This is a genomic window from Rheinheimera pleomorphica (assembly GCF_011634895.1).
GTDB lineage: Bacteria > Pseudomonadota > Gammaproteobacteria > Enterobacterales > Alteromonadaceae > Alishewanella > Alishewanella pleomorphica.
Window position 1 is genome coordinate 114,070 of the sequence record NZ_SIRR01000001.1, and the last position, 57,671, is coordinate 171,740.

A 57,671-nucleotide genomic window follows, 5' to 3' on the forward strand; every position below is an offset into this window, starting at 1 on the left:
ACCCGGATAACGTATTGCCTGCTATTAGACCAGAAAGCACGGCGTAAAAGCGAGTTTTATCTTAGCCCGGCGCGCTCACTTTCCCTGTCAGACGAAAATAACGTACAATTGTGCGCACTAATTTACAGCAACGATAAGCGTATAGTTATGGCTCAGTATATTTATTCAATGCATCGTGTCTCTAAGGTGGTTCCACCTAAGCGCACTATTTTAAAAGATATTTCATTATCGTTTTTCCCCGGTGCCAAAATTGGTGTGCTGGGTTTAAACTGTGCCGGTAAATCGACCCTGCTACGGATTATGGCCGGAGTAGACACCGAATATGAAGGTGAAGCCCGGCCGCTAGCCGGCACGAAAATTGGTTACCTGCCACAAGAACCCGAGCTGGACACCAGTAAAACAGTACGTGAAATTGTGGAAGAAGCCGTGAGCGACGTTAAGCAGGCATTTAGCCGCTTAGATGAAGTATACGCCGCTTACGCAGAGGAAAATGCTGACTTTGACGCCTTAGCACGCGAGCAGGGCGAGCTTGAGGCGCTTATTCAGGCCAAAGACGGCCACAATCTGGATAACACCTTAGAGCGTGCTGCCGATGCACTGCGTTTGCCCCCCTGGGATGCTAAAATTGAGCATTTATCCGGGGGTGAACGCCGCCGTGTGGCGATCTGTCGCTTATTACTTGAGCGGCCGGACATGCTGCTGCTGGATGAGCCAACTAACCACTTAGATGCGGAATCCGTCGCCTGGCTGGAGCGCTTCCTGCACGACTACCCCGGTACTGTCGTCGCTATTACCCACGACCGTTATTTCCTGGATAACGTTGCTGGCTGGATTTTAGAACTGGACCGTGGTTACGGTATTCCGTGGGAAGGCAACTACTCAAGCTGGCTGGAGCAAAAAGATGCCCGTCTGCAGCAGGAAGAGAAAGCCGAAAATGCCCGTCAACGCTCAATTAAACAAGAGTTGGAGTGGGTACGCACTAACCCCAAAGGTCGTCATGCCAAGAGCAAGGCCCGTATGGCCCGCTTTGAAGAGCTGCAAAGCCAGGAATTTCAAAAGCGTAACGAAACCAACGAGCTCTTTATTCCGCCAGGCCCCCGGCTGGGAGACAAAGTGCTGGAGGTTAACCATCTGCGTAAATCCTTTGGTGACCGCTTATTAATTGACGATTTAAGCTTTAGTATTCCCAAAGGGGCGATTGTCGGCATTATCGGCCCGAACGGTGCCGGTAAATCGACGCTGTTTAAAATGATTACCGGCAGCGAGCAAGCAGACTCGGGCGAGATCAGCGTCGGCGACACCGTGCAAATTGCCAGTGTCGATCAGTTCCGCGACAGCATGAACCCGAAAAACACTGTCTGGCAGGAAATTTCTAACGGCCAGGATATGCTGCAAATCGGTAACTTCCAGATCCCGAGCCGGGCTTATGTTGGCCGCTTTAACTTTAAAGGTAACGACCAGCAAAAATTTATCGGCGAGTTATCCGGTGGTGAACGTAACCGCGTGCATTTAGCCGCGCTGCTTAAAGCCGGCGGCAATATGTTGCTGCTGGATGAACCAACCAACGATTTAGACGTAGAAACCCTGCGCGCGCTGGAAAACGCCCTGCTGGACTTCCCCGGCTGCGCCATGGTCATTTCGCATGACCGCTGGTTCCTGGACCGTATCGCCACCCATATCCTGGATTACCGCGACGAAGGTAAGGTTAACTTCTTTGAAGGCAACTACTCGGATTACGAGGCCTGGTTAAAAGCGACCTATGGCGCTGACGCGCTTGAACCGCACCGGATCAAATACAAAAAGATCTGATGTAACAACGCCCGCTACTGCGGGCGTTTTAGTCTGTTATCCGGTAGCCGGATGACATCACCTGCTGATACAAGCGTGTTTCAGCCACTTTAGCATGTGCCTGCTGTAGCTGCTTTACCAAGCGTGGCGAAGTCTGAATACTGGCCGCCAGCCAGGTTTGCTGCGCCAGTTGCGGAATGGCATAGACAAACCTGACCGTACTCTCCGGCAGTGCCAGAGTCGCCGTCATACCAGCCAGCGCCACCGGATCATCTATTACCAGGTCCACTTTAGTGTTTAGCAACAATTGCCAGGACTCAATAATATCGGCGGCCAGCACCAGTTGCAGCCCGGGCATAAAGCCCTGACTCATCAGATAGTTTGCCGATAAATCATCACGCTGCACCGCAATACTGTACTGCTTAGCACTTTCCAGGCTGTCAATTTTAATGTCCTGACGATGACGTAAGGCAACAAAACCAAACTGGTATGCAGCAACAGGGCCTATCCAATGAAATTGCGCCTCCCGCTCGGCAGTGCGGGCTATGTTATAAATCAATATATTTGGCTGACTACGGGCGATATGTAACGAACGCGCCCAGGGATACATTTCAATGGTGGCTTCAAGCTGTGCTTCTGCCAGTACCGCCCGCACCAGAGCCGTACTTAAGCCTGCAACCTCACCGCCTTGTAACGTTTGATGTGGCGGCGACAACTCTGTAACCACCCGCATCGGCGGTTGTGCCAACACACTAAAACTCAGCACCCAGTAAAAGCAACAACAGCGTTTTCGCATAACCGCCCGAGACAACATTCTACCTGGCTGAAGCATAGCGTATTTAACCGCTGTCGCAATATCACAACACCATAATTAAATTTGCTAAAAGTTAGTCAAAATAGCCAACCGCATGTCAACACCAGCCAAACACAAATCATCGCCAGCGCACAAAATGAAAATATTTCATTTATTATCAATTATTTATAAAACCAGTTAAAGCTGGCACGCTGCTTGTAATACCTAGGCTGTAGTTAACCCTAAACTGAACCGTAAAGGACATAAAAGATGAAAACACTTAACGCACTAACGCTGGCTGGTTTGATGACTGTTGCTATTAGCGCTCCTGTACAGGCCAATACCCTGACCGATACCTTGACTGACGTAGTAAGCACTCAGTTGGCCGAGCTTAGCAGCAATATTAAACAACAAGCCAAAGCCGCACTGGAGAAAACCGCAACAGAATTGTTCTTTGAAAGCGGTAGCCAGCAAGCAGAGCAACACCTGACAGCCGCTAAAAACCCAGCCGAAACAGACAAACAATAGGGGCGGCTTATGTTGTCAGCCATACCGCAGGCGCTTACGTTAGCTTTACTGCGTAAGCGACCTGGCTTTATTGCTCTGACCAAACGGCAAGCTCGTTGCCATTCGGGTCGGTAAAATGAAATCGGCGTCCGCCAGGAAAAGCAAATACCGGTTTAACAACCTTACCGCCGGCAGCGATAATACGCTGTTCACAGCCGGCTAAATCTTTACTGTACAGCACCACCAGTGCCCCGCCCGCTGCCACCTGGCTTTGCTTAGCGGCCCGGTAAAAACCACCATCCAAACCTGAATTGGCAAAAGCCACATAATCTGGCCCATAATCGGCGAACACCCAGCCAAATACACTGGTATAAAACTGCTTTACTGCTGCCAGATCTGCTGCTGGAAATTCAACATAATTGATCTTTTCATAAGCGCTCATCGCTGTCTCTCCCGGAATTTTTTCAGTGGCTTACTGTAGTGCAAGCCTGAAACGGCGACAAGCTACTAAAACAGAAAAGCCACGCGGGTTGGGGACGCGTGGCTTTTCTGCTGTAACACTGTCGCTTATTTACTGTTCACCAGGCTGCTACTGTGCATTACCCGGCCAAACAGTGCCAGTAAGCGGTTAAGCTTACGCAGCAACAACGCCCGGGCAACAGCATTGCTGCGTGTAGCGCTAACCCTGTGTTTATCTGCTGCGGTATCTAACGTTGTCATGCTACACCTCATCTGTGGCTGCGGTTTAAGTTAGCGCTATTATGCCGGTTATTTCGCCAGCAAACGAACGAGATAAATTAGCACCTCGCCATTAGAAAAAATAATGCATAAAAACAGCAGTGTTCATAAAGCATTCAAATTTTCACTACACAGTGAAAACATAACACCCGATAAATCACTATTTTTATGCTATAAAAATAGTGATTTATGCAAAAAACCAACAGTAAAACTGCGTTTGCGGCACATTTACTGCGTAATTAACCACCAACACACTGCCCCAGTAACAGTTAGATATTCTAATTAAAAAAATATGAAAACCCGCATAATGTACTAGCAAAAGTTTTTCTGCATTGCAGTAGGCAGCGTCAGACATCTGTGCTAAATTAGTTGCGAAATATTCTCATTTACATATTGGAGTTCAGAATGAAACAATGTCTTACTGCCGCCTTACTGGCCACCGCCTGTTTACTGACGTCAATTGCACAGGCAGACGATAGACCAGATCACTATAAAGGCAAAGCGGCAGATACACTGCAGCAAGCCGTGGCTAATTTCAGTGAGTACAATCAAAAATTAAATACCTTACTGCAAGGTGAATTAACCCCACTGGCCATGGCTGAAATCCACCAATTGACCTACACCCTTGAAGTCGCGCTGGAGAAAATCCATAGCGAAACCGGCAAGCTTAAAGATACGCTGGAAGAGGTTCATATTGCGTCTGAGCACATGGACATGGCCGCAGCGAAACGCAGCGGTGATGCTTATATTAAAGCCGCGCAAACCCTGGTGAAGTAAGCAGCGTGCCTTCTCTGCCGTTCGCCCTGCAATATGCTGTTGGTCAGCAGTCGCTGGCCGCGCTGAGCAACCGCGATGCGCCTGAAACACCCGTGCTGTGCCTGCATGGCTGGCTGGATAACGCCGCCAGCTTTATACCGCTGGCGCAGCAGCTAACAGAAGCACCACTGCTGGCACTGGAGTTTCCCGGCCATGGCCATTCTGGCCACCGCAGTAGCGATGCACATTATTATTTTTTTGATTGGGTACAAGATATCGTCACCTTGTGCCGGCAACAACAATGGCAACAGCTAACGATTATCGGCCATTCGATGGGCGCTATGGTAGCCACCGCGCTGGCAGCCAGCTTCCCTGAGCTGGTCGCCAAATTGGTGCTGATAGATAGCTTAGGCTTTGTTACCGACAGTGCCGAAAATACAGCTAAGCAGCTACGCGACGGTATTAGCTCACGGTTAAAAGCCTCGTCCCGGCCACCTTATTATGCCAGCCTGGCAGAAGCGGCCACCGCCAGACAAAAACAAAGTGACTTTAGCCTTACCGAAGCCATGCTATTGGCTGAGCGCGGCACTATTACCACAGCGCAAGGCCTGAGCTGGCGCGCCGACATGCGCCTGCGCCACAGTTCAGTGTATCGCTTAACGCCACAGCAGGCCGAAGCGCTGATTAACGCCGTACAGTGCCCGGTGCTGGGTATTATTGCCAACGATAGCGCTTTTGCCGCTAAGGTTAAACATTTTGCACCGCACTATCACCAGCTGACATTAGTTGACGTCAGCGGCGGCCACCACTGCCATATGACACAGCCAGCTTCAGTAGCACAGCATATACAGTGCTTTTTAGCCGCATAAAAAAACCGCAGCGAACTGCGGTTTCTTCCATCCAACAGCTTATACCAGCCCTATTCAGCCTTTAAGCACTGTTGCCACAGATTTAGCAAAGTAATCAATATTGCTGTGGTTTAAGCCTGCAATGCTTACCCGGCTTGAACCGACCATATAAATGCTGAATTCACTGCGCAGCCGGTCAATTTGCGCTTTGTTAATACCCAAAAAGCTGAACATGCCATGCTGACGGGTTATAAAGCTAAAGTCCTGCGTTACGCCCTCAGAGGCCAGTTTATCGATGATTAGCTGACGATAGCTGTTAATGCGGTTACGCATTTCAGCCAGCTCTTGGTGCCACAGCGCAGTCAGCTCGTTGCTGTTAAGAATATTCGCCACTATGATGGCGCCATGCGCCGGTGGCATAGAATAGATACTACGCACTACGCTAAGCAGGTTTACTCTGGCCACTTCAGCAACCTTACTGTCGGCCGCGACAATAGACACAGCACCAATACGCTCACGGTATAAACCAAAGTTTTTCGAGCAGGAACTGCACAGGATCATCTCTTCAACGTTGTCAGCCAGATGGCGCAGGCCTTTGGCATCTTCATCCAGACCACTGCCAAACCCCTGATACGCCATATCAACTAATGGCGTAAAGCCACGTTCTTTGGCCAGCGCTGTAAAGCGCTGCCACTGGGCAAAGGTTAAATCCATACCACTGGGGTTATGGCAGCAGGCATGCACCAGCACCACATCACCGGCCGGCACCTTAGCCAGGTCGGCAAACATCGCCTCTTCGTTTAAGCCTTTGGTATCGTAATCATAGTAAGTATATTCTTTTACGTTAAGGCCAGCGGCCTGAAACAGTGAAATATGGTTAGCCCAGGTCGGGCTGGTTACCCAGATAGTGGCATTAGGGTTAGCTTTTTTAATAAATTCTGCCGCTACGCGCAAAGCGCCGGTACCGCCTGGCGTATGGGCGGTCGTTACCCGGTTAGCCAGCAGTACCTTGTGGCCAATGCCAAACGCCAGTTTTTCGATATGCGCATTAAACCCCAGATCACCTGCCATACCAATATAGGTCTTGCTGTCTTCCTGCTTTAAGCGCAGTGCTTCGGCTTCTTTTACGCATTTCAGTACCGCCGTGTGGCCCTGCTCGTCTTTATACACCCCAACACCAAGGTCGACCTTGTTTGGGTTCGGGTCTTCTTTGTACGCCGCCATTAAACCTAAAATTGGATCGGTGGCCACCGGTTGTAACTGAGCAAACATAATGATCTACCTGAGTTAAAGTTGCATAAAAAGGGCGGCGTTTACGGCAAATACGCCGGTACGGTTAAACACACCGCGACCAGCAATGCCAAAGCATCCGCAGTAAAGACGTTTTTATTAAAATCTTCCGCATCGACAATGCCGGCTATTTTGCCTGATTGGTCAAACAGAGGCAAACAGGCTTCGGCCTGCACTTTCGGGTCACAGGTATAATACTCACCGCCGCTGCCCAAATAAGCCGACACGTCGTTAATAATTTTAGCTTTGCCAGTTAAACCAACGGTGCTGTTATTGCTGATTTTGGCAAAGTCGCTGTTCAGCGGAAACTCGGCCCGCGATGCAGCGCCATAATAGGCTAATTTGACCAACACCGGCTGACCGGCAGTATTAGGCCTCGCCTGATAAATACCAAACCAATCCAGGCCAGACTGTTCTCGGTAAAATGCAGCGATATTGCCAAGCGCTTGTAATGCCTGCTGATTATGCGCGCTCTGTCCACCGAGAATCGCCGTTAAATCATAGGCTTCGTCGGCCAGCTGGCCAAACAGTGAACAGGCCCCGCCTTCGCCCAGCTCAGGCACTTTATATTGCCACTGCACCACAGCCGGTGCGGCTACCGATAAAAAAGCCCGTAATTCAGCCTGGCGCTGCACCACCTTAGCAGTAAAAGTCGCCTCAGACGTTTCGCCTAAATATGCCACTATAGCGGCACGCTCAATATAGTCAGATACAGCAACAGCATCTTGCGACATTATAGCCATCCAGATTTCTAAAATTTGACAGGCATTTTACCAGAAGCGCTTAAAAAGCCAAGCCAACACTGCCCAGGTTGAGGAAATTGTTGCCGCCACGCCAGCGGATGTTTAAGCTGACAGCATTGTAAAGCAAGTGAACCCATTTATGGCAGGCAATAAAATCTCTCTGGCCGACTGGCAGGCTCAACTTAACCCTCAAGGCAGTAATACCGCGGTAAAAACAGCCGTAAAAGACGATGCCAATCTGGTATACAGCACCGAGGGCGGTAAAATCGTCGCTAAAGCGCCGGCTAAAGCGGTGGCAGAGGCCTTTGCAGATGGTGCAGTGCGGATAAGACGCGAAACCAAAGGCCGTGGTGGCAAAGCGGTACTGACGATCAGCGGTATCGCAAAGCCGCATGATGAGTTGGTATTACTGGCTGCGAAGTTGAAAAAGAAATGTGCCTGTGGTGGCGCGGTAAAAGATGGCATCATTGAAATTCAGGGCGATAAGCGCATGCTGGTCGAGCAGTTATTGCAAGCTGAGGGTTTTAAAACCAAATGGGCCGGTGGTTGATGCCCCATCCTGAACATCAGACACCTGCGCAATAGAGCCGAACCGGTTTGCTCACGCCAACACGCCGTAAACCCATCCCTGGGGGCTCGTCTCAGCCCGTCCGGGGCTTCAACGGTTAGCTTAGAGCAAACCGGTTCTCTATATCGATATCGTTGAATTAGGCCTTACTTCACCGCTTCGCGGTTATACGGCTGGCCAAATACGCCATTAAAAAAGCTGTCTTTTAACCAGTAAGGCCGCTGCGCCGTATTGGCCACATCCAGCGCAATATTAAAGTTAATATCGGCAAATACCGCACCGGCATCATAACGGATGGCACCGTAGTCTTTAATTAAGCTTGGAATATCATCCGACGGCTTATGGTAATGCTTGGCAAAAAAACTGGACCAGACTTTACCGCCATCCTGCTTCGGATCTGTTGACTTAAACCCGGTCATTAAAAATACCGCCGGTACGCCCTTTTTTACCAGGGTGTAGTGATCTGAGCGGGTAAAAATGGCCTGCTCTGGCATAGGATCAGCGCTTAATGCTATGCCCTCTTTGGCAGCCGCCTGTTCAACTACCTTGCCCAAGGATGAGTGATTGGCGCCAAAAGCTATCATATCGGCGAACGGATACAGCAGTACTGGCATATCCAGGTTTACGTTAGCCACCAGCTTATCGATAGGCCGGGTTGGGTTATGGGCAAAGTAGTCGGCACCGAGTAAGCCTTTTTCTTCACCGGTCACCACCACAAACAAAATAGAGCGTTTGGGTTTTTCCGGCAGCTGGGCAAACAAACGCGCGGTTTCCAGCAGGATAGCCACACCGGCAGCGTTATCCATAGCGCCGTTGTTTATTTTATCGTCACTGCGTAAGTCATTGCTGTAACCAATATGGTCTGAGTGCGCCGTTACCACCACATACTCATCTTTTAATACAGGATCAGACCCTTCCAGTACCGCTATCACATTCGGGCTGGAGATATCGTCATGGCTGCTGTTACGGCTAAGCGTGGCCGACACCCCAAGCTCAAAGCCGGCTGGGCCTGCGTCGTTATCAAGCTGGGAAAAAATGTCTTTCAGCTTAACCGGCGCTTTAGCAAACAACGCCGCCGCTGCGTCATGATGCACATAAGCCCCACCCTTTACGTTAGGATAGCTGTCAGCCGGGGTGCCATCGCTTTGCAGCCACTCCATCGACGGCGCATTTAAATACAACAAGCTGCTGGCATAAGGCCGCACTTTTTCCTGCTTCGGTGTGTGAATGCTGATAATGCCCACTGCACCGCGCTCTGCCGCCAGGCGGGTTTTCAGGCTGTTTAAATGCGCCGCTTCTTCACTGGGCAGGCTGTCTGGCCGGCCAGTTAACAGCACAACAATTTTACCGTTCACATCCAGGCCGGCATAATCGTCCAGGCCAAATTCTTTGGATACTAAACCATAGCCAGCAAATACCAGCGGCGCTGTGACTTCAGTGTGGCTAAATTGCAGGCTGGGACCGGTAAAAAAGGCTTTCGGATAGGCCAGCGCCGTGCTGTTGCCGTCTACATGCAGGGTGAATTTAGCGCTGTCTTGCGCCAAGCGCGCTTTACGCAGCGGCACGCGCTGTAAATAACTGCCGTTATCACCGGCCGGCTTTAACCCCAATGCCTGTAACTGGGTCGCGATGTATAAAGAGGCTATTTCATGCTCGTTACTGCCAGTGTCGCGACCGGCCAGGGCATCTGAGGCGAGAAACTGCATATGCGCTGCAATCGCCGTCGCATTCGCCGCGACAGAGGGCGCAGGTGATGTCGGCGTGGTGCCGGCGCAGCCAACCAGGGCAGTTATCGCTGCGGTTGTCAGTAATCTTTTTAATATCATTGGTTTTCCTTAAAAACAGCAGTGCCAGCAAAAGCTGGCACTGAATAAGCGCGTATTAAAACCAGGGTAGCAAATTACCCCTGGTTTATCCGTTGCTGGTACTTATCATGTAATTGCTTATGACGGTTATTTAAATCAACCGCCCGGCCATCAATCCACAGATGAGTCACCTTATGCCCCAGATAGTCGAAGATATCCCCTTCAGACACCACCAGGCTGGCGGCCTTCCCCACCTCGATACTGCCAATTTTATCGGCAACACCGGCAATTTGCGCGGCATTAATGGTAACAGAACGTAACGCCTGCTCCTGGGTTAAGCCAAAACTGATAGCCTGGCCAGCTGCAAACACCAGATTACGCGTATCCCAGTAGCCATCTAATGACAACGCATATTGTACGCCGGCATCCTGCAAGGTTTTTGGTACTACAAAGGCCTGGCTGTAGTTTTCGTCACCGCGCGTTGGCAAACCGTAAGGCGCCGTGTAAATTACCGCGACCTTAGCTGCTGCCAGCTCTTCTGCCAGGCGCCAGCTGTCACGGCCACCGACGATAGTCAGCTTTAGCTGGTACTCGTTCGCCAGTAACATGGCCTGACGAATTTGCCGCTCATCATCCGCATGCACAAACAGTGGCCGTTTACCATCAAACACCGCCAGCATTTCATGCCAGCGTGAGTCTACGCCTTTATTTAACCCGGCCTGCTCGGCGTCATAGTAAGCTTTGGCATCCTTGAAGTACTGCTGCAACGCTTCCAGTTGCTTAGCATTGGCTTTACGTACTTCGTCGGCCGGTTTCGGATTCCAGCGTGAGCCCAACGTACTGGCATTAGGCCAGCGCACATGCAAGCCGGTGCCATCGGCGACAACCGCATCCTGATAGTTCCAGGCATCCAGCTGCATTAAGCTCGATTGCCCCATCAGCATACTGCCGGACGGATACACCATGCTGTAGGCAAAGCCATTGCTGCGGATGGTGGGGATCACTTCTGAATCAGCGTTATAAGCCACCTTGGCTTTAATGTCCGGGTTAGTTTGCGTTACCTCGGTTGAGTCGTCCGTTGAGCGTACCGCTTCTATTTCTATTAACCCCAGCTGGTTAGCCAGTGCGATTAAGCCCGGATACAAATGCTTACCGTCCAGAGCCAGCACAGTGGCGCCCTCAGGCGCAGCCAAACCCTGGCCCAGTGCAGCAATTTTGCCATCGATAATCAGCACATCGGTGTCGGCTTTTACGCCGTTGGTTACCGTGTGCACGGTAAGACCGGTTAATAACAGCGGGCTGCTTTGTGCTTTACCCGGCACCATATCATGGGCCGCAGCGCTGCCAATATTCAGACCTGCGATAGCGGCAACCGATAAACTTAAACAAATTTTGTTAAATGTCATGCTGCGTCTCCTTAGTGGCTATGGCTGTGACGGTGCAAATGCTGGCCAATTTGCCACCAGTCGCCCTGATCTTCACAATGCCACTCTGGCTCTTCTTGCTTATAAGCGTCTTTATCACCGGCTTTAGCCGCATCACCGGCGTTCAGTACTTTTTGTACCAAGGCGGCTTTTTCGGCTTCCAGTTGCTGCTTAAGCTGCTTATCAATATTGATATCAAAGTACTTGGTACCGCCAATCCAGGTTTGCTGCGCCTGGCTGTACACCGATAACGGATGGGTATTCCACAGTACGAAGTCGGCCTGTTTACCCACTTTGATGGAGCCGGTTACGCCGTCTATTTTAAGCTGCATCGCCGGGTTTATAGTGACCATCTTCAGCGCATCATGCTCGCTCATACCGCAATACATCACCGATTTTGCCGCTTCCTGATTTAACCGGCGCTGTAAACCGGCATCGTCCGAGTTAATGCTGACATTTACACCCTGCTCTGCCATTAAACAGGCATTGGTGGGTATAGCGTCCTGCACTTCCATTTTATATGCCCACCAGTCGGCAAAGGTTGACGCGCTGGCGCCGTGTGCCGCCATCTCTTTGGCCGTTTTATAGCCTTCCAGAATGTGGGTAAAGGTCGTAATGCTAAAACCCAGTTCATCGGCCAGCTCAATTAACATCAGAATTTCAGACGCCACATAAGAGTGGGTATGAATAAAGCGCTGTTTATTGAGAATTTCAACCAAGGCTTGTAAGCGGTAATCAATACGTGGTGGTGCCACCTGCTCGCGCTGGCGTTTTGACAGCTTGTTATAGGCCGCCAGTTTGGCGTTGTACTCTTTGGCGGCGACAAAGGCATCACGGATAGTGGTTTCAACACCGATCCGGGTTTGCGGATAACGCTCGGTGAAGGCATCGCCCCAGTTTGACTGTTTCACGTTTTCGCCCAGAGCAAACTTAATGCTCGGCGGTGCCGCGCGCATTTTCAGGCCCTCGGCGCTCTCGCCCCAGCGGAACTGAATAACCTGTGCCTGGCCACCAATAGGGTTGGCGCTGCCGTGCAGCAGCTGGGCAGTTGTGGTACCACCAGCCAAACCACGATACAGATTAATATCTTCCGGGTTTAACACATCACCAATGCGTACCTCTGAGGTTACCGCATCGGTACCTTCGTTCACGCCGGCTTCGATAGCTACATGTGAGTGCTCATCAATCATGCCGGGAGTCAGGTGCATACCGCTGGCGTCAATCACGTCAAAACCACGTGGAGTGCTTAAGTTTTTACCAATCTTATCGAACTTGCCGTTGCGCACTATAACGTCAGTATTTTCCAGCACACCGTCTTGTTCTGCTGTCCATACCGTAGCGTTTTTAATATGCACATTTTGCTGTTTGGCTAAGGCCGGCAAGCCATAAGCACGGTTAGGGAAAGTGATGCTGGAGATCAGCTTAACGTCAGGCTTAACCGCCTTATCTGGCGTACTGCTGTCCGGCAGCGGCTGACGCTGCGCGGTAACAGCCTGGCTACCTGTAGTCAGCTGCCAGAGCCCGCTTAGCTGGTTGTCCAGCAACTGGCCATTAAATTGCGCAATCTGCTTATCGCCGCTGAGTTCAGTCAGGTTAAGGTTAAACTGCAAGCGCTGTTGCTGCGTATGAATATGCTGCAGTTTTACCGCTTTGGCATCTGCCGGCGCAGCCAGTAGAGTGGCTTCGCCACTGAGTTTATCAGCTTCGCCTTTAAGGGTGATTTTTACCACTTTACCATTTAGATTTAACTGATAATCACCGGCAAATTGCACCGGCGCAATAGCTTTAATGCTGTGCTGCTGGCCTCGCACCCAGGTGGCGATAATTTCACCATCCGCAAACAGGTCGCCAGTGGCCAGTACCAGGTCAGCCTGATATCCCGGCGCTATTTTACCTACTTTATCCGCCACCCCGGCAATAGCAGCTGGCACTGTGGTCAAAGCTGCCAGGGCAGTATCCGCCGATAAACCGTGTTGTACGGCCTTGCGCAAATTCGGCCAGAAATCTTTTTTATCTTTTAATTTAAAGGTGGTCAGGGCAAAAGGCACCCCGGCGTTGGCCAGTGCGGCGGCATTGGCCGGCGCCCGCTCCCAGTGGCGTAAATCGGCCAGATTTACATCCAGCTGATCTGCAACCTGCTCTACCGCTGGCGCTGCCGGGAAATTCAGCGGTAAAATCAGCTTGCGCTGCATCGCTTTAACCTCGTCCAGCCGCACATACTCGTAGCCGGACCCCACCATAGCGGCATTATCCAGCTTAAACTCGGTTAACAGCTGATGTGCCCGCAGCAGCGATCTGTCATCAGCAGTTTCAAAAATGGCCCCTTGCCGCTCAATATTACTCAGGCTTTGCAGCGCGGCATTAAACTCGATCGGCTCGTTAAAATAGCGGACATCGGTTTTACCATAAGCCTGGTTATACCAATTTGCGTCGCTCAGTGTCTGGCGGATCAGCGCTATACTACCCATTAATGACGACGGATAACTTTGCTTGGAGCTGCCCTTGCTAAAGGCCATAAACTGCGGGCCATTCGGGTTTAATATCAGCTCATTGGGGAGCCCGTCAGTTAAAGCGCTGACAAAGGCCTGGCCGCGGAAAATGCCGTCAAAGCGCGCCGATTGCGCGGCGGTAAAACCCAATTTACGCAGTTCAGCTGCCGCTTTACTATCGGGCTGAAATTGGTCCACCCAGTTGTGCTCGGCATGTATAGCGGCATTGCTGGCATTGCCACCTTTGCGCTCATTTTTATACACCGGCGCATCGCGATAACTGCCAGGTTTCGCCGGTTTAGCTGCCTCTATACCGTATTGGGTGTAAGGGTCTATAAAACCGGGATACAGGGTGTAGCGGCTGGCGTCAATTTGCTGATAACCGGCCGGCACAGACACTTTAGTGCCGACAGCGCTGATGCGGCCATCGGCAATAAGCACAGTGGCATTTTGCAGCTTTTTGCCAGGTTCGGTGTATACCGTCGCGCCGGTTAGCGCAATAAAATTAGGGGTTTTGTCGATAATACCTTGCAACGGCGTAGTCTGATCGGCATGGCTGCCAGCAGTAAATACCGTCAGCAGCGCTGAGCTTAACAGCGACAGGCGGGCTTTGGTCATAACATGTTCCTGAATTAAGGGTTAACTGTTAACAACATAGTTCAGGCGACTCAGCTCCTGCTCGGCTAACGGCATGCTGAAATAGTACCCCTGAACCTGATAGCAAGCATTTTTTCTTAAAAAATCTACCTGTTCAGCCGTTTCTACCCCTTCTGCCACCACGCGCAGATTCATTTTCTGTGCCATGGCGATAATCGCCGCGACAATATCCATGTCGTTACGATCATCCGGGATATCTTTGACGAACGAGCGATCTATTTTCAGCTCGTCTACCGGAAAACGCTTTAAATAACTAAGCGAAGAATAGCCTGTACCAAAGTCATCGATAGATAAAGACACGCCGAGACGCTTTAACTGATTTAACTGGTTAATAGCCGCATCGGTGTCCCCCATCAGCATACTTTCGGTAATTTCAAAAATGATGTTGGCCGGATTAGCCCCGGTGCGTTTTAAAATACGCTCGACAATTTCCGGCAGGTTATCGTCATTAAACTGACGCACCGACAGGTTAATCGACAAGGTAACTTCATAACCGCGGCTGTGCTGGCGGCTTAAAAAGCGGCAGGCTTCCCAGATAATCCACTCGCCAATCTGCACTATCAGGCCGGTACTTTCTGCCACATGAATAAAGCGCAGTGGCGGCACCAGCGTATTGTCCGGCCGCAGCCAGCGCAGCAGGGTTTCGTAGCCAATAATGCTGTTATCACGAATATCAATCTTTGGCTGGTAATACAGCAAAAACTGATGCTCACGAATGGCCTCACGCAGCTGATTTTCTATCAGCAGCCGCTCGTTTGCCGCTTCGTTTAAATCTGGGCTGAAAAAGTGAAACGTATTTTTGCCGCGGGCTTTTGCCTCGTACATCGCCAAATCGGCGTGTTTAAGCAAAAGCTCTTCTTCTGCGGCATCCTCCGGTGCAACCGTAATACCGATACTGGCGCTGATTGACACCTCATGCTGGCCCAGTTTCACCGGCGCCGCAAAGGCTTGTTGCAGGTTAGTGGCAATCGATGACGCCTGGCCACGGTCTTTAATGCCGCTTAAGATCACCGCAAACTCATCGCCGCCTAAGCGGGCAATGGTGTCTTCTTCACGCAGCCGGCTAATCAGCCGTTTCGCCACTTCTTTTAGCAGTTCATCGCCGGCATCGTGGCCCAGGGTGTCGTTAATGCGTTTAAACTCGTCCAGGTCAAAATACAGCAGGGCAAAGTTGTAATACCCGCGGTGTGACATAGCGATGGCTTTGCGCAGCTGATCACGAAAATAACTGCGGTTAGCCAGCCCGGTTAGCACATCATAGTAGGCCAGTTGTTCCATTTTTTTCTGGCTTTGCTTAATAAAAGAGATATCCTGCATCGCGCAAACATAGTTGCTGATCTCGCCTTTTTCATCGCGAATTGGCGCTATAGCCAGCGACACCCAAAGTTGGCGCTGCTGGTACTGCAGCAGCATATCGCCACGCCAGTGTTGACGTTCTGCCAGGGTTTGAGCAATTTCTTCGCCGACATGGTGCATCTCTTCGGCAAACAGACTGTGTAGCGGTTGCTGTTGCAGCTGCTCGGTGCTGCAACCTATCATTTCGGTTAAAAACGGGTTGATATACTCAACGTTCAGCGCCTGATCGGTCAGCACTATGCCAGAACTGGAAAACGACACGGCCTTACTCAGTTTACGTGCCGAACGCTCGGCCTGCTCCTTTTCCTCTATCCGTGCGTTTAAGCCATCAACCAGCTCGGATATCTCTGCCGACATACTACCAAATGCTTGATTTAACAAACCAATTTCGTCTGGCTTACTATCCAGGGTTATCTGCTGTAAGTCGCCTCGCGACAAACGGTTAATCGCCGCAGACAGCCGGTTTAGCCGCTTCAACATAAACTGGTACACCACCAGTTGTAACAACAAAGCCACCAATATAGCGACCACGACAAAGGTGACTAATAACCGGCTGCGAAACTGTCCCAACGCTGCCAGCACTTTCGCTTTGTCGCTGTAAACTGCCAGATGCCAGTTTAGCCGCTCTACCGGCGCACTGGCGATCAGCTGCTCTGACGCTTGCTGGGCGGCCGATTGCGAAACCTCAGGCTGGCGCGCTACCTGATTCGCATAATGCTGCAACGCGGCATTTGCTTGCGGCTGGCCGGTATAACGGCTGTTCATTTGCAGCTGACTATTCATATCAGTGGGCGGCAAACTAATAATCAGCCCGTTTTGGTCAAACAAAAACGTCTGAGTTTGCTTATCCGCAGAAGCTGGCAGTTGGCTGATAATATCGTCCAGAATATAGTCAACACCGGTCACACCGATAAATTCATCATTGATATACAGCGGAATAATCAGGCTGGTCATCCACTTTTTCCAGATATTATCAAAGTACACCGGCGTCCAACGCGGCTGACGGGTCGGGTTTTGCTCTGGGGTAGCAATCTGATAAAACAGGTCCTGATGAAAGTTATGCGTGGTTTCCACCTGCAATGCCCAATCGGCTGGCGCAATGCGGATAAACTGTTCTTTAGCGATAAAGTAGAAATTAAAGAAATCATGCAGCATCAGCGGCGCTAACTGTTGCCATAATTCGCCGGTACGATCAAATAACGCCGCAGTGCGGTCGGTATAGCGCTCTGCAGCGACAAAGCCGGCGGAATAGTCATCCTGCGCCCGCACACTGCCATCGGCGGCAGCTGTCAGTCTAAGCGGTGCTTGCAGAGGCGCTTGCGCCAGCTGACGCATTACTATCTGGTTGGCCGCTAGGGCTTTTTGCTCTTTTTGCAGCAAGTCAGCATTTAATTGCTGCGCTATTAACTTAGCCCCCTGCTGTACTACGGCTTGCTGTTGCTGCAGTGCAATATTTTGCTGCAACATCAGCACCACATAACCAATAGCAAAACCGGCTAGTACAATAGCGACAAATACCACCAGCGCAAATTTCCGGCCCAGTGAGTCCATTCCGCTTGGTTTAGTAAAATTAACATCCTTCACTTATGCTGCCTGATCCTGTAAAACTATTGATTATTGGCAAGATATTGCAATCTGTTAAGATATGACAACGTCATTATTGCATGTAAATTCAGCAAAAGAGAATGAAACGATGAAAAAACCCCTGTTGACAGCCCTGTTATTCACCCTGTGTTCAGCTCCAGCTGTTGCAAAAAGTGCATTTAGCGATGCAAAAGACAGCGTGACATATCGCCAGTCAGCTTTCCAGCTGATCCGCCACAATATGGCCGATATCGGTGATATGTTAAAAGGCGAAGTACAATATGATGCCGCGCGGCTAAATAAGCGCGCCACGGCTTTGGCCACCTTAACTACCTTGCCCTGGGAGGCTTTTACAGTACCCGGAGCCGAACAAGCGGGTGGTGATGCTAAAGCTGAGATCTGGCAAAACCTGCAGGATTTTAACAGCCGCGGTGAAAAACTTGCTGCCGACGCCATGGCGCTAAAAACCGCGGCCGATAGCGGCGAGCAAGCCGAAATCCGCAAAGCCTTTGGCACTTTTGCCCGTAACTGCAAAGCCTGTCACGACAACTATAAAAACTAAGGCTGTGGTGGCGCTGTGTTATAACAGCGCCATTAACGCCGCCCCCTGCCAGTAATAAAGCACTGTTAGCAGCAACGCGAAAAGCAGGAAAAACCAGATACTGTTCTTCAGTTTAATCTTAAGCGCAGTACTGTGATGTGCTTTACCGCTTAACATCAGCCACAACACATTATGTACCCGCACACTGTGCCACAACGCGGCAACAATGTGCACCAAAATGGCTGCCAGCAATATGTTGATATTAATTTTATGCACCTCAGAGGCCATCTCAACCCAAGTGGCGGGTAACACCGTTACTAAAGGGCCATCACTGAGGTAGCTATTGTCAAAAGTTGCCAGGCCGCTTATCAGCTGCACCAATACCAGCACGATTAACAGCGCTATCATATAAAAAGAAGCCGGATTATGGCCGGTAACCGCATAAGGCCGGCGTAAATAGTGCCATGCTGCCGCGGGCGATGCCGCAAAGTGGCTGAATTTTGCCGTGTCACTGCCGATAATCCCCCAGACAATACGCGACACGACCAAGGCCAGCAAGGTATAAGCCAATAGCTGGTGCTGAGCCATCAGCCCCTCTTCGCCGGTATACCACAGGCCGGCAATTAACAGCAGCTGGCTCCAGTGAAAAAACCTTACGGCAAAATCCCATACCTTCAGTTGTTGTGACATTTTGTTCAGTCTCCGATATGCTAAGTTTTTGATTTTATACCACAGAGTGTTAAAGATGAATTGGTGGAAATGGCTGCTGAGCTTTGTAATGCTGGTACTGGCCGCAGCGGCGGCGATAGTATTTAGTCTACTGTATTTTAGTGTACCGGCTTATGACGGTGAACATAGCAGCAGTATCAGTACCACCGCCAGGCTGGAGCGTGATGCCCTGGGTTACCTTAGCATCCATGCTGCCAACCGCAATGACGCGGCCTTTGCGCTGGGTTTTGCCCATGCGCAGGAACGTTTTTTTCAAATGGATTTACTGCGCCGCAATGCCGCCGGCGAACTGGCCGAATTGTTTGGCGAGCGCGCTCTGGATGCCGACAAAGCCCTGCGCCGGCATCGTTTTCGCCAACGGGCAGAACTGGCGCTCTCGCGACTGAATGCCTCTGAGCAACAACTGTTGGCCGATTATAGCCGTGGCGTCAATGAAGGTTTAGCGGCCCTGCCCCTGCCGCCCTTTGAATACCTGTTACTGCGGCAAACACCAAGCACCTGGCAGGCGGCAGACTCATTCCTGATCATTTACAGTATGTACTTGGATTTACAAGGTAAGCTTGGTCGTGACGACTATGCCATGACAGTGCTGAAACAACATGTGCCTACTGATTGGTACCGTTTTTTACAGCAAGAGTCGGATATCTGGCAGGCGGCACTGGATAATAGCGTTACGGCACCGGTTGCACTGCCTGATACAGCCTACCCTCAGCTGCTGCGCCAACAGCTCAGTGCCTGCAATCAGTGCCTGGTGAAAGATGCCACCGATATTGGCAGCAATAACTTTGCCGTGTCTGGCCGTTTAACATCGCACGGCAGCGCCATTTTAGCTGACGATATGCACCTTAGCAGCCGGGTGCCCGGCATTTGGTATAAAGCTCAGCTCAATTGGCGCGATAGCGATAAAATGCGCACGGTAACCGGTTTAACCCTGCCCGGCGCACCTGCCGTGGTGGTGGGGTCGAACGGTAAACTGGCCTGGGGTTTTACCAACAGCACGGCAGACTGGCATGACCTGGTTGCCCTGCAGTTATCTGATGATGGCAAACGCTATTTAACACCGCAGGGCTGGCAAAACCTGCAATATCACTACGAAACCATCAAAGTAGCCGGCGGCGCCGACCAGACCATTGAATTGGCAGAAACCGTCTGGGGGCCGGTTGTGCGCTTTGGCGACAGCCCGGCCTATGCCCTGCGCTGGGTAGGTTATGATGCGCAAGCGGTTAACTTTAACCTGCTGGCGCTGGAGCAAACTGACAGTGCACAGCAGGCGCTGACACTGGCCCCCAGCTTTGGTATACCATCGCAGAATCTGATGCTGGCCGACAGCTCAGGTCACATTGGCTGGCGCCTGACCAACCGCATTCCCAGGCGCCAGCTTGATGATTTTGACACCGCCCAGGACTGGAGCGATGGCCGTCAGGGCTGGTTTGGCGTTATAGACCAGGCAGAGCAGCTAAGTCTTACTGACAGCGACCGCTTATGGACCGCCAATGCCCGGATGATTGGCGGAGATTTTTACAATATTATTGGCAATGGTGGTTACGATTTAGGTGCCCGTGGCTGGCAGATCCAGCAAGGCCTCAATGCCCTGCAGCAGGTAGATGAGCAGGCGTTACATGCTATCCAGCTGGATAACCGTGCTGTGATGCTGCAGCGCTGGCGTCGGTTGCTACTGGACGTGCTGGACAACGACACTGTAGAGCAGCATCAGTTGCAGGCATACCGCCAGTATCTGGTGAACAGTGCTCAGCATGCCAGCGTCGATGATATTGGCTACAGCCTGGTGCGTGCCTTTCGCTTGCAATTGCTAAAGCTACAGTTTGCCCCGCTCTCTGCCCTTTTGGAGCAACAAGGCGCCCGCAGTCAGGATTTAAAATATTCGCTGGAAACCCCGCTTTGGGCTATGTTGCAACAGCGCCGTCGCGACACCCTACCTGAAACCTATGCCAGTTGGGATGCGTTGCTGCTTGAAGCGGTGTTGCAAAGCAAAACGCAACTGGAGCAGCAATACGGCAGCCTAAGCCAAAGCAATTGGGGCCGCGTTAACACTGCGCGCATTGTGCACCCGCTGGCCAGCGCTGTACCGGTGCTGGGTGACTGGCTTAATATGGCCGCAACACCCCTTAATGGCGACAGCCATATGCCGCGGGTACAAAAACCCGGCTTTGGCCAGTCGCAACGTATGGTAGTAGCCCCCGGGCAGGAGCATTTAGGTATTTTAACCATCCCGGCCGGCCAGTCGGGCCATCCGCTATCGCCGTTTTACCGCGCCGACCATCAGTACTGGTTAAACGAAGTAGCACTGCCATTTTTACCCGGCGAGAAAAAATATCAGTTGCTGTTAACGCCACAGGGTTGACTTTAGCCATCCAGACGGACTATGTTAGCAGCCATGAAAACTGTATTTATCGCGCTCAGCTTTTTTCGCTTTACCACCTGTTACGGGAGGCGGTAAGCTGCGCGCGCAGTAAAACCTGAAAACCTCCCACGCCGGGAGGTTTTTTTTTGCTTATTTTACTTACACAAAGAGAATTAACATGGAACTGGATGAAATACGCCACGCGATCAGCGACACCGATCAGCAGCTTCTGGGCTTACTGGCAAAACGCCGCAAGCTGGCACTGGCGGTAGCCGATGCCAAGCTGGCACAAAACAAACCGATCCGCGATCAGAAGCGCGAGCAGGAATTGCTGGTATCGTTAATTGAACAGGGCAAACCGCTGGGGCTCGACGCCCAATATGTCACCCGCCTGTATCATGTGATTATTGAAGACTCAGTATTACAGCAACAAGCAAAAATTCAGGGCCAGCTAAACGGCACCAACCAACCTGCGGTGCGGGTGGCCTTTTTAGGCGGCCAGGGCTCTTACAGTTACTGGGCAACACAGAAATACTTTACCCGCCGCGCCGAGCGTATTATCGAGCAAGGCTGTGACAGTTTTAACGAAATTGTCCAGGCAGTGGAAACCGGCCATGCCGATTACGCCCTGCTACCGATAGAAAACACCTCATCGGGCAGTATTAACGAAGTGTACGATTTACTGCAGCACACCCGTTTATCTATCGTTGGTGAGCTAACCCACCCTATCGCCCATTGCCTGCTTGGCCTGCCAGGCACTGATTTAACTAAAATTCGTCAGGTATGTGCCCACCCGCAGGTTATCGCGCAGTGCAGCCAATATTTGCAAGGCTTGTCACAGGTAAAAATAGAATACTGCGACAGTTCATCCGATGCTTTTAACCGCATTAAACAACAGCAAGACCCAACCGTTGTTGCCATTGGCGGCGAAGAAGGCGGCCAGTTGTATGGCCTTGAAGTGCTGACCCGTGATTTAGCCAACCAGAAAGACAACGTCAGCCGCTTTATTGTGGTCGCACGCAAACCAGTTAGCGTGGCCAAAGCCATACCGGCGAAGACCACCTTTATTATGTACACCGGCCAGCAGCCCGGTGCACTGGTCGATGCATTACTCGTGCTAAAACAACACGGTATTAGCATGGGCAAACTGGAATCGCGGCCGATAAACGGCAACCCGTGGGAAGAAATGTTTTATGTTGATGTGTTTGCCAACCTGAATGACTACGCTATGACCCGCGCTTTGGAAGAACTGAATAAAATTACCAAATTTATTAAGGTGTTAGGCTGTTACCCCAGTGAGGATATCGAGCCGACCCAGGTTATCGCCAGCTGATAAGGTGGTTAGACAGGGGCCTGAAGCCCCTATCTGACAATATCTGAATCACAGTATGCACCTTGCACTTCAGCTTTTATGCGCATAAGCTATGCACATATCAGGTATGGAGTATAGCAATGAACCATGTATACAATACTCAGGCACAAAAAAAACCTACTAATTTGAGTATAAACAGCGACTTACTGGAAAAAGCCCGCGGCCTGAATATCAACCTGTCCGCCACGCTGGAGCAGGCGTTAGCCGAGCAACTACGCAGCGCCCAGCGTGCACAATGGCTGAGCGAGAATAAAGACGCTATTGCAGCTTACAACCAGTTTGTTGAAACGAACGGCACTTTTAGTGATAGTGTCAGGAAGTTCTAATGGCGCAGTTTACCGCTTACGCTAACAGTAACCCCGTTACACACGAGCAGTATCCGTATTTGCTGGATATTCAAAGCGAGTTATTAAGCGAGCTGAAGACTACAGTGGTGATACCGCTCTCCCCCGCCGACCTGGTTGGCACGATCAGCCTGAGCCGGCTTAACCCGGCCCTGACATTAAATGGCGAACAGCTTATCGCCATGACCCAGGATCTGGCTGGGATAGATCGCCGCCAACTCGGCGCTGTAGCTGATGACTTATCGACCTATCGCAGTGAAATTATTGCCGCACTGGATTTTGTTATCTCGGGTATTTAGCAGCAAAATCATCTTGCTTGTAACCCGTTTGTTGGAGTGCGTGTTGATGAATATAGTTAACACTCGCTTTTTTATTAACTTTGGGGAAAGTACTTTTCAACATCGTTAATGTAAAGCTTAAGCAGATCACCGCGTTTTACACCGGCTGTACTATGGCCTAAATCTTTACGTACTGCAAAAAGTAAATCCTCTACAGCGCCCATGATTCTGGATGCCTCCGCAATCTTCGCTCCTGCGTTAATCTGTGATGATTCTGAAGTGATTTGAGGAACAATTATTTGATTTCTAAAATCTCCAAAAGCTTTAACCATATCCTTTGAGCCCCAAATTACTAGATCGCGCGTAGTATCAGCAAAAAACTGAACCATCTCTCTTTCTGAGGGAAACTTTTTACCTAATTTTTCCGCAAAAGTGATAAGAAAAATAAATTCGATAATTCGCTCATAAACGGGAACTTTCTTTTGTCTTAATTGCGCTTTTATCTCCACCTTATGCTCTTGCCTTTTTGAAAGCATTACAGTGAAAACCGATACGAGAACAGTAGCTGAGGCTGCAATGATACCTGCAGACAGAGTCGGGTCTATTGATATGAAAAGTCCCCATACTTTGACGCAAGCAGCGTATAAAGTGACAAATACTATGCCTAATAGTACAAGTGATAACAGTGTTTTTAAGAGCTTTTCATATCACCTCAACAACTAAAATAAATGGCTGCGTATCCGAATAATAAATACACAAACTGCACTGCCAACATTCTGAAAATTGTAAAATTAAATCCAGTCTAGGCCGCTGGTTGAATGTAAATCAAGCACTTTATCTTGCTGAAGCAATCCGATGAAAATTGTTGCTTATGATAGAGCTGCCAAGCGCAATTATGCGCCCCTACAGCTATCAGCGCTGATACAGCTCCAGCGGCAAGCCGTCAGGGTCTTGAAAGAAGGTAAAGGGCTTGCCGGTGTACTGGTCGATGCGGATCGGTTCTACTGCTACGCCTTGCTTCGTTAAGTAATCAGCAAACTCGGCGACATCATCTACTACAAAGGCCAGATGCCGCAGGCCCTGCGCTTCGGGTTGGCTGGGCCTTGGTGGTGGATTGGGGAAACTGAATAGTTCAATTTGATTGCCATTGGGTAACGCCAGATCCAGTTTCCAGGAGTCGCGCGCGGCGCGGTAATTCTCCGCCAGGATCTCAAGCCCTAACAGTTCGGTATAAAAACGTTTAGAGCGGGCGTAGTCGCTGCAAATTATTGCCACATGATGAATAGCATTGAGGGTTGGACGTGTCATAAAAAAGGCCTGATAAGCGTCAGGCCTTTAGTGTATCAGAGTAGCTTTTTCAGCTCAGCTTTAAGTTTGTCATCATCGGTTGCGGCAAGTAAAGGTTGCGTAATAGCGACAGCTTTATCAGCCTGGTCGGATAGCAGGTAAAGTTGTGCCAAACGCAACTGAGCCCAATCGTGGCGATCGGATGCCGGATTGTCCTGTAAGTAGTGCTGCACAGCCGCAATGCCTTCTGCCACCGCAGTTTTGCCCAGCACCGCGCAACGTGCCAGCTGATACCGGCTTTCGTTGATCGATGCTGTGGCATCGTTATCCACTGCAGGTTGCTGTATCGCCTGCTGCAATAAGGTGATAGCGTCGCTGTAGTTATCTTGCGCAGCAAGCTGCATGGCACGCTGAAAATAGGCTTCTGGTCGGGTTTGCAGTAGCTCAGCATCTGCCAGGAACTGGTTAAATGCTGCCTCGTCCGCTATATTAGCCAGCTTAAGCTGCAACAACCAGCCCTGCAGTGCGTCCAGTTGCTTTAACTGTTGTGCCATCTCTAATGCCTGCTCTTTATCGCCACCGGCAATACTAGGAGCTTGCGCTAAAAAGCTACCCAAAGCGATATAACTGCGTGGGTTTTCCGGCGCCAGTGTCAGTGCGGCTTGATAGGCTTTTTTACAGCGTTTGGCATAACCCAAAGCGCTAAACATACTGGCACTGCCAGCCAGATTACAACTTGCCGTAGCGTACCAGTGTTGGTAATCGGCGTTGTTGGCATCATACTTAATAGCTTTTTCCAGCAGCTCTTCAGCACGCTCCATATTCTGCAAACCGGCCTGAGTGCGGCCCAACAATGCCAGCAGCTGAGCGTCTTTGGTTTTTTTCGTCACTAGCGGCGCCAATAACGTCTCTGCTGCCGCATAATCATTAGCCTGCCACAAGGCTTTAACCTCGTCGGCCAACGCCGGTTGCTCAGCAGCACTCGCCTGTAGTGCGTTGCCAAGCAACAACAGGCCGGATAATAACAAGAGGCTTCGCATAAGTGCTCCGTAAGTGTTGGGCTGAATTAGTCAGCCAGCACTATAAAGCAGCCACAGGTGCCTGACCATAGCGCAAAAGTAACAAAATATATCTTAACGCTTACAGCGAAATTACATCACCTTTGGTTGGAATTTGCGCTGGGATGCCCAACTCAGCCAGCTCCCGCTGCAAAGCTTCCTGCGCTTCTAACTCACCATGTACCAGGTAAAATTGTGGCTGGCCGCCTATCGCCTGCGCCCAATCCAGCAACTCGCTCTGGCCAGCGTGGGCAGAAAAACCGCCAATGGTATGTACTTTGGCTTTTACCACTATTTCCTGGCCAAACAGCTTTACCCGCCGCTCGCCGTCAACCAGGCGACGGCCTAAGGTGCCATAAGCCTGAAAGCCGACAAAAACAAGGTGGTTAGAGCTTTTCCATAAATTATGCTTCAAATGGTGCACGATGCGACCGCCGTTACACATACCGCTACCGGCAATGACAATAGCGCCACCACTAACGCGATTAATCGCCATCGACTCTTCCACGCTTTCCGTTAAACGCAGCATTGGCAGTAAATCCTGCAGTTGCATACCATTTTTAAAACCAATCGCCGCTAAATCTTTCTGATCCAGGCAGTGCAGATAATCGTTGTAAATATTGGTAATACTGATCGCCATAGGGCTGTCTAAGAAAATCATCCGCTGCTTTAACCGGCCCTGATGATGCAGCAGTGCCAGATAGTACAAAATTTCCTGTGAGCGGCCCAGCGCGAAAGCCGGAATAAACACGTTGCCACCATCACGGTTAGCCTGCTCTAACGCCTGCGCCATTTCGTCCAACGAGTTATCAATATTCTGGTGGTTACGGTTACCGTAGGTCGACTCCATCAGCACGATATCAGCCTGACCGATGTCGGTCGGGTCGTGCATTAGCACCGTGGCCGGGTTACCTAAATCGCCGGAAAACACCAGCTTACGCATGGCTTTGTTACCCTTTAGCCACAGCTGCACTATGGCAGAGCCAAGAATATGGCCGGCATCACAAAATTCCAGCTCAAGCCCGGGTAAAGGCGTAATGCGCTTTTTATAGCCCAGTGTTTCGCACAGCTGCACCACCCGCTCGGCGTCGTGTACCGATAACACCGGATCTTGTATTTTTTTACCGGCGCGGGCGGCTTTTTTGTTTTGCCACTCTAAATCTTTTAAATACAAATGCACTGAGTCTTTTAGCAGCACCGGCAGCAGCTCTGCCGTGCCGGGCGTGCAAAGTATTTTGCCATCAAATCCCCGTGCAACTAACAGCGGCAGCAGGCCACTGTGGTCAATATGCGCATGCGACAGTATCACCAGATCGATATCTTTGGGTTTAAAGGCAAAACGGAATTTATGCCATTCGCGAATTTGGTCAGCGCCTTGCACCATACCGCAATCGAGTAATATTTGTTTATTATTCAGCCTGATAAGATAGCAGGAACCGGTCACCTGCTGAGCAGCACCAATAAACTCCAGCGTAGCAGAAAGAGGCATAGACGTTATCCTTGTTAGTATTGTACTTAAGGTTATATCGCAAACGGTGATGCTAAAGATTAGCCTATATCAAACAACATGTTAGTTTTAACCGTTTTACTTTAAGCTTACGGTTCTCACTTTCAGGAGATAACCCAATGACACCCGATCCGCATCAGCTTCATCAGCGCCATCTAACGTCAGCACAACAATCTGTCGATGCCATAGCCAAACTGCAGGATCACAGCTCTTACCGGCTGGCATTTGCAGATAATGCATTTCTTATGCAGGATGAACTGCGCCATGTGCGGCTGCAGCTGGAATACTTAAAGCCACAGCTGGTACTGGAGCAGCATAAAATCGATGCCACTATAGTGGTGTTTGGCAGTGCCCGCTTTTTATCGCCTGAACATGCGCAAACTGAGCTGGCTAAAGCAAAACAGCAGTTATCTGCCAACGACAACGACGACGGCAGGCAAGCGCTGAAGCAGGCTGAAAAACAGCTGCGCAACAGCCAGTATTATGCCGCCTCACAGCAGTTTGCTGCGCTAGCAACCCGCTACGGCTGCTGTAATAAAGATTGCGCCATGACCATTATCAGCGGTGGTGGCCCCGGCATTATGGAGGCCGCTAACCGCGGCGCTATGGATGCCGGCGGCGAAAGTATCGGTTTAAATATTGTACTGCCGCGCGAGCAGCAACCCAACCCGTATATCACGCCGCAGTTTTGTTTTCAGTTTCACTATTTCGCTATTCGCAAAATGCACTTTTTACAGCGTGCCCGCGCCTTAGTAGCCTTTCCCGGTGGTTTTGGTACCCTGGATGAATTATTTGAAACCCTTACCCTTATTCAAACCAAAAAAGCCGAGCGGGTACCGGTCATTTTATATGACAAGGCCTTCTGGCAGCGCTTAATTAACTTTGACATGCTGGTAGAAGAAGGCCTGATAAGCGCTGAAGATGTGGCGTTAATTCAGTACGCCGATACACCAGAGCACGCCTGGCAGCTGATAGTAGATTTTTATCAGCTGCCTGTTTAACTGCGGCTGTCAGCGGCTTTTTGCAACAGCTGCTTACTTTCTTGCAGGAATTGCCCGGCCAGCTCACCAAAAAACTGCTGGCCTTTACCAAATTGCGCCATTAAACCTGCTTTGTCTTTGGCTTGCAGTAAAGCCAGCAATGCGGTGAAACGCTGCTGATAACGCTCCAGCAGCGCCGTAACCTCACAAGACGACAACATTATATCTGCATACAGCTCAGCATTTTGCGCAAATAAGCGCCCTACCATCGCCAGTTCCAGCCGGTAAATTGGCGAGCTAAGTTGTAACAGCTCTTGCAGATCAGCCTGTTCATCGGCTAAATGCACCCCATACACCAAAGAGGAAAAGTGTCGCATCGCCTGGATCAGCTGCATAGCACTGTCGTGCTCGGCTGCCTGTTTAACGGTAAGCTCAGCGCCCCAGACATTTAGCTGCTTTAACAGCCACTGATACTGCTGCTCTGCACGGCCATGACACACCACAACCACTTGTTTTACCAAATTGGTAATATCCGGGCCGAACATCGGGTGCAGCCCCACCACAGGGCCCTTGTGTTTTGCCAACATCGCCGCCAGAGGCTGCGCTTTAATACTGGTGATATCGGCCAGTACACAGTCTTCTGGCAGTGCGGGTAGCTGATTAATCAACTGCTCGGTTAGTGTAATCGGCACCGCCATCAACACCAGCACGGCATCAGCACAAATGACTTCTGCGCTTAACCAGTCATTGTGCTCAAGCACTGCGACCTGATAGCCAGAGCGCTCAAATAAGCTGACAAAGCGTGCGCCCAGTGCGCCAGCGCCCCCCACTACCACGACTTTACCGCCGCCGTTGCGGCAGCAGACAAAGCCACTTTCCTGGGTTTGGTAAGATTCGCGCATAATACGTCTGAGCACATCTTCAGCCAAATCCGCGGATACCCCCAGCCGCTGCGCTTGCTCGCGCCGGGCGCTTAACAACAGCTGCTCGCGTTCGGGCACATACACCGGCAGCGCATACTGCTGTTTAATCTTCCCCACTTGCGCGGTAACTTTGGCACGCTCGGCTAACAGCGCGACCAATTGGCTGTCAATGCTGTCAATTTGCTGGCGCAGCGGTGCCAGCGCCTGTTTAGCCGCGTCTGTCATATCAGGCCGCCGCAACCACAGGTTGCATTTGCTGGTGAATATCGGACAGCAAGCGGGCTGTAGTTTCCCAGTCGATACAGGCGTCCGTTACTGACACACCGTATTTTTCTGCCTTACCGTCAATCAGATCCTGCCGCCCGGCATGTAAGTGGCTTTCCAGCATGATACCGATAATGGCATCGTTACCGGCCAGACGCTGGCTAATCACATTTAGCGCGACCTCGCCCTGGCGGTTGTGATCTTTATTTGAGTTACCGTGGCTGCAATCGACGACAATGCCGCGCGGTAAGTTTAATTTATCAAGCTTAGCCAGCGCTTCTCCTATGCTTTGCTCATCATAATTTGGCTTAGCACCACCGCGTAAAATGATATGACCATCCGGGTTGCCGGCCGTTTGCACCAGGCTTACCTCACCGCGCTGGTTAATACCGATAAAACTATGGCCACTGGCGGCCGATTGCAGCGCATTGAGGGCAATATTTAAGTTGCCATCGGTGCCATTTTTAAAGCCGACCGGCATCGATAAGCCGCTGGCCATTTCGCGGTGGGTTTGCGACTCTACTGTGCGCGCCCCGATGGCAGACCAGCTGATTAAGTCTGACAGATACTGCGGGCTTATCGGATCCAGCGCTTCAGTTGCAGTAGGCAGTTCCATCTCTACCATTTTCAGCAGCAGTTCACGGCCCCAGGTTAAGCCGGTTTCTAAATCGAATGAATCGTCCAGATGCGGATCGTTAATAAAGCCTTTCCAGCCCACTGTTGTGCGCGGTTTTTCAAAATAGACCCGCATCACAATGTACAGGCTATCGGCATACTGCAGCTGCAGCTGTTTTAATTTCTGCGCGTACTCAATAGCAGCGACCGGATCATGAATAGAGCAAGGGCCGGTAACCACCAGCAAGCGTTTATCACGGCCGTGTACGATATCAGCAATGGTATTACGCGCCTGCTGCACAAAGTGCGCGCCCTGCTCTGATAGCGGCAGTACCTTTTTCATTACTGCCGGTGGACTAAGCGGTTTTTCCGCCACTATGCGTAAATCGTCAACTATCTTGCTCATGCTAAAACTCCGCCAAAGAATTTGCAGGCATTAAGCATAGGTAAAAACACTAAACTTGCTAAGCGCGCCCTTACGTAAACTTATTTATACACTGCGTAATCATAAAAATACACTTAGCGCATAATAAAGATCCAACCCAGCAGCGTCAACCCATTGCAGACCAATAAAATCAAGATATGCAGACAAATCAAGATAAGGCCAAATGTGTATTATTTTATTTACAGCAATGAGGAGCTATTGTCGTAATTTCAGGTAGGCCTGACGCAACAAAATAAATTGCTCTGCACTGCCGCCACGATCTGGGTGGTGCTGCAATGCCAAACTACGATAAGCACGTTTTAACTCTGCCTGGCTAAAATCATCAGACAACTGCAGTACTGCCTGTGCCTCTGAGTCAGCAAGGGCGTAAGCAGCTTTACCGCCAGCTAAGACGTGTTGCCAGAAGGCATCAAGATGCTGATCAAGCAATTGTTCAGTCATCTGATAGAAGTTTTGCCAGTTCAAATAGTAGTTTCGCCTGCTATCTTGCCCTTCCGTCTCAGGCATAGCAGACGGGTCAAGTAACTGTACTTTGGCCAGGCCAATACCCAGATAGCCCTGATTAAGTTCAAGTAACTCGCTTTGTAGGCGAAACAATAAATGGTACAGCACAAAGTGCTGCTGAAAACGCGCCAGATCTGCGCTGATCTCAGCCTCTGACTGTAATTTTAATCCAAGCCGATTAAGCAGGTACTGCTCTTCTATAGGCTCTGCTGCCGCTACCGGCGCCGTGCAGATGATATTCAGCAACTGGCCCTGCAGCAGTGCAAGTACCGGTTCAGTCAGCGGGGCATTAAGGTATGTCATGGCACTACCATGCCAGAAAGAAAAAAGGCCGACAAGTGTCGGCCTTTCAAGGGGTGCTTAGTTAAGCTTTTCGCGGATACGCGCTGATTTACCTGAACGATCGCGTAAGTAGTAAAGCTTAGCACGGCGAACCGCACCACGACGTTTAACGGTGATGCTGTCTACCAGCGGGCTGTGCGTCTGGAATACACGCTCAACACCTTCGCCATTAGAGATTTTACGTACTGTGAAAGAAGAGTGCAGACCACGGTTACGTTTAGCGATAACTACGCCTTCGTAAGCCTGTAAACGGGTTTTGTCACCTTCTTTAACTTTAACCTGAACTACAACAGTGTCGCCCGGCGCGAACGCTGGAACGTCTTGTTTTAACTGCTCTTGTTCAAGCTGTTTGATGATGTTTTGGCTAACTTTGCTCATAACAATCTCACTTTACCTGGAATTAACTGTCTTCTTGCTGCCCCGTCCGGCACTCTTGCTGATGTTCCTGTTGAAACTCAGCCAGTAACCGTCGTTGCTCCTCAGTCAGAGCCAGGAGATTTAACATATCTGGTCGTCTAAGCCAGGTTCTCCCAAGAGACTGCTTTAAACGCCAGCGTCGTATATTTTCATGGTTTCCACTCAGTAATACTGCGGGAACCTGTTTGTCTGATAACACTTCCGGCCTTGTGTAGTGCGGACAATCAAGCAAACCGGATGCAAATGAATCCTGCTCTGCCGACTGTTCATGCCCCAGTACACCAGGTACTAAGCGTGACACTGCATCAATCAATGTCATCGCGGGCAATTCACCGCCACTTAACACGTAATCGCCAATTGACCACTCAGAATCAATTTCGCTTTCTATTACGCGCTCATCAATGCCTTCATACCGACCAGCCACTAACAGCAGCTTAGAATATCGCGCCAGTTCGGCTACACCTTGCTGGTCTAACTTGCGGCCTTGCGGCGACAAATACACCGTGTGTACTCCTTCCCCTGCAGCGTGCTTGGCGGCGCGTATCGCGTCACTCAGCGGCTGCACCATCATCAGCATACCGGGGCCACCACCATAAGGCCGGTCATCGACAGTACGATGCTTGTCCGTTGTGAAATCACGCGGGTTCCAGCATTGCAACTGCATGATGCCTTGCTTTACAGCTCGGCCGGTTACCCCATATTGCGTTATTGCTTCAAACATTTGCGGGAACAGTGTTACCACTCCTACCCACAACTTACTGTTTTCAGACATTAAAACGCCGGGTCCCAGTCTACGATAATGCGACGCTCGGTTAAGTCGATGTTTTTAATCACTGTATCTATTAAAAACGGCAACAACCTTTCTTTCTGACCAAATGCATCGGTACGGTTGGCTTTAACCACTAAAACGTCGTTAGAGCCTGTTTCCATCATGTCGGTGACTTCACCTAGGTGGTAGCCTGCTTCGTTAATTACTGCCATACCCATAAGGTCTTTCCAGTAATACTCGCCCTCTTCTAATGAAGGTAGCGCGTCGCTTGCCACGGCAATTTCAGCATTGACATACTGTTGTGCCAAATCCCGGTCATTGACGCCGTCCAGTTTCGCTATCAGGCCATTACTATGGCGCTTCCAGCTGGAAACCTGCACTGGTTGCCAGTTACCCTGAAATTTCACTTGCCAGGGTGTGTAATCAAAAATCCCTTCCGGGAAGTCGGTGTAAGCGTTAACTTTCAGCCAGCCATTGATGCCGTAAACTGCACCAAATTTGCCAAGAACGACTAAATCTTTCTCACTCAAGCTGACTACTCCACCCGACCTTGTGCTAATTAAGCAGCTGCTTTCTTAGCGTTTTTTACCAGAGTTGCAACGCGATCACTCAGTGAAGCACCTTGTGCTACCCAGTGATTAACGCGGTCCAGGTCCAGACGCAGTTTCTCTTCAGTACCGCCAGCGATTGGGTTAAAGAAACCCACGCGCTCAATAAAACGGCCATCACGAGCAAAACGGCTGTCCGCTACCACAACTTGGTAAAATGGACGCTTTTTCGCGCCACCACGTTGTAAACGAATAGTTACCATAAGGCCCTCTAATTTTATCGTTCAGGTTTTATCAAAAATAACAACGCCTCCAGTCAGACTGAAGGGCTGCAGCATTTTACTGATTTAGGGCGCAATTGCAAGGTATTTCGCGGCTTTGCAGCGAACAAAGCAAATTAAAAGCCCGCTTAATAGCGGGCTGGGGGCTGATATTAACGTGGTGGCAGCATGCCCGGCGGTAATTTACCGCCCATACCACGCATCATCTTCATTAAGCCGCCTTTACCTGACATCTGCTTCATCATCTTTTGCATCTGGGTAAATTGTTTCAGTAGCTGGTTTATGTCCTGCACCTGAGTACCAGAGCCGGCTGCAATACGCTTTTTACGCGAGCCTTTGAGTAAATCCGGAAACTCGCGCTCTTTCGGTGTCATTGAGTTAATGATCGCTTCCATCTTAACAAACTGCTTGTCACCCATCTGGTTCATCGCGCCGGCGGGCAGGTTTTTCATGCCCGGTAGTTTATCTAACATCGACATCATGCCGCCCATGCCACGCATTTGCACCAGTTGCTCGCGAAAGTCTTCCAGGGAGAAGCCTTTACCCTTCATCACCTTTTGCGCCATTTTGGCGGCTTTGTCTTTATCAACTTTTTGCTCAAGCTCTTCAATTAAGCTCAGCACGTCGCCCATGCCCAGAATACGCGAGGCGACGCGATCCGGATGGAATGGCTCTAACGCATCGGTTTTTTCACCGGTACCGATAAACTTAATTGGCTTGCCGGTGATATGGCGGATAGACAAGGCCGCACCACCGCGGGCATCACCGTCGGCTTTGGTCAGGATAACCCCGGTTAAGGTCAAAGCGTCATTGAACGCTTTAGCAGTATTGGCCGCATCCTGGCCGGTCATCGCATCCACCACAAACAGGGTTTCTATCGGTTTGACGGCAGCATGTAAGGCTTTAATTTCATCCATCATGTCGGCATCGACATGCAAACGGCCTGCGGTATCGACCAGCAATACATCAAAAATGCGGGTACGGGCATGGGCTATCGCCGCATTAACAATATCAACCGGTTTTTGCGAGATATCGCTGGGGAAAAACTCTACGCCAACATCTTTGGCTAGCGTTTCCAACTGCTTAATGGCTGCCGGGCGATAAACGTCAGCGGATACCACCAGCACTTTCTTCTTTTTGCGCAGCGTTAAAAACTTAGCCAGCTTAGCCACCGAGGTGGTTTTGCCGGCACCTTGCAAACCGGCCATTAATACTACCGCTGGCGGCTGAGTATTTAATGCCAGCTCTTCATTGGCCTCACCCATCGCCTCTTCTAAGGCTTTACGGACGATTTTCAGAAACTCCTGCCCCGGCGTCAGGCTTTTGCTGACTTCTAACCCGACCGAACGCGCTTTAACATTGGCGACAAAGTCGCGCACCACCGGCAGTGCTACATCGGCTTCAAGCAGCGCCATGCGTACTTCACGCAGCGTATCTTTGATATTGTCTTCGGTTAACCGGCCACGGCCGGTGATATTCTTCAGCGTGGCACTTAAACGATCTGCTAGATTTTCAAACATGCTTTTTCACTCAACAGCGATAATGTCGCCGATTATACCAAAAACAGGCCGCAGAAGCAGCCGTTAAGAAACTGTTGATCGCAGCGCTGGGCATCTGCTAAAAGTTGCAATACAATACCAAGCCATCGAAATGAAAGGAAATACTACTGATGTCTACGGTGCTGTTAACTGCACTTGCCTTAATTGCCTATTTGGTTGCCACCGGCTCAGTACTGCTGCGTATTTTTCATCCTTCAGGCCCACATTTTAAAACCACCTTCAGCGCTGCTGTCGCCGGCCTGGTATTACATATGCTGGTGCTAACCGATATGCTGTTTACCAGTGGCGGCCAAAATTTCAGCTTACTTAATGTCAGCTCACTGGTGTGCTGGCTAATTACCGTAGCCGTTACGCTAACCTCATTACGCTCACCGGCGATACTGTTGTTACCAGTGGTATACGGTTTTGCCAGCCTGATGCAACTGGCGGTGCTAACCTTGCCACACAGTGTGCAGCTGCAGCATTTTGAACAGAATTTGGGTTTGCTGGTACATATTTTACTGGCATTTATTGCCTATGCTGTGCTGATCATGGCGATGCTTTACTCATTTCAGGTGAGTTATATCAGCAGTAAGCTAAAACAAAAAGACTTTGCTGCTATGACACGCCATATGCCACCACTGGTACAGGCTGAAATACTCCAGTTTCGTATTTTGCTGGCCGGAACGGTGCTACTGGGATTAGCCTTGCTGGTAGCGGCACTGTTCATGGATAACTGGCTGGCGAAAGAAAACTTACATAAAAACGTGTTCAGTTTTGCCGGTTTTGTGGTATTTGCCCTGTTATGCTGGGGCCATGCCAAACTGGGCTGGCGCGGTAAAACGGCAAACATTTTAACCATTAGCGGCGCAGCTTTATTAACTCTGGGTTACTTTGGCAGCCGTTTTGTACGTGAAGTGCTGCTTAATACACTTTAATTCTTGACTCAACAAACGCTTCGTAATATCAAGTACAGGTGTTTGGCAATACAGGTAGTTAACTCTTGGACGACATATCGACGGGTACGCTGTTTATTATATTGGGCGTGCTCCTATTCATATCTGCCTATTTCTCGGGATCAGAAACAGGCATGATGTCTGTCAACCCTTATCGTTTAAAGCATTTAACAAACGAAAATCACAAGGGCGCTATCCGGGTCAGCGAACTGCTAAAGCGGCCAGATCGCTTGATCGGGCTTATTCTGATCGGTAACAACCTGGTGAATATCGCGGCGTCTGCCATTGCCACTATTATCGGTATGCGTTTATACGGCGATCTGGGTATTGCGATAGCGACTGTTGTGCTTACCATGGTGGTGCTGGTGTTTGCTGAAGTGACACCGAAAACTGTGGCTGCGCTGCATCCGGAGCGGGTTGCTTTTCCAAGCTCGGCTTTATTAAAGATATTATTGAAAATATTTTACCCGCTGGTGTGGCTGGTAAACTTTATTACCAATGGCATTTTATCACTGATGGGCATTAGCCCGGAGAAACATCAGGGTAACAGCTTAAGTGCAGAAGAGCTGCGCACCGTGGTGCATGAGGCTGGCGCGCTGATCCCCGAACAGCACCAAAGCATGCTGGTGGGCGTACTGGATTTAGAAAACGCCACCGTGGAAGACATTATGGTGCCGCGCAATGAAATTGTCGGTATCGATATCAACGACGACTGGAAAGATATAGAGCGCCAGTTGGCCAATATGCAATACAGCCGCATTTTGTTGTACCGCGACAATATTGATGATGCCATTGGCTTTGTACACCCGCGCGAGCTAATGCGGTTGCTGATAAAAGAGCAGCTGACCAAGGCTACCTTAATGCGCGCGGTCAGCGAAATTTACTTTATCCCCGAAGGTACGCCACTTAATACTCAGCTGCTGAAATTTCAACGCACCAAAGAGCGTATAGGCTTAGTAGTAGATGAATACGGTGATATTCAGGGTTTAGTCACGCTGGCAGATATTCTGGAAGAAGTGGTTGGCGAGTTTACTACTGATATCAGTGACAACAGCAATGAAGATATCCTGCCTCAGCCTGATGGCTCTTATTTGATTGATGGCAGTATCAACCTGCGCGATCTAAACCGGGAAATGCAGCTGGAACTGCCAACCGATGGCCCGAAAACGCTAAACGGGCTTATTCTGGAATACTTAGAAGAAATTCCACAAGGTAAGCTGAGTATTCGTCTGTCTGGTTATCCGATGGAAGTGGTAGACGTGCAGGATAATATGATTAAAACCGTGCGCTTTTTACCGCATTTGAAGAAAAACTAATAAAAAACCGGCAGTGCCGGTTTTTTTTACATCAATGCCCGCCAATTAACCAAAAAACAGCCGCCATAACCAGCCACGTTTTAAATCATCTTCACAGCTTTTAAGCTGCGCCGCATAGGTTTTAGCGCGACTATCAACCTTCTTCGCTGTTTGTACCAGCCAGGCTTTCTTTTTATAGCTGCCGCGTTTATAACCGCCCCAGCCTTCATGATAATTAAGATACTGATTGTGCGCATCCCATTTAGACACGCCATTTAAGCGCTGGCTTTTGCTGATATACCAGCCCATAAAATCAATTGCATCGTCAAAGTTATCGCGGCTGGCCCAAAAGCGGTCTGCTTCTTTGACATACTCGTCCCAGGTCACCGTCTTAGCTTGTGAATAACCGTATGCACTGCTGGCGCGGCCATAAGGGATAAAGCCCAAAAACCAGCGCATTGGCGGCCGGGCATTGTGTTTAAAGCTGCTTTCCTGATACATAATGCTCATCGGCACATGTATCGGTACGCCCCATTTATCACGCACTTGCGCCGCAGCATCGTACCAGTCGCGATGCTCATAAAAGATCTCGCAAAGATTAGAGGTATTTTGTGGCGGTGGCGTGGCACAGCCCCCTAGTAAAAGCGTGGCGGCGACGGCCAATAACAACGGCTTTTTCATGTTATGAACTTTTTTCATCCGGCTGATTCTAACAAGGTGCACGGATGCAACCAAGTTTTATCTCCCTGGATTACTATTACGGCTACCCACAGGTAGCCGCTTTTTTTACACCACTTCATCAGAGCACTGCGGCACTTCGGCAAAATATTCTGCAATATACTGCTCAAAACTGATGCTGTCTTGCTGTTCAATGTCATGTTGCCGTTGTAAAGACTGCTCTGCCGCCGCTACAAACTGCTGTTCGTTGTAGAACTGATAAGGCTCTTGCATTAACTGCTGCCGGTATTGTGCTGACAATTGCAGTACAAAACTGCCATTATCCTGCTGAGTCGCCAGTAATTGATTTAGCAACTGCCCCGAAAATGTCTGCGCCGGGTCAAGCAGGCTTAGGTAAAACTGTTTTACTGCCCCACTGTAACGTTTGCTGCCATTGGCAGTATCAAGGTGTGTTGCAATCGGCATCATGTCAGCAAACAGCTCCTCAGCCCAATCCTGCATCAACCGAGGCTGATTGTGCTGCAACAACTCAAGGTTATTGCGCCGGCCGTCTGTTACCACTTTTTTCAGGTTCTGCTCAGTGACCGCCTGCTCTGCAGCAGACAGCGGCGGGCTGTCGTTAAACAGGCAATACAACAAAAATACATCCAGAAAGTGCATTTGTTCTGCCGTTATGCCAACCGGGCTGAACGGGTTAACATCTAAAGCCCGCACTTCAATGTATTCGATGCCGCGCTTGGCCAGCGCGCAGGTTGGCCGCTCACCCGATTCAGTGGTGCGTTTAGGTCGGATGGTAGAGTAAAATTCATTTTCAATCTGTAATACGTTGGCGTTAAGCTGCTGATACTCGCCATCTACTTTAACGCCGATATTACGATATTCCTCTGAAGGCATACTAATCGCAGCATGCAGACCACTGATGTATTCTTCCAAACTGTTGTACGTGACGTTTAAACTGGACTGCGCACTGTTGGTATAACCCAAATCACTCATGCGCAATGACGTAGCATAAGGCAGGTACAAAGAGCCTTTACCCAGCGGCTGAAAAGCATAGCGGCTGCTGCGCCCTTCCAGGAAAGATTTACACATCGCCGGAGAGGCACCAAACAAATACACAATAAGCCAGACATAACGCTTATAGTTGCGAATAAGCGCCAGATATTGCTCAGAGATAAAACTTTGCAGCTCGCCGCTTTGCCCCAATAGCTGCTGATACTGTTGCCAGAAGCTGTGCGGTAAAGAGAAATTAAAGTGTACGCCACTGATCGCCTGCATCATACTGCCATAACGATTGTGCAAGCCTTTGCGATAGAGGGTTTTCATCCGCCCGACGTTCGAGCTGCCATACTGCGCAAATGGAATAGCCTGCTGACTAGCAATAAAGCACGGCATACTGGCGGCCCAGAATTGCTCATCAGCAATATTGCGGCTGGTAAAGCGGTGTATATCGGCCAGTTGCGCCAGCGTGGTGTCAATATTGTCGCTGACCGGGGTAATAAACTCGAGCAGCGATTCAGAGAAATCAGTCGTGATCCACGGATGCGTTAATGCCGAGCCTAATGCAGTCGGATGCGGTGTTAACGCCAATTTACCGTCCTGCTGCACCCGCAGCGTCTCGCGTTCAATACCATGTAAAATACCGGTAACGGCCTGCGGGTTAATGCTGCTTAACTGCTGCAGCCGTTTATGAATTATTGAACCCAAGTGATTTCCTTAATAGCAACGCGCCTGTGGCAGGAAATTGGGGCGCCACAGCAAACTTCAAGACCAGCAGACAATTTAGCCTGCAATTTAGCGAACAACAATATTGTTTTAGTCAGGCGACCTTTAACATGAGTTAAAACCAAAGCCTATCGGCTGCAAAAAACTGAGGAATAGATTAGACTTACCACCAAATGAGTATTTACATTCGCTAATAAACAGGTAGGCCAATGAACCGACGTAACCAGCAATTGATCAACGAAGAAGTCAGCTTTAGTGCCGAGCAGGAGCTGGTTTCCACCACAGATTTACGTGGCGTGGTCACTTACGCCAACCCGGCCTTTTGTGCCGTCGCCGGTTACAGCGAAGCAGAACTCGTGGGTAAAAACCATAACCTGGTGCGTCATCCGGATATGCCAGCCGCTGCCTTTGCAGATTTATGGCAAAAGTTAAAGCAAGGCCAATCCTGGCGCGGTATCGTTAAAAATCGCTGCAAGGATGGCCGTTACTACTGGGTGGATGCTTTTGTTACGCCTATTTATCAGGATCATAAACTGGTGGGTTATCAGTCGGTGCGGGTTAAACCCGAGCCACAAATGGTCAGCCGGGCAAATCAGAGTTACCCGGCCATGTTGGCGGGTAAAGTCCCGTCAGACTGGCGCAGTAAGTTCGGTACCAAGCGCGCCCTGGCTTTTAGCCTAAGCCTTATTCTGGCAGTTTGTGGTGCCTGGTACTTTGGTGGCCACTTCCTGTTGGCCTTGCTGCTGCCGGCGTTATGGCTGGCTCTGTGCTTTGATGAACTCTTTGTCATCCCGGCAAAACTGCAACAGGCACGCAGCGAATTTGACAGCGTGTCACGCTGGATTTATAGCGGTTTTGGCCCTTATGGTATTGCTGATTTTCAGTTAAAAATGTGCCAGGCCAGACTGCGCACTGTACTTGGCCGTACTGCCGATAGCACCCACGCCTTAAATGACATTGCTGAAACCCAGGGGGAAGCGGTACGAATGACCGAGCAGGGTATTCATCAGCAACATGATCAATTGCGCAGTATTGTTGCGGCTACCACACAATTAAACAGCACCATCCGGGATATAGCTGAACGCACCCAACAGACACATCAGCAAGTCAGTGATACGCACGGTATTTGTGAAACCGCCAAAGGTGCGATGCAGCATACCGCGGCTACAGTGCAGCAACTGGCCACGGAAGTACAGGGCGCGGCCGCAACCGCCGACAGCCTGGCGGTAGAAGCAGAGCGTATTGGCGCAGTAATGAGCGAAATTCAGGGCATTGCCGATCAAACAAACTTACTGGCATTAAACGCCGCTATTGAGGCCGCCCGTGCCGGTGAACATGGCCGGGGGTTTGCTGTGGTAGCAGATGAAGTGCGGGCGTTGTCTTCACGCACACACAATGCAACCGAACAAATTAAGCAGTCTATTAGCGAAATTCAGCAAACCTTGCTCAGCTGGGGCAAGGTAATGCTAAAAAGCCGGCAGCAAGCCGATACCTGTGTGCAGGAGACGCAACAAAGCGAAACACAGCTGGCCGAGATTTCACGCATGGTCGATAATATCGCCCACTTGTCATCACAAATTGCCACCGCCGCAACCCAACAGGGTGCCGTCGCCCAAGATGTACAACAAAATGTCAGCCATATTCAGCAGATAGCTGAAACCAACCTGGCAAATATTCAGGTGGTAGCCGAAAACAGCAAGGCATTACAGCAAAAAACCGGCCAGATTGCCGGATTAAATAAAAGCTTCGCCAGCTAAACAGGTAAAAAATAACCCCGCGTTGCGGGGTTATTTTTTTAATCGTATTAATCTTTTTCTGGCGCGGGTTTATCCGGTGCCTGCCCTTTGGGGTCGTCAACCGGTTCAGGGCTGACATCGGTAAAGTCGGCATCATCAGAATCCCCTACTACATGCTCAAGCTTCAGCTTGCGCACACTGCGAATGGTGGTGACAGGGCCTGAGCAAGCATAGATAAAGAAAATACCGAATAACATTTCTGCCGGCCGTGAGGCAATCACCACAAACACCAGCAATACCAGTAAAATCGTTAAGAATGACACCCGGTCACGCCAGTTCAGATCTTTAAACGAGTTATAACGGAAGTTACTCACCATCAGTAAGCCTGCCGCTATAGTCAGCAAGCCCACCAGATAGCCTAACTTATCGCCATTAACTTCATAAATACTGCCGACCCAAACCATGCCAGCGATAATGCCGGCCGCTGCCGGGCTGGCTAACCCCTGGAAAAACCGGCTGTCGGTAACACCTAAATTAGCATTAAAACGCGCCAATCTAAGCGCCGCACAGGAGACATAAATAAAGGCGGCTAACCAGCCGAATTTACCGTAATCGGCCAGACCCCAGTTGTACGCCACCAAGGCAGGCGCCATACCAAAAGCGATTAAGTCAGACATACTGTCGTACTGGGCGCCAAACTCACTTTGGGTATTGGTTAAACGGGCGACCCTGCCGTCTAAACCATCAAAAACCATCGCAATAAAAATGGCCACTGCCGCCGCTTCAAAACGGCCGTTCATTGAGGCTACTATGGCAAAAAAGCCAGAAAATAACCCGCCAGTGGTCAGTAAGTTCGGCAGTAAATAAATGCCCTTGCGCGGCCCTCTGTCGTTCGTTTTAGGTTCTGTCATAACATACTTCTGTAAAGGAAACTGTCAGAGATTATAAGGGACATACCTTAGCATGGATAGCCTAAGACAAAAAAGTGACCGTCGAAGCGGTCACTTTTTGTTATTGGCTGACCGGTTTTAGTGGCTACTAACGATAAAGTTACTGCCATCATGGTCCAATTGTACTGTGCTACCTGGTGCTACATCACCTTGCAGCAAGGCCTGCGCCAGCGGGTTTTCCAAATGCTGCTGAATCGCCCGTTTTAATGGCCGCGCACCATACAGCGGGTCAAAACCCACTTCGGCCAGCTTGTCCAGCGCCGCATCAGTAATACTGAACTGATACTGCCGCTCAGCCAAACGCTGTTCCAGCCGTGCCAGCTGAATTTTGGCAATGCTGCGAATTTGCCCGCTGTCCAGCGGATGAAACACCACCGTTTCATCCAGCCGGTTTAAAAACTCCGGCCTGAACTGTTTGCTTAATACGCCCATCAACATGTCTTTCATCTGGCCATAGCTGTACTCACGGTAATGCTCTTGTATCAGATCAGACCCCAGATTCGACGTCATAATAATAACGGTGTTTTTAAAGTCTACCGTGCGGCCCTGACCATCAGTTAAACGACCATCGTCCAGCACCTGCAGCAGAATGTTAAACACATCCGGATGGGCTTTTTCGACCTCATCCAGCAGCACTACGGAGTAAGGCTTGCGCCGCACTGCTTCGGTTAAATAGCCGCCTTCTTCATAGCCAACGTAGCCCGGCGGCGCACCAACCAAACGCGATACCGCATGTTTTTCCATAAACTCAGACATATCAATACGTACCATCGCATCGGGGCTGTCGAATAAAAAGTTGGCCAGCGATTTGGTCAGCTCAGTTTTACCGACACCGGTCGGGCCTAAAAACAGGAAAGAGCCAATAGGTTTATTCGGATCTGACAGGCCGGCACGCGAACGGCGGATAGCATGTGACACTGCCGTCACCGCCTCATCCTGGCCAATAACTTTGTCATGCAGCGCCTGCTCCATCCGCAACAGTTTGTCACGCTCGCCTTCAAGCATTTTACTGACTGGTATGCCGGTCGCTTTAGACAACACATCGGCAATTTCCTGCTCGGTCACTTTATTGCGCAGTAACGTATTGTCGTGCATTTCAGCCTGCGAGGCTAAATCGAGCCTTTTCTCCAGTTCAGGAATACGGCCGTATTGCAGCTCAGACATGCGCTGCAAATCGCTGGCCCGGCGAGCTACTTCTAAATCAAGTCGCGCCTGCTCCAGCTCCGTTTTTATGTTCTGCGTACCCTGCAGCGCAGCTTTCTCGGACTCCCAGACTTCATCCAGCTCGTTATATTTACTATCAAGCTCCCGAATTTGTTCCTGGATCATATCACGACGTTTTTTCGTCGCCTCATCAGTCTCTTTCGCCAGCGCATTGTCTTCCAGTTTCAGTTGGATAATACGCCGCTCCAGCCGGTCGAGCTCTTCCGGTTTCGAGTCCATCTGCATACGAATACTGGACGCCGCTTCGTCAATTAAATCGATGGCTTTATCCGGCAGTTGCCGGTCTGACACATAACGGTGCGACAAGGTCGCTGCAGCGACTATTGCCGGGTCGGTAATTTCTACCGCATGGTGCAGCTCGTAACGCTCTTTTAAGCCGCGCAAAATGGCAATGGTGTCCTCCACTGTAGGCTCATCCACCAGCACTTTTTGAAAGCGGCGCTCTAAAGCGGCATCTTTTTCAATATACTTGCGATATTCATCCAGCGTGGTCGCCCCTAAGCAGTGCAACTCACCGCGCGCCAGTGCTGGCTTTAACATGTTGCCGGCATCCATGGCGCCGTCCGCTTTACCGGCACCGACCATGGTATGAATTTCATCAATAAACAGGATCACCTGGCCTTCTTCTTTCGCCAGTTCATTTAATACCGCTTTTAACCGCTCTTCAAATTCACCACGGTACTTGGCACCGGCCAGCAAGGAGCCCATATCCAGTGATAATACGCGTTTATCTTTTAGCCCTTCGGGCACCTCTTTATTAATGATTCGCAGCGCCAGACCTTCAACAATGGCAGTTTTACCTACGCCAGGTTCACCAATTAACACCGGATTATTTTTGGTGCGCCGCTGCAGTACCTGAATACAGCGTCGGATCTCTTCGTCACGGCCAATCACCGGGTCAAGCTTACCGGCTTCGGCACGGGCGGTTAAGTCTACCGTGTATTTCGTCAGGGCCTGGCGGGTATCTTCTGCATTTTGATCATCCACTTTCTGGCCACCACGCATTTGCTCAATAGCCGCTTCAACCGCATCTTTACTGACACCGATTAGACGCAGAATTTTACCCAGATCGGATTTATCGTCAGTTGCCGCCAGCACAAATAATTCGCTGGAAATAAACTGATCTTTGCGCTTTTGCGCCAGTTTATCGCACTGCTGCAGCAGCTGCGCTGTGGCATTGGACAACTGCAGGTTGGCGCCCTCCCCCTCAACCCGCGGTAAACGGTCTATCGCCTGGCTCACTTTTGAGCGCAGTTCATTAAAATTGATCGCCAGCTTGTTTAACAGTTCACGCACTGTGCCGCCTTCCTGGTTTAGCAGGGCAAACATCAGATGCACCGGTTCAATAAATTGCTGATCACGGCCCAGCGCCAGTGACTGCGCATCGGCAATGGCTTCCTGAAACTTACTGGTAAATTTATCTAGTCGCATTCTGCTCTCCTACAAGCACAACGTTGTTGTGGTTTAAGATTGGGCACTAATGCTGGAATTTCAAGCAGCAGACGTCAAAAAATTGACTTAGATCAGACTAACCAGATTGAACTGGCCATGCGGCCGGTTTGGCCATCGCGACGGTAGGAAAAAAACAGCTCGCTTTGTTGGTAAGTACAATAGCTGCCGCCGTATATCTGGCTAACACCACAGGCGGCCAAACGCTGACGCGCCAGCTGGTATAAATCAGCCTGATATTTACCGGCTTTACCGCAGATAAACGCTTGCGCTGCCGCCGGGTCATGTTTGATAAAGGCCTCGCGCACTTCACTGCCCACTTCAAACGCCGCCTGGCTAATGGCCGGTCCGAGATAAACCTGCACCTCGGCAGGTCGCTTAAAATGCGCCAGCGTGGCTTCGATGACACCATCACATAAACCGCGCCAGCCAGCATGTACCGCGGCGACCTGAGTGCCTGTGACATCACAGAGTAACAAGGGCAGACAATCGGCGGTCATGACCGTTGCCACCACCCCGGGTTCGCGGCTGATAGCCGCATCGGCGGTTATGCCCGCAGTGCTATTGACTGCTAATGTAGCAACAACAGTGCCATGCACCTGGTTTAGCCAAACTGGCACTGCAGGCAGCGCTGCTGCCAGTTGATACTGGCTGCGGTTTAGCGCTACCCGCGCCGGCTCGTCGCCAACATGGTTGCCCAGGTTTAGACTGGCAAAAGCACCTGTCGAGCAGCCACCTAACCGCGTGCTGCATACAGCATGCACATTCGCCGGGGCAGGCCAGTCAGGTAACAGCAGCCGGGTCATGTAGTTTGTGCCTTTATACGTAATCCAGGCCATGCTCGGCGGTATCGGCACGCAGCGCGGCATTAAGCTCGACCATGTCCTGCGGAATAGGCGCATGCCATTCCAGAATTTCCAGCGTAATAGGATGCGCTAAACGCAGCATGGCAGCATGTAATGCCTGGCGCTTAAAATTACGTAACACGCTAAGTAAATGCTCATCGGCTTTACGCGGTGGTCTTGGCCGGCCAGCATAAACAGGGTCTCCCACCAGCGGGTGGTTAACAAAGGTCATATGTACACGAATTTGATGGGTACGCCCGGTTTCCAGCCGCAGCCGCAAGCGGGTGTGGGCCCGGTATTTTTCCATTACACGAAAATGGGTTGTCGCCGGCTTGCCTGACTGGCTTACTGCCATATGGGTGCGCTTTGTTGGGTGGCGGCCAATGGGCTCATCGATAGTTCCGCCGCCGGTCATGGCACCGTGGCACACCGCTTCATATTCGCGGGTAATTTCACGTGCCTGCATGGCTTCAACCAGATGCGTTTGCGCTGGTATGGTTTTAGCTACCACCATCAGACCAGTGGTGTCTTTGTCCAGTCGGTGAATAATACCGGCCCTTGGCACTTCAGCAATGCCTGGGCAATGATGCAGCAACGCGTTTAACAAAGTGCCATCACTGTTGCCAGCGCCCGGATGCACCACTAAGCCAGCCGGTTTGTTAATGACTAAAATATGGTCGTCTTCATAAACAATATTCAGATCAATCGCCTGAGCTTCAAAACGCTCATCTTCCGGCAGCTCGGCCAGAATATCAATTTGCTCACCACCGAGCACTTTCTCGCGCGGCTTGTTTTGCACAGCACCGTTTACGCTAACCGCATCGGCTAAAATCCACTCTTTTATCCGCGAACGCGAATAATCGGGGAACATTTCGGCCAGAACCTGATCTAAGCGCTTACCAAAAAGATGGTCTGGTACAATTTCTGAAAGTTTTAGCTGTTTTGTCATAACGGAAGCAGTTATCCTGTGTGCAACCCCGGCAGGTCTGGGGTAGAATCGCAATAAGGTGTATTTTAGCGACTTTACCCCCGACTAGACAGCCATTTAGCTCATGTAGTAACGGATTTTTAAATGAAAGCGAATTTTATACTGATTTCTCTGCTGGCGCTGACGCTCAGTGCCTGTGCCGGCAAACCCAAAGAAGTAGAAGCCAGCACGACGCAAACCGCGCAAACACTGTACCAACAAGCTAAAGAAGTTCTGGATAACGGCCTGTATAACCGCGCCATTGAGCTGCTGACAGCGGTGGAAAGCCGCTACCCCTTTGGCCCGCTGGCACGCCAGGTGCAACTGGACTTAATTTACGCCCACTATAAAGCCGGTGATGTCTCTAAAGCTCTGGCGGGCATAGACCGTTTTATCCGCCTGAACCCAAATCACCCTGAGCTGGATTACGTGTACTACATGCGCGGCCTGAGCAATTTACAAGCCGATGAAAACGCACTGCACAGCTTGCTGGGCATTGACCGTGCCGATCGCGACTTAGCCAGCACCCGGCAAGCCTTTGACGATTTTAAAACTCTGGTTAGCAGCTTTCCGCAAAGCAAGTACGCCCCTGAAGCGAAAAAGCGCATGTTAAGCATCAAAGACACATTAGCCCGGCATGAGCTGATGATAGCGGATTACTATATGCGCCGTGGCGCCTATTTAGCCGCCGCCAACCGTGGTAAATATATCGTCGAGTTTTACCGCGACTCGCCTTTGGTTGAACAGGCGCTGGAAGTGATGGTAGAAAGTTACGACAAACTGGGTTTAAGCAAACTAAAAGATGATACCTATCAGGTGCTGAAACTGAATTTCCCCGACAACAATAAGTTTTAACCGACAAGCCCCGCACTGCGGGGCTTGTTATATTTAAATCGCCTCTAAGGCTTCCGACAATTTCGCGACCGCAATCACTTCCATGCCGCTGATAGCCTCTTTCGGGCTATTCGCCAGCGGCACTATTGCCCGTTTAAAGCCATGTTTGGCTGCCTCACGCAGCCGCTCCTGGCCACTGGGTACCGGACGTATTTCACCGGCCAGCCCCACCTCACCAAATACCACCAAATCATTTGGCAACGGCTTGTCGCGAAAACTGGATACCAGCGCCAATAAAGTGGCTAAATCGGCACTGGTTTCATTCACTTTTACGCCGCCGACCACATTAACAAACACGTCCTGATCAGCCATTTGGATGCCCGCGTGACGATGCATTACCGCCAGCAGCATTGATATACGGTTTTGCTCCATGCCCAGCGTAACCCGGCGTGGGTTATTCAGCGGTGAGTAATCCACCAACCCCTGAATTTCAACCAGCAATGGCCGGGTGCCTTCCCACAACACCATGACAATACTGCCGGATTGATCTTCCTTACCGCGGGTTAAAAAAATGGCCGACGGGTTTTTCACTTCTTTCATGCCCTGACCAGTCATGGCAAACACACCCAGCTCATTTACCGGGCCAAAGCGGTTTTTATTGCCACGCAAGGTGCGGTAGCGGTTGTCACTGTCACCATCAAGCATTACCGAGCAATCAATGCAGTGCTCCAACACCTTGGGCCCGGCCAGTGAGCCATCTTTGGTAACATGGCCGACCATAATAATCGCAATATGGTGCTGCTTGGCAAAACGGGTTAAATAGGCCGCGCTTTCACGCACCTGCGACACACTACCCGGCGCCGATTGTATATCGGCCAGGTGCATCACCTGAATAGAGTCGATAACCATAATGCGCGGCTTTTCCTGTTGTGCCAACGCACAGATGGTTTCAACATTAGTTTCCGCCAGCATTTTCAGCGCGTTGGTTGGCAAGCCTAAGCGCTGCGCCCGCATCGCCACCTGTTGTAAAGATTCCTCACCGGTAACATAAAGCGCGCCGCCCTGCTGTGCCAGGCCACACATAATTTGCAATAACAAGGTACTTTTGCCGGCGCCGGGATGGCCACCAATTAAAATAGCCGAGCCTGGCACTATGCCACCGCCCAGTACCCGGTCAAACTCAGCAAAACCACTGCTAAAACGCGGTACATCTTGTAAATCCACTTCATCCAGCCGCATCACTTTGGCCACGGCCGCGCCGGCATAGCCTTCAAAGCGGGCATTTTTACTGCTGCCGGTGCCCAGCCGCACTTCGCTTACGGTATTCCAGGCACCACACTCTGTGCACTGGCCTTGCCAACGCACAAAATCAGCCCCACAATCGCTGCAAACATAAGCGGTTTTTACTTTTGCCATAGTTTATTTTCTCAAGCTAAATGAAAGGCATGGATATTGCTTTTCAAAATATAACAACGTAGCGTACTACAGATTATAACCCTAGGGTGCCGGTATTTTGGCATTGAACCTGACTGAATTATGACAGCAACAGATTTACAGGAACATATTGGTATTATTGACCGGATGAAAAGCCTGCTCAACAGCGCAGACTTTGATCAGGTGTTTAGTTTATTGACCTCCGATCTGCCAAAGTCGAAACAATTCCTGCTAAAAATGGAGCTAAAACGCATGGCACAGCCATGCAACTTCTATATTGACCTGCGCGGCCATGTCGATGGCGATGTAAAACCCTATGAGTATATGGGCAAAACCCATTATCTGGATGACAATGCCATCAAAGTATTTGAGGCCGGGTTAAAGCAATACGGCAGCTTTACGCTGGGTTTGTACGAAGAGGTGTTAAATACCGAAAATAACTTTCGTGTTATGCACCGTAAACAAACCGAACAACGGGTGCGCAATGCGTTACAACAATCCGCCGCAGCAGATGACGCTGCAGCAGACGATGATAGCGCCAGCCAGCCTGCACAGTATGCTAACCTGGTGCCATTTGGCAGCTACACCAGCCGCCGCGACGAGCGGATGCACTTTAGCATCGATGTTGAGCTGGAGCTAAGCAACAAACGCATCAAAGCCAGCACCAGTGATTTATCGGTATCGGGCTGCAAAATAAAGCTGCCCAAACATCTTGAACTGACCGCAGGAACGCCGTTAAAACTGCATTTTACCGGGTTAGAACAAGAATTTATGCTTGGTTTGGCCGACGGCGTCGCCTATAACGTTGTCGACTCAGAGCGTCAGGGCAATGTGACCTACTTGCGCTTGCAACGGCAGCAAAATGCCGATGACGCGCAGTTTTCTGAGTTCTTGCAAAAATTTATTACCGGTAATAAACGACGCTACAAAGTGAATCTGGACAATGTTTGCCAAAGCCTGCTAAGCAAAGGCTACGAGCAGTTTTACCTGCCGCGCAGCAGTACCTTGCCGGTGTTTATTGCGGTAAAAGAAGGCAAACCCGTACCGGTGTGTGCTTTGACTACCGATTGCAACAAAGCCGTTTGGCAATATTTTCTCGATGAACAACATCAGGCAGTATTTGCCAGTATATTTAATGTACGCCGCCTGAAAACGTTATTACAGCTACCCAGTAGCGACAAATCCACTATTGTGTACAGTTTTACCCATGCGGTTAAAGGCAGATTGTTTTTTTACTCAGCCACCCGGGAAGAGCTGGCGCAGTCCGATCGGGCACGGCAGTTATTTCTTGGCTTTGGCGCCAGCAAACCGAGCTGGCGGGTGTTTCAGCTGAATTTACACCGCACCTCTGCCGCTTTGGCCGAAATGCCATCAAGCTTACCGGCATCAGACGGCAGCAAAGCGACAGCGGGGTTATCGAATCTGGTAAAGCAGTTTATTCAGGACATTCGCTATATTGCCAGTCTGAGCGATATTACAGCAACAGAAAGTGCTTTTTGGTACCAGAGCTATCCGGTTGATCAGCAGCAACTCAAACTATTGGCCAACTTTGGCCATCAAAAAGTTCCCAACCAACCACAGTGCGAAGCGGTCGCCGTGCAATATGTGAATCTGCGCTCTGAGTCTCGCTATTTATACAAAACGACCGTCACTATTAGCGACAGTGAACAGCAAACTGAGTTAAGTGGCCACAGCCGGGACTTTTCGTCGAAAGGCTTACAACTGGAAACCACCTTACCGGTGCGGTTTAAAAAAGGCGATGTAGTGTTGCTTAACCTGCCGGACATGCAGAAAATCAGCAATAAATATCAGTTAACGTCACTGCCGTATGAAGTGATGGCCGTTAGCAAAAGCCGTACTATTATGAATTTACGCGCCGCAGAAGGCACCGAGCCTCATACCGGCCGGTTATTTTTTCAGCAATTGATCCAGAATAACCGTGCCAAGCTGACCCCGGCGGAAGAAAGCCCGAAATATCCCGGGCTGTCTGTTGCCCTGCGTAATCTGTACCTTAATGCCCAGAATCATTTTGTGCTGTATATACATCGCAAGGGTATCCGTTACGAAATTAATACGGTGGCCCAGGGTCAGCAACCAAGCAGCTTGCACCAACTACTGAGTGTAGATAGCAATAAAGCTGAAAAACTGGATTTGGCGCCGATCCTGCAAAACAATGCCGCCAGCCTGCATTTTGCCCAGCAGTTAAAACAGATGAAACGTTTTGATAGCCCAAAAGCGTTTGAGTTATATATCACAGTGCACAACAAGGCTGCGCCCGGCTCGCGCCTGTCCTGTCGCTATGACTACGAATTTGCCAGTGAACAACTAAAACAGCAGTATGTGCTTAGTGCACTGCAAAATGGCACCTTATTTTGTTATCGCTTTTTGCTATCACGCACCGGCAGGCCGGATATTGATTTTATTGCCGCAGAGCTCAACTACATCAGTACTTATGCGATACACAAAGCCAAACAATTGGAAGAAGAACTATGGAGTGTCGCCGGTGTTATTGACGCCATAGATATCTCCGCCGAAGTGGCCTGGCGCTACGGCGCTACACTTGAGCAAAGTGCACAGCAAGATTTACAGCGCCAAACGTTAATTGCGCAGTTGCAACAACCAGTCCCGTAGCTGTGGAAAATGATCATCTATAGCCGCCGGGTGCGTCAGCATAGAGATATGGTCATAGTCGTGTTGGTAGCCGCTGGCTTTACCCAATAAACTAAAACGCGCCTGCGGTGCGGTCTCGGCAATAAAGCGGCGCACATCGTCCGGGTGTCCCAGCAGGCGATCATTTTGTGCCGCGAAATGCCACACCGGCGGCCAGCGCAATTGTTGACAGGCATTGGCATAATCAAATTGATCACTGGGATCAACAAAGGCCGCACCGTTAATCCAGTGCACGGTATCGCGTAAAAACTGTTCCGGTTCATCATCGGCGCCCAAACGCCACTTACGCGCCGGAAAATAGCCCTGTTTACGGCTAAGCCAGGGCGCTAGCGTATTCCAGACAAAATCAATTTTCAGTTTACGCTCCAGGCTGTTGACACTGATCACCCGTTTCGTACCAAAGCACACTTTTGCCGCCACCTTAGCGGTTAATTCTGGGTAACGGGCCAGACTCGCCCCCGCCACAACACCGCCCCAGGAGTGAGCAATCAAAATAACCGGCTGTTGATGCAACTGATAAATATGTTCAATCAGCGCCGGGATATCACGGGTGATCATTTGCTGCTGACTTTGCACAAATCCCTGTGAAACATGTGGTCTGGACAAGCCACGGCCGGCAAAATCGGCGCAGTACACCATAAAGCCACTGTCTGCCAGATAGCAGCCTAAGCCTTTGCCGGAATGACTGTAAAAAATGCGGCCGTTTTCAATGGCGCCATGCAGCATCAGTACCGGCGCTATGCCTTGCTGTAGTGGCAGTAAGCGGCGCAGATGCAACTGGTACTGGTCTAAATCCAGATAAAACGAGCTTTGCTGATGTTTCATGCTTAATCCAGCAAATACAGCAGCTGTAATAAAGAACCTTGCCGGATAGCCGCTTTGGCCTGCGCCTGAACTTTGGGTTTGGCATGAAAAGCCACGCCTAAGCTGGCGGCATTCAACATCGGAATATCATTAGCACCATCCCCTATTGCTACCGTTTGGCTGCTGGCTATGCCGAACTGCGCGGCCAGCTTTGTCACCACCTGTGCTTTGGTCGTGGCATCAACAATATCGCCCAACACTTTACCGGTGAGCTTGCCATCAACAATCTCCAGCACATTGGCAAAAGTGGCTGTTAGGCCCAGCTGCTGCTTTAACGCATCAGTAAAATAGGTAAAGCCGCCTGAGGCTATCGCCACCTGCCACTGATGCTGCTGTAAATGCGTTACCAACTCGGTTAAGCCCGGCATCAACGGCACCGTATCCAATACCTGGCGCAGTATCGTTTGTGGTGCGCCGGCTAACGTCGCCACTCGCGCCACCAGGCTCTGGGCAAAATCCAGCTCGCCATTCATCGCCCGGGCGGTTACCGCCGCCACCTGCTCACCGGTGCCAGCCAGCTTAGCAATTTCGTCTATACATTCTATTTGGATCGCAGTGGAGTCCATATCCATCACCAGCACACCCGCTTGTTGCAGCGTTGGCGTTTCGGTTAAATACACCACTTCAATATCCAGCGTTGTAGCAAGGCTGGCTAATTGCTGCTGTTGCTGCAGTGTCAGCCCGGCAGAAAGCTGCAGCTCAAGCGCTCCAGCTAATGCAGGATGAGGTTGATACAACCGGCAAGCCATGGCGGTTTCGCTAGCCAGTTGCTGCAGTAGCATAGCGATAGCCTGCCAGTTAAGCTGCTGTGCAAACACGCGCAGCACAGCACTATAGCCATTTTCGGGTAACGCAAAAGCCTCAGCCTGGCGCAATGCTAATGGCTCAGCGCTTTGCAATAACAATTGGTTGTGTTGCCATTTCAGTGCATAGTTTTGCTGTACAGACAACGTTGCTGGCGCAACAGCGGCTTGTGCTGTTGTGGGAAGCTGATAAAAAAACGACACTTGAGTCCCTATACTTGCTGACACGACCATGGCATGCTACGCGCATTAACGACTAGCTAAGCTGGCGCTTTATGGAAAATATGCAGAACGATATCCCATTACCCAACAGCACTTCAAGCACTATTAAGCTGCTACAGATTGCGGTTGCGGTATTGGGGATCTGGCTGTTATTACATAGTTGGGTGCTGCTACAGCAACAAGGTCGGCATTTGCTGCAACAACAAAGCAGCCAGCTGATGCGCGAAACCCTGGCAACCTTGTCACATACCGCGGCCTATTTAATCGAAAATGATCAACTCGACGGCCTGGAGCAACTGACGCAGCATATTGCTGCCAGCCCCTATTTGCATGACGTGGTGGTGTACGACGCTAACGGCGTACGCATGAGCTGGTCTGAAGGCAGCGCAGCCGCCAGGCTGTTATATAGTCCGACGCAAGTGGAGCCGCTACAGGCGATGGTACAACCCATCAGCAAAGATCAGCAGTTGCTTGGTTATATTAAGTTAAGCTTACGTCTGGATGCATCCTTGACGCCTATTGCCATGTCATGGCAGCGTTTAATGCAACAGTTGCTGCTTATGCTGGTATTAGCCGGTATTATTGGTTTTTTGCTGCGCCGCGGCTTTTCGCGTTTTTCGCGGCAGTCACTGCGCCTGCGTCGCCTCAAGCCGTAAGATATCCACGCTGTTTTGCCATAAGCTGGTGGCTATTTGCTCAGGCGGCTCTGGCCTTAGCTGACAAAAGGCGTCAAACACCAACGCCAGCTGCGCCGGAGTATTCACCTCCCCTTGAAAACCAGCCAGCGGCATTGCCGGCGCATCGGTTTCCAGCACAAAGCTGCTTAGCGGCAACTTACTCACGGTACGTCGTGTCTTCTCTGCACGGTCATAGGTAATGGTACCGCCGATGCCGAGCTTAAAACCCAACTCAATAAAGGCCATCGCCTGCTGCTGGCTGCCGGAAAAGGCATGTAAAATACCGCCTTCAGTAAACTGCTGGCGTTTAAGCTCTGCTAAAAGCTGTGGCTGACTTTTACGATGATGCAAAATTACCGGCTTATGATATTTGCCGGCGAGTTCAAGCTGACGGCTAAACAACGTTTGCTGCACATCAAAGCTGCTGGTGTCTAACGCGAAATCGAGGCCAATTTCACCCACGGCTACAATGTGTGATAAATGCTGTATCAGCAACGCCTCAAGCTCTGTCACCGATTCTGGCTTAGCCTTCGCCGCCCACCACGGATGTATGCCCAGCGCGATATGCCAGTGTGGTTGTTGTTTGTGTAAATCTAACAGGTTTTGCCAGGCAGACTCTTGTACAGCAGGAATAACTAAAGCGGCAACCCCGGCCTGCTGCGCCTGTTGCCAGTGTAGCGCCTGCGTAGCGGCAAGCTCGGGTAAATCGAGGTGACAGTGGGTATCAAACAGCTTAAGCCCATCTTTGGTTAGGGACATAACCTGTCGATATCCCAGCGGCCATCGGCTGACTGGCTGTACATAAAGCGGTCGTGCAGCCGGTGCTCGCCGCCCTGCCAGAATTCAATTTTATGCGGCCGTACTAAAAAACCGCCCCAGAAGGATGGCAGCGGCACTTCGCCGTGTTCAAACTTGTGTTTTATCTCAGCAAACTTTTGCAGCAGCGCCTGACGGGTAGACACCGGCCGGCTTTGCTCTGACGCCCAGGCGGCCAGTTGGCTTTCTTTTGGCCGCGATAAAAAGTATTTTGCCACCTGAATATTACTTACCCGCTCAGCAGTGCCGTAAACAATCACCTGCCGCTCCAGCGGGTGCCAGGGAAAATGCAGGCACACCTTTGGGTTGCTACTAAGCTCGGTCGCCTTACGGCTGCCCAGGTTGGTGTAAAAAGTAAAGCCTTCAGGGCTGACATCTTTTAACAACACCAGCCGCTGTGACGGCTGGCCCTGCTCGTCGACTGTCGCCACACACATTGCGGTTGGATCCGGCAGCTCGGCCGCTATCGCATCTTTTAGCCACAGCTCAAACTGCGCTATCGGATCGGCATTGAGCTTGTCAAAATCCAGCTTATCTTTAGTGTAACTGCGGCGAATATCGTCGATTTTCATCTTTACATGCGCTCCATAACCTCAATACCGAGTAAGTCCAGGCCTTGCTGTAACAGCTTAGCAGTGAAAATACTCAGCATTAAACGGCTGTCACGCTGTGCTGGTTCAACGCCGTCTTTAAGTATTGGGCAAGCTTCGTAAAACGCCATATATAAACTGGCCAGCTCATACAGGTAATTACACAGCAGGTTCGGCTGCGCATCTTTCATAACCTGTTGCAGTGCTTCTTCAAAGCGCAGCAATTTCACCGCTAACTGCTTTTCCTGCTCCTGCTCGATAACCAGACTGGCGCTAAAGCTATCACTAATGTCCGCACGGCGTAAAATACTGCGTACCCGGGTGTAAGCGTATTGCAGATAAGGCGCGGTAGCACCTTCAAAGCTTAGCATCGCATCCCAGCTAAAAATGTAGTCACTGGTACGGTTTTTTGACAAATCAGCGAATTTCACCGCACCAATGCCTACTTTACGTGCCACTTCAGCAATTTCGTCAGCGGTTAAATCACTGGCCTTTTCCTGTACTACGGCTTTGGCGCGCACTACGGCTTCTTCCAGTAGTTCGGCCAGTTTTACCGTGCCACCGGTACGGGTTTTAAACGGCTTGCCGTCTTCGCCCATCATGGTACCAAACGGGCAGTGGTCATAAATGGTGGCATCGCGCAGGTAGCCAGCCTTACGCGCTACCAGCTCAACCTGCTTAAAGTGCAGCGCCTGGCGCGCATCGGTAAAAATTATTACCCGGTCCGCATTTAGCGTATGGCTGCGGTACTGGCAGGCCGCTAAATCGGTAGTGGAATATAAAAAGCCACCACCGGTTTTTTGTACGATAAAGGGCGATGGCTTGCCTTCTTTATCGGCCAGCTCTTGCAGGAACACCACCAGTGCGCCCTGATCTTCCACCGCCATCGATTTCGCTTTTAAATCATCCACTATGCCTTGCAGCATGCTGTTATAAGCACTTTCCGGCTTAATATCGGCATGGCTTAGCGTGACGTTCAGTTTTTCATATACTTCTTCGCTGTGTTTTACCGAGGTGTCAATAAACAGCTGCCACAGCTTTTGGCAATGAGTATCACCGCTTTGCAGCTTTACCACATAGTCGCGTGATTTATCAGCAAAACCAGCTTCATCGTCAAAGCGCTTTTTCGCTTCACGGTAGAAATCTTCAAGGTCAGCCAGCGCAACGCTTTCCAAATCAATACCCGCTGCCAGCTTGTCTTCCAGATGCGCAATCAGCATACCAAACTGGGTGCCCCAGTCACCCATATGGTTCTGCCGGATAACCTTGTCGCCCCAGAATTCCAGCGTACGCACCACAGCGTCACCAATAATGGTCGAGCGCAAATGGCCAACGTGCATTTCTTTGGCCAAATTCGGTGCCGAATAGTCCACCACTACGGTTTGCGGAGTGTTGTTGGCACTGACGCCTAAACGGCTATCAGTAGTCGCTTGCTGCAATTGTGTCGCCAGCCAGCTTTTATCCAGCGTGACGTTAATAAAGCCGGGGCCTGCGATCTCCGTTTTACTGGCAATGCCGGCTAAATTTAGCTGCTGCACTAACTGCTCGGCCAGCTGACGCGGGTTGGTTTTCATCAGCTTAGCCGCTGCCATAGCGCCGTTAATCTGATAATCGCCAAATTCCGGTCGGGTACTTACGGTAACCGCGGCATTGGTATCGGCAGGTAAGCCCAGCGCAACAAAGGCGCTTTGTGTTTTTTCAGTTAATAATTGCTTAATATTCATCTGGCTTACCTGTTAGTGTTCACGGGTTTTGTGGAATTTGATCTTCGGGTAACGCTCTATGGCCAGGTTCAGGTTCACCATAGTCGGTGCGATATAAGTTAAGGCATCGCCACCGTCCAGCGCTAAATTCTGGCTGGCTTTGTTTTTAAACTCGTCCAGCGCTTTGCCATCATCACTGTATACCCAACGTGCAGTCGACACGTTAACCGCTTCATACAGCGCATCGACGTTATATTCTGACTTTAACCGGCTTACTACCACATCAAACTGCAGCACGCCGACAGCGCCGACGATTAAGTCGTTATTATCCAGCGGCCGGAACACCTGCACCGCGCCTTCTTCAGACAACTGTACCAGGCCTTTTAGCAACTGCTTTTGCTTTAGCGGGTCGCGCAGGCGGATACGGCGGAACAGCTCAGGCGCAAAGTTAGGAATACCGGTAAATTGCATATTTTCACCGGTGGTAAAGGTATCCCCTATTTTGATGGTGCCATGGTTATGCAGGCCAATAATATCGCCCGGGTAGGCTTCTTCTAAATGCTCGCGATCACCGGCGACAAAGGTTAACGCCTGTGGGATCAACACATCTTTACCAATGCGCACATGACGCACCTTCATGCCCTTTTCGTATTTACCCGATACGATGCGTAAAAACGCCACCCGGTCGCGGTGTTTCGGGTCCATATTGGCCTGAATTTTAAACACAAAGCCGCTAAAGCCGGTCTCAACAGGCTCAACAGTACGGCTGTCGGTTGCACGCGACTG

At 50.4% G+C, this 57,671-nt stretch carries 52 protein-coding genes (1 of these 52 running past the window's edge); 17 read left to right on the plus strand and 35 right to left on the minus strand.

The window, feature by feature from the left end:
- Nucleotides 1-147 precede the first annotated feature (147 nt).
- On the plus strand, nt 148-1,809 hold the full coding sequence (gene ettA, locus EYB30_RS00585) for an energy-dependent translational throttle protein EttA (protein WP_166835912.1): 1,662 nt from the start codon (nt 148-150) through the stop codon (nt 1,807-1,809).
- A gap of 28 nt (nt 1,810-1,837) precedes the next feature.
- Here ettA and EYB30_RS00590 read toward each other — a convergent pair whose 3' ends face one another.
- Nucleotides 1,838-2,584, minus strand: coding sequence for a substrate-binding periplasmic protein (locus tag EYB30_RS00590; protein ID WP_166835914.1), 747 nt, complete (start codon nt 2,582-2,584; stop codon nt 1,838-1,840).
- Between the two features lie 267 nt (nt 2,585-2,851).
- Between EYB30_RS00590 and EYB30_RS00595 the strand changes: the two genes are divergently transcribed.
- Entirely contained in the window at nt 2,852-3,109 is a 258-nt protein-coding gene (locus EYB30_RS00595; RefSeq protein WP_166835916.1) for a hypothetical protein, read from the plus strand.
- A 67-nt stretch (nt 3,110-3,176) separates the two neighbouring features.
- Here EYB30_RS00595 and EYB30_RS00600 read toward each other — a convergent pair whose 3' ends face one another.
- The gene (locus EYB30_RS00600) at nt 3,177-3,530 is read right to left on the minus strand and encodes a VOC family protein (protein WP_166835918.1); all 354 of its coding nucleotides are present in this window, start codon (nt 3,528-3,530) and stop codon (nt 3,177-3,179) included.
- Between the two features lie 125 nt (nt 3,531-3,655).
- Nucleotides 3,656-3,808, minus strand: a complete 153-nt coding sequence (locus tag EYB30_RS00605) for a hypothetical protein (RefSeq protein WP_166835920.1) — start codon at nt 3,806-3,808, stop codon at nt 3,656-3,658.
- A gap of 423 nt (nt 3,809-4,231) precedes the next feature.
- Between EYB30_RS00605 and EYB30_RS00610 the strand changes: the two genes are divergently transcribed.
- Both EYB30_RS00610 and EYB30_RS00615 read left to right on the plus strand, forming a co-directional pair.
- Nucleotides 4,232-4,603, plus strand: coding sequence for a DUF6746 family protein (locus EYB30_RS00610; RefSeq protein WP_166835922.1), 372 nt, complete (start codon nt 4,232-4,234; stop codon nt 4,601-4,603).
- Nucleotides 4,604-4,608: 5 nt separating this feature from the next.
- Nucleotides 4,609-5,451 carry an alpha/beta fold hydrolase gene (locus EYB30_RS00615; RefSeq protein ID WP_166835924.1) on the plus strand — a complete coding sequence of 281 codons (843 nt, stop codon included), beginning with the start codon at nt 4,609-4,611 and terminating at the stop codon, nt 5,449-5,451.
- Nucleotides 5,452-5,505: 54 nt separating this feature from the next.
- On the opposite strand, the gene EYB30_RS00620 is transcribed toward EYB30_RS00615, so the two are convergent.
- Both EYB30_RS00620 and EYB30_RS00625 read right to left on the minus strand, forming a co-directional pair.
- On the minus strand, nt 5,506-6,702 hold the full coding sequence (locus tag EYB30_RS00620; RefSeq protein ID WP_166835926.1) for an amino acid aminotransferase: 1,197 nt from the start codon (nt 6,700-6,702) through the stop codon (nt 5,506-5,508).
- 41 nt (nt 6,703-6,743) lie between these two features.
- Nucleotides 6,744-7,454, minus strand: a complete 711-nt coding sequence (locus tag EYB30_RS00625) for a GAF domain-containing protein (RefSeq protein WP_166835927.1) — start codon at nt 7,452-7,454, stop codon at nt 6,744-6,746.
- Nucleotides 7,455-7,602: 148 nt separating this feature from the next.
- Here EYB30_RS00625 and EYB30_RS00630 point away from each other — a divergent pair, with 148 nt between their 5' ends.
- Nucleotides 7,603-8,013: a translation initiation factor gene (locus EYB30_RS00630; RefSeq protein WP_166835929.1), complete on the plus strand. Its 411-nt coding sequence runs from the start codon at nt 7,603-7,605 to the stop codon at nt 8,011-8,013.
- Nucleotides 8,014-8,177: 164 nt separating this feature from the next.
- On the opposite strand, the gene EYB30_RS00635 is transcribed toward EYB30_RS00630, so the two are convergent.
- The 4 genes from EYB30_RS00635 to EYB30_RS00650 form a co-directional block, all read right to left on the minus strand.
- Complete coding sequence (locus tag EYB30_RS00635; protein ID WP_166835931.1) at nt 8,178-9,857, minus strand: M28 family metallopeptidase; 1,680 nt, start codon at nt 9,855-9,857, stop codon at nt 8,178-8,180.
- 74 nt (nt 9,858-9,931) lie between these two features.
- Entirely contained in the window at nt 9,932-11,242 is a 1,311-nt protein-coding gene (locus EYB30_RS00640) for an amidohydrolase family protein (protein ID WP_166835933.1), read from the minus strand.
- An 11-nt stretch (nt 11,243-11,253) separates the two neighbouring features.
- Nucleotides 11,254-14,367, minus strand: a complete 3,114-nt coding sequence (locus EYB30_RS00645; RefSeq protein WP_166835935.1) for an amidohydrolase family protein — start codon at nt 14,365-14,367, stop codon at nt 11,254-11,256.
- 21 nt (nt 14,368-14,388) lie between these two features.
- Entirely contained in the window at nt 14,389-17,346 is a 2,958-nt protein-coding gene (locus tag EYB30_RS00650) for a bifunctional diguanylate cyclase/phosphodiesterase (protein WP_166835936.1), read from the minus strand.
- A 109-nt stretch (nt 17,347-17,455) separates the two neighbouring features.
- On the opposite strand from EYB30_RS00650, the gene EYB30_RS00655 reads away from it, so the two are divergent.
- The gene (locus EYB30_RS00655; protein WP_166835938.1) at nt 17,456-17,908 is read left to right on the plus strand and encodes a c-type cytochrome; all 453 of its coding nucleotides are present in this window, start codon (nt 17,456-17,458) and stop codon (nt 17,906-17,908) included.
- An 18-nt stretch (nt 17,909-17,926) separates the two neighbouring features.
- On the opposite strand, the gene EYB30_RS00660 is transcribed toward EYB30_RS00655, so the two are convergent.
- On the minus strand, nt 17,927-18,577 hold the full coding sequence (locus tag EYB30_RS00660) for a cytochrome b/b6 domain-containing protein (protein ID WP_166835941.1): 651 nt from the start codon (nt 18,575-18,577) through the stop codon (nt 17,927-17,929).
- A 55-nt stretch (nt 18,578-18,632) separates the two neighbouring features.
- Between EYB30_RS00660 and EYB30_RS00665 the strand changes: the two genes are divergently transcribed.
- From EYB30_RS00665 to EYB30_RS00680, 4 genes are all read left to right on the plus strand, one after another.
- On the plus strand, nt 18,633-20,978 hold the full coding sequence (locus EYB30_RS00665) for a penicillin acylase family protein (RefSeq protein WP_166835943.1): 2,346 nt from the start codon (nt 18,633-18,635) through the stop codon (nt 20,976-20,978).
- 178 nt (nt 20,979-21,156) lie between these two features.
- The gene (locus EYB30_RS00670; protein WP_166835945.1) at nt 21,157-22,311 is read left to right on the plus strand and encodes a chorismate mutase; all 1,155 of its coding nucleotides are present in this window, start codon (nt 21,157-21,159) and stop codon (nt 22,309-22,311) included.
- A gap of 119 nt (nt 22,312-22,430) precedes the next feature.
- The gene (locus tag EYB30_RS00675; RefSeq protein WP_166835947.1) at nt 22,431-22,676 is read left to right on the plus strand and encodes a type II toxin-antitoxin system CcdA family antitoxin; all 246 of its coding nucleotides are present in this window, start codon (nt 22,431-22,433) and stop codon (nt 22,674-22,676) included.
- The gene (locus tag EYB30_RS00680; RefSeq protein ID WP_166835949.1) at nt 22,676-22,993 is read left to right on the plus strand and encodes a CcdB family protein; all 318 of its coding nucleotides are present in this window, start codon (nt 22,676-22,678) and stop codon (nt 22,991-22,993) included. The genes EYB30_RS00675 and EYB30_RS00680 overlap by 1 nt, the downstream gene beginning before the upstream one ends.
- Before the next feature lie 74 nt (nt 22,994-23,067).
- On the opposite strand, the gene EYB30_RS00685 is transcribed toward EYB30_RS00680, so the two are convergent.
- From EYB30_RS00685 to EYB30_RS00700, 4 genes are all read right to left on the minus strand, one after another.
- Nucleotides 23,068-23,481 (minus strand): hypothetical protein, encoded by a 414-nt coding sequence (locus EYB30_RS00685; RefSeq protein ID WP_166835951.1) that lies wholly within the window; start codon nt 23,479-23,481, stop codon nt 23,068-23,070.
- Between the two features lie 403 nt (nt 23,482-23,884).
- Entirely contained in the window at nt 23,885-24,280 is a 396-nt protein-coding gene (gene gloA2 / locus EYB30_RS00690; RefSeq protein ID WP_166835953.1) for an SMU1112c/YaeR family gloxylase I-like metalloprotein, read from the minus strand.
- 35 nt (nt 24,281-24,315) lie between these two features.
- Nucleotides 24,316-25,299 (minus strand): tetratricopeptide repeat protein, encoded by a 984-nt coding sequence (locus tag EYB30_RS00695; protein WP_166835955.1) that lies wholly within the window; start codon nt 25,297-25,299, stop codon nt 24,316-24,318.
- Between the two features lie 100 nt (nt 25,300-25,399).
- The gene (locus EYB30_RS00700) at nt 25,400-26,806 is read right to left on the minus strand and encodes an MBL fold metallo-hydrolase RNA specificity domain-containing protein (RefSeq protein ID WP_166835957.1); all 1,407 of its coding nucleotides are present in this window, start codon (nt 26,804-26,806) and stop codon (nt 25,400-25,402) included.
- A 137-nt stretch (nt 26,807-26,943) separates the two neighbouring features.
- Here EYB30_RS00700 and EYB30_RS00705 point away from each other — a divergent pair, with 137 nt between their 5' ends.
- The gene (locus EYB30_RS00705; protein WP_166835959.1) at nt 26,944-27,825 is read left to right on the plus strand and encodes an LOG family protein; all 882 of its coding nucleotides are present in this window, start codon (nt 26,944-26,946) and stop codon (nt 27,823-27,825) included.
- On the opposite strand, the gene tyrA is transcribed toward EYB30_RS00705, so the two are convergent.
- The 8 genes from tyrA to ffh form a co-directional block, all read right to left on the minus strand.
- Entirely contained in the window at nt 27,822-28,952 is a 1,131-nt protein-coding gene (gene tyrA, locus EYB30_RS00710) for a bifunctional chorismate mutase/prephenate dehydrogenase (RefSeq protein WP_166835961.1), read from the minus strand. The genes EYB30_RS00705 and tyrA overlap by 4 nt on opposite strands.
- A 1-nt stretch (nt 28,953) precedes the next feature.
- Nucleotides 28,954-30,012: a 3-deoxy-7-phosphoheptulonate synthase gene (locus EYB30_RS00715; protein ID WP_166835963.1), complete on the minus strand. Its 1,059-nt coding sequence runs from the start codon at nt 30,010-30,012 to the stop codon at nt 28,954-28,956.
- Between the two features lie 234 nt (nt 30,013-30,246).
- A complete protein-coding gene (locus tag EYB30_RS00720; protein WP_166835965.1) occupies nt 30,247-30,858 on the minus strand; it encodes a DNA-J related domain-containing protein in 612 nt (203 codons plus the stop codon).
- A 57-nt stretch (nt 30,859-30,915) separates the two neighbouring features.
- Nucleotides 30,916-31,275 carry a 50S ribosomal protein L19 gene (gene rplS / locus EYB30_RS00725; protein ID WP_008609837.1) on the minus strand — a complete coding sequence of 120 codons (360 nt, stop codon included), beginning with the start codon at nt 31,273-31,275 and terminating at the stop codon, nt 30,916-30,918.
- A gap of 22 nt (nt 31,276-31,297) precedes the next feature.
- Nucleotides 31,298-32,086: a tRNA (guanosine(37)-N1)-methyltransferase TrmD gene (trmD, locus tag EYB30_RS00730; RefSeq protein WP_166835967.1), complete on the minus strand. Its 789-nt coding sequence runs from the start codon at nt 32,084-32,086 to the stop codon at nt 31,298-31,300.
- Nucleotides 32,086-32,613: a ribosome maturation factor RimM gene (rimM, locus tag EYB30_RS00735; protein WP_166835969.1), complete on the minus strand. Its 528-nt coding sequence runs from the start codon at nt 32,611-32,613 to the stop codon at nt 32,086-32,088. Before rimM ends, trmD begins: the two co-directional genes overlap by 1 nt.
- A 29-nt stretch (nt 32,614-32,642) precedes the next feature.
- Entirely contained in the window at nt 32,643-32,894 is a 252-nt protein-coding gene (gene rpsP / locus EYB30_RS00740) for a 30S ribosomal protein S16 (protein ID WP_166835971.1), read from the minus strand.
- 170 nt (nt 32,895-33,064) lie between these two features.
- Entirely contained in the window at nt 33,065-34,432 is a 1,368-nt protein-coding gene (gene ffh, locus EYB30_RS00745; RefSeq protein WP_166835973.1) for a signal recognition particle protein, read from the minus strand.
- A 149-nt stretch (nt 34,433-34,581) separates the two neighbouring features.
- On the opposite strand from ffh, the gene EYB30_RS00750 reads away from it, so the two are divergent.
- Together EYB30_RS00750 and EYB30_RS00755 are read left to right on the plus strand one after the other, a co-directional pair.
- Nucleotides 34,582-35,388 carry a cytochrome C assembly family protein gene (locus EYB30_RS00750; RefSeq protein ID WP_166835976.1) on the plus strand — a complete coding sequence of 269 codons (807 nt, stop codon included), beginning with the start codon at nt 34,582-34,584 and terminating at the stop codon, nt 35,386-35,388.
- A 65-nt stretch (nt 35,389-35,453) separates the two neighbouring features.
- A complete protein-coding gene (locus EYB30_RS00755) occupies nt 35,454-36,722 on the plus strand; it encodes an HlyC/CorC family transporter (protein WP_166835978.1) in 1,269 nt (422 codons plus the stop codon).
- A 45-nt stretch (nt 36,723-36,767) separates the two neighbouring features.
- On the opposite strand, the gene EYB30_RS00760 is transcribed toward EYB30_RS00755, so the two are convergent.
- Both EYB30_RS00760 and gshA read right to left on the minus strand, forming a co-directional pair.
- On the minus strand, nt 36,768-37,382 hold the full coding sequence (locus EYB30_RS00760; protein ID WP_241697921.1) for a transglycosylase SLT domain-containing protein: 615 nt from the start codon (nt 37,380-37,382) through the stop codon (nt 36,768-36,770).
- Between the two features lie 105 nt (nt 37,383-37,487).
- Nucleotides 37,488-39,083, minus strand: coding sequence for a glutamate--cysteine ligase (gene gshA, locus EYB30_RS00765; protein WP_166835982.1), 1,596 nt, complete (start codon nt 39,081-39,083; stop codon nt 37,488-37,490).
- A 227-nt stretch (nt 39,084-39,310) separates the two neighbouring features.
- Here gshA and EYB30_RS00770 point away from each other — a divergent pair, with 227 nt between their 5' ends.
- Entirely contained in the window at nt 39,311-40,858 is a 1,548-nt protein-coding gene (locus EYB30_RS00770; protein ID WP_166835984.1) for a methyl-accepting chemotaxis protein, read from the plus strand.
- A 47-nt stretch (nt 40,859-40,905) separates the two neighbouring features.
- On the opposite strand, the gene pssA is transcribed toward EYB30_RS00770, so the two are convergent.
- From pssA to rluD, 4 genes are all read right to left on the minus strand, one after another.
- Entirely contained in the window at nt 40,906-41,748 is an 843-nt protein-coding gene (gene pssA / locus EYB30_RS00775) for a CDP-diacylglycerol--serine O-phosphatidyltransferase (RefSeq protein ID WP_166835985.1), read from the minus strand.
- A 117-nt stretch (nt 41,749-41,865) separates the two neighbouring features.
- The gene (gene clpB / locus EYB30_RS00780) at nt 41,866-44,442 is read right to left on the minus strand and encodes an ATP-dependent chaperone ClpB (protein WP_166835987.1); all 2,577 of its coding nucleotides are present in this window, start codon (nt 44,440-44,442) and stop codon (nt 41,866-41,868) included.
- 92 nt (nt 44,443-44,534) lie between these two features.
- Nucleotides 44,535-45,266, minus strand: coding sequence for a peptidoglycan editing factor PgeF (gene pgeF, locus EYB30_RS00785; RefSeq protein WP_166835988.1), 732 nt, complete (start codon nt 45,264-45,266; stop codon nt 44,535-44,537).
- A gap of 13 nt (nt 45,267-45,279) precedes the next feature.
- Entirely contained in the window at nt 45,280-46,254 is a 975-nt protein-coding gene (gene rluD, locus EYB30_RS00790) for a 23S rRNA pseudouridine(1911/1915/1917) synthase RluD (RefSeq protein ID WP_166835990.1), read from the minus strand.
- A gap of 123 nt (nt 46,255-46,377) precedes the next feature.
- On the opposite strand from rluD, the gene EYB30_RS00795 reads away from it, so the two are divergent.
- Entirely contained in the window at nt 46,378-47,127 is a 750-nt protein-coding gene (locus EYB30_RS00795; RefSeq protein WP_166835992.1) for an outer membrane protein assembly factor BamD, read from the plus strand.
- Nucleotides 47,128-47,160: 33 nt separating this feature from the next.
- Here EYB30_RS00795 and radA read toward each other — a convergent pair whose 3' ends face one another.
- Nucleotides 47,161-48,522: a DNA repair protein RadA gene (gene radA / locus EYB30_RS00800; RefSeq protein ID WP_166835994.1), complete on the minus strand. Its 1,362-nt coding sequence runs from the start codon at nt 48,520-48,522 to the stop codon at nt 47,161-47,163.
- 120 nt (nt 48,523-48,642) lie between these two features.
- On the opposite strand from radA, the gene EYB30_RS00805 reads away from it, so the two are divergent.
- The gene (locus tag EYB30_RS00805) at nt 48,643-51,171 is read left to right on the plus strand and encodes a PilZ domain-containing protein (protein ID WP_166835996.1); all 2,529 of its coding nucleotides are present in this window, start codon (nt 48,643-48,645) and stop codon (nt 51,169-51,171) included.
- Here the strand turns inward: EYB30_RS00805 and EYB30_RS00810 are convergent.
- Both EYB30_RS00810 and serB read right to left on the minus strand, forming a co-directional pair.
- Nucleotides 51,139-52,035 (minus strand): alpha/beta fold hydrolase, encoded by an 897-nt coding sequence (locus tag EYB30_RS00810; RefSeq protein ID WP_166835998.1) that lies wholly within the window; start codon nt 52,033-52,035, stop codon nt 51,139-51,141. The genes EYB30_RS00805 and EYB30_RS00810 overlap by 33 nt on opposite strands.
- A gap of 2 nt (nt 52,036-52,037) precedes the next feature.
- On the minus strand, nt 52,038-53,081 hold the full coding sequence (gene serB, locus EYB30_RS00815) for a phosphoserine phosphatase SerB (protein WP_241697922.1): 1,044 nt from the start codon (nt 53,079-53,081) through the stop codon (nt 52,038-52,040).
- A gap of 71 nt (nt 53,082-53,152) precedes the next feature.
- Between serB and EYB30_RS00820 the strand changes: the two genes are divergently transcribed.
- The gene (locus tag EYB30_RS00820) at nt 53,153-53,755 is read left to right on the plus strand and encodes an AhpA/YtjB family protein (RefSeq protein WP_166836001.1); all 603 of its coding nucleotides are present in this window, start codon (nt 53,153-53,155) and stop codon (nt 53,753-53,755) included.
- On the opposite strand, the gene EYB30_RS00825 is transcribed toward EYB30_RS00820, so the two are convergent.
- The 4 genes in view from EYB30_RS00825 to prfC are tightly spaced (at most 12 nt apart) and all read right to left on the minus strand, a layout consistent with a single transcriptional unit that may run on beyond the window.
- Nucleotides 53,726-54,535, minus strand: a complete 810-nt coding sequence (locus EYB30_RS00825) for a TatD family hydrolase (RefSeq protein WP_166836003.1) — start codon at nt 54,533-54,535, stop codon at nt 53,726-53,728. The two genes, EYB30_RS00820 and EYB30_RS00825, sit on opposite strands and share 30 nt — an antisense overlap.
- Nucleotides 54,526-55,164, minus strand: a complete 639-nt coding sequence (gene pdxH, locus EYB30_RS00830) for a pyridoxamine 5'-phosphate oxidase (RefSeq protein ID WP_166836006.1) — start codon at nt 55,162-55,164, stop codon at nt 54,526-54,528. The genes EYB30_RS00825 and pdxH overlap by 10 nt, the downstream gene beginning before the upstream one ends.
- 2 nt (nt 55,165-55,166) lie before the next feature.
- Nucleotides 55,167-56,906, minus strand: coding sequence for an arginine--tRNA ligase (gene argS, locus EYB30_RS00835; RefSeq protein ID WP_166836008.1), 1,740 nt, complete (start codon nt 56,904-56,906; stop codon nt 55,167-55,169).
- Nucleotides 56,907-56,918: 12 nt separating this feature from the next.
- Nucleotides 56,919-57,671, minus strand: the 3' portion of a protein-coding gene (gene prfC, locus EYB30_RS00840; RefSeq protein ID WP_166836010.1) for a peptide chain release factor 3. The gene runs 834 nt beyond the window's last position; 753 of the gene's 1,587 nt are visible here — the last part of the coding sequence; its start codon lies beyond the right edge, outside the window; the stop codon is at nt 56,919-56,921.

Bases quoted from the DNA above. Each gene is read 5' to 3' on its own strand.
- EYB30_RS00700 (WP_166835957.1), bottom strand. From the start codon at position 26,806: ATGCCTCTTTCTGCTACGCTGGAGTTTATTGGTGCTGCTCAGCAGGTG.
- EYB30_RS00810 (WP_166835998.1), bottom strand. From the start codon at position 52,035: ATGAAACATCAGCAAAGCTCGTTTTATCTGGATTTAGACCAGTACCAG.
- EYB30_RS00610 (WP_166835922.1), top strand. From the start codon at position 4,232: ATGAAACAATGTCTTACTGCCGCCTTACTGGCCACCGCCTGTTTACTG.
- pdxH (WP_166836006.1), bottom strand. From the start codon at position 55,164: ATGAAAATCGACGATATTCGCCGCAGTTACACTAAAGATAAGCTGGAT.
- EYB30_RS00600 (WP_166835918.1), bottom strand. From the start codon at position 3,530: ATGAGCGCTTATGAAAAGATCAATTATGTTGAATTTCCAGCAGCAGAT.
- EYB30_RS00750 (WP_166835976.1), top strand. From the start codon at position 34,582: ATGTCTACGGTGCTGTTAACTGCACTTGCCTTAATTGCCTATTTGGTT.
- EYB30_RS00695 (WP_166835955.1), bottom strand. From the start codon at position 25,299: ATGCGAAGCCTCTTGTTATTATCCGGCCTGTTGTTGCTTGGCAACGCA.
- EYB30_RS00640 (WP_166835933.1), bottom strand. From the start codon at position 11,242: ATGACATTTAACAAAATTTGTTTAAGTTTATCGGTTGCCGCTATCGCA.
- EYB30_RS00760 (WP_241697921.1), bottom strand. From the start codon at position 37,382: ATGAAAAAGCCGTTGTTATTGGCCGTCGCCGCCACGCTTTTACTAGGG.
- EYB30_RS00655 (WP_166835938.1), top strand. From the start codon at position 17,456: ATGAAAAAACCCCTGTTGACAGCCCTGTTATTCACCCTGTGTTCAGCT.
- EYB30_RS00705 (WP_166835959.1), top strand. From the start codon at position 26,944: ATGACACCCGATCCGCATCAGCTTCATCAGCGCCATCTAACGTCAGCA.
- rplS (WP_008609837.1), bottom strand. From the start codon at position 31,275: ATGAGCAAAGTTAGCCAAAACATCATCAAACAGCTTGAACAAGAGCAG.
- argS (WP_166836008.1), bottom strand. From the start codon at position 56,906: ATGAATATTAAGCAATTATTAACTGAAAAAACACAAAGCGCCTTTGTT.
- EYB30_RS00680 (WP_166835949.1), top strand. From the start codon at position 22,676: ATGGCGCAGTTTACCGCTTACGCTAACAGTAACCCCGTTACACACGAG.
- EYB30_RS00605 (WP_166835920.1), bottom strand. From the start codon at position 3,808: ATGACAACGTTAGATACCGCAGCAGATAAACACAGGGTTAGCGCTACA.
- radA (WP_166835994.1), bottom strand. From the start codon at position 48,522: ATGGCAAAAGTAAAAACCGCTTATGTTTGCAGCGATTGTGGGGCTGAT.
- gloA2 (WP_166835953.1), bottom strand. From the start codon at position 24,280: ATGACACGTCCAACCCTCAATGCTATTCATCATGTGGCAATAATTTGC.
- EYB30_RS00805 (WP_166835996.1), top strand. From the start codon at position 48,643: ATGACAGCAACAGATTTACAGGAACATATTGGTATTATTGACCGGATG.
- rluD (WP_166835990.1), bottom strand. From the start codon at position 46,254: ATGACAAAACAGCTAAAACTTTCAGAAATTGTACCAGACCATCTTTTT.
- EYB30_RS00665 (WP_166835943.1), top strand. From the start codon at position 18,633: ATGAATTGGTGGAAATGGCTGCTGAGCTTTGTAATGCTGGTACTGGCC.
- EYB30_RS00770 (WP_166835984.1), top strand. From the start codon at position 39,311: ATGAACCGACGTAACCAGCAATTGATCAACGAAGAAGTCAGCTTTAGT.
- EYB30_RS00590 (WP_166835914.1), bottom strand. From the start codon at position 2,584: ATGCGAAAACGCTGTTGTTGCTTTTACTGGGTGCTGAGTTTTAGTGTG.
- ettA (WP_166835912.1), top strand. From the start codon at position 148: ATGGCTCAGTATATTTATTCAATGCATCGTGTCTCTAAGGTGGTTCCA.
- EYB30_RS00820 (WP_166836001.1), top strand. From the start codon at position 53,153: ATGGAAAATATGCAGAACGATATCCCATTACCCAACAGCACTTCAAGC.
- EYB30_RS00645 (WP_166835935.1), bottom strand. From the start codon at position 14,367: ATGACCAAAGCCCGCCTGTCGCTGTTAAGCTCAGCGCTGCTGACGGTA.
- EYB30_RS00620 (WP_166835926.1), bottom strand. From the start codon at position 6,702: ATGTTTGCTCAGTTACAACCGGTGGCCACCGATCCAATTTTAGGTTTA.
- EYB30_RS00715 (WP_166835963.1), bottom strand. From the start codon at position 30,012: ATGAGCAAGATAGTTGACGATTTACGCATAGTGGCGGAAAAACCGCTT.
- EYB30_RS00795 (WP_166835992.1), top strand. From the start codon at position 46,378: ATGAAAGCGAATTTTATACTGATTTCTCTGCTGGCGCTGACGCTCAGT.
- EYB30_RS00825 (WP_166836003.1), bottom strand. From the start codon at position 54,535: ATGTCCCTAACCAAAGATGGGCTTAAGCTGTTTGATACCCACTGTCAC.
- EYB30_RS00630 (WP_166835929.1), top strand. From the start codon at position 7,603: ATGGCAGGCAATAAAATCTCTCTGGCCGACTGGCAGGCTCAACTTAAC.
- EYB30_RS00670 (WP_166835945.1), top strand. From the start codon at position 21,157: ATGGAACTGGATGAAATACGCCACGCGATCAGCGACACCGATCAGCAG.
- tyrA (WP_166835961.1), bottom strand. From the start codon at position 28,952: ATGACAGACGCGGCTAAACAGGCGCTGGCACCGCTGCGCCAGCAAATT.
- EYB30_RS00625 (WP_166835927.1), bottom strand. From the start codon at position 7,454: ATGTCGCAAGATGCTGTTGCTGTATCTGACTATATTGAGCGTGCCGCT.
- EYB30_RS00635 (WP_166835931.1), bottom strand. From the start codon at position 9,857: ATGATATTAAAAAGATTACTGACAACCGCAGCGATAACTGCCCTGGTT.
- pssA (WP_166835985.1), bottom strand. From the start codon at position 41,748: ATGACAGAACCTAAAACGAACGACAGAGGGCCGCGCAAGGGCATTTAT.
- clpB (WP_166835987.1), bottom strand. From the start codon at position 44,442: ATGCGACTAGATAAATTTACCAGTAAGTTTCAGGAAGCCATTGCCGAT.
- trmD (WP_166835967.1), bottom strand. From the start codon at position 32,086: ATGTCTGAAAACAGTAAGTTGTGGGTAGGAGTGGTAACACTGTTCCCG.
- ffh (WP_166835973.1), bottom strand. From the start codon at position 34,432: ATGTTTGAAAATCTAGCAGATCGTTTAAGTGCCACGCTGAAGAATATC.
- EYB30_RS00595 (WP_166835916.1), top strand. From the start codon at position 2,852: ATGAAAACACTTAACGCACTAACGCTGGCTGGTTTGATGACTGTTGCT.
- EYB30_RS00720 (WP_166835965.1), bottom strand. From the start codon at position 30,858: ATGACATACCTTAATGCCCCGCTGACTGAACCGGTACTTGCACTGCTG.
- rpsP (WP_166835971.1), bottom strand. From the start codon at position 32,894: ATGGTAACTATTCGTTTACAACGTGGTGGCGCGAAAAAGCGTCCATTT.
- EYB30_RS00660 (WP_166835941.1), bottom strand. From the start codon at position 18,577: ATGTCACAACAACTGAAGGTATGGGATTTTGCCGTAAGGTTTTTTCAC.
- pgeF (WP_166835988.1), bottom strand. From the start codon at position 45,266: ATGACCCGGCTGCTGTTACCTGACTGGCCTGCCCCGGCGAATGTGCAT.
- EYB30_RS00675 (WP_166835947.1), top strand. From the start codon at position 22,431: ATGAACCATGTATACAATACTCAGGCACAAAAAAAACCTACTAATTTG.